This window comes from Ruegeria sp. D3 (genome assembly GCF_056534465.1).
Map to the genome: position 1 here is coordinate 1 of NZ_JBQFPK010000010.1, position 56,065 is coordinate 56,065.

A 56,065-nucleotide genomic window follows, 5' to 3' on the forward strand; every position below is an offset into this window, starting at 1 on the left:
CCAGTCTATCCTGAGCGTCTCAACCGTCTTTCCAGTCCGTCAGCACCGTCTCCAGCGCCCCAGCACCGCCTCAGCAGCGCCGGTGAAGGGGGTTCTAAGGTCTACCCCACAAAGCCGCAAGCAGAAAATTTGAAAAATTCGAAAAAACTCAGAATTTTAAAATTTAATTTTATTTTCAGTCTCTTATCGCTAAACCCATCTCCAAAACGAACTCCCTACGCCACCGTTTCACCGTGCAACCCAGGTTTTGCACAGGCTTACCCACAGACTCAGGCGGAATCGACCTGTCGGAATCGGCTGAGCGGGTTCGACAGTGGCAGACGCAAGGCCAGAAGGCCCAGAATCACGCTCAGATAGATCAGTGGCTCGATCTGGAACCCTTTCGCCAGCATCACGTAATGCAGCCCGCCCAAAATCGCAGCTGGATAGACCAGACGTTGCAGGACGCGCCAGCGTGGACCCAAACGGCGCACCGACAGATTATTTGAAGTCACAGCCAAGGGCAGCAGCAGGAGGAACCCGGCCATGCCCACTGTGATATAGGGACGTTTGAGGATGTCGGCCCAGATCTGGCTTGGCAGTTGCACATCCAAAACCAACCATACCAACAGATGCAGACTGACATAGACAAAGGTCAGCACCCCCAAAGCCCGCCGGAACTTCGTCAGGTTCAGCCCCGCAAACCGCCGCAACGGAGATATCGCAAGCACAGCAATCAACAACTGCAACGCCAGCTCGCCATAGCGATGTTCCAGCGCTTCGATTGGATCAATACCCAATCCTCCGGTCAGACCCTGATAGAACAGCCATGGTGCCGGGATCAGGCCCAGCAGATAGACGGCCCAAACAGGCACCCGGCGGAGTATCTGGTTCACGGTCTGCATGCGCTTAGTAGTATTCCGACAGATCCATGCCTTCGTAAAGACCGGCGACTTCGGCCTCGTAGCCGTTGAACATAAGCGTCGGGATACGCTTTGAGAACAGCCCGCCCCCGATGGTACGCTCAGACGCCTGAGACCAACGCGGGTGATCCACATTCGGGTTCACATTACTATAGAAGCCATATTCACGCGGGTTGGCCATGTTCCAGCTTGTCGGAGGTTCAACATCCGTAAGGGTAATCCGGACGATCGACTTGATCGACTTGAACCCGTACTTCCATGGAACAACCAAACGCAAAGGGGCGCCGTTCTGGTTCGGGATCGGACGATCATAGATTCCCGTCGCCATGATCGTCAGCGGATGCATGGCCTCGTCCAGCCGCAAACCTTCACGGTAGGGCCAGTCCAGGACCGGGAATTGCACGCCGGGCATCTCATCCGGGCGATAGGCAGTCTCAAACGCCACATATTTGGCACCTTCCTGCACACCGGCCATATTCAGCAGATCAGCCAGTTCGAATCCGTTCCAAGGAACAACCATCGACCAAGCCTCGACACAGCGGAACCGAAAGATCCGCTCTTCGACTGTCATTTCGGACATTATGTCTTTGAAGTCGTATTCACCGGGGCGGTCCACCAGACCATCAATCTGAACGCTCCAGGGTTCGGTGACCAGCGTGTGGGCGTATTTCGCAGGATCATCCTTGCGGGTGCCGAACTCGTAGTAATTGTTGTAGGACGTGATCTCTTCCCAAGTGTTCGGCGTCAAACCCTCAGGAGACTCTTCCGCGGAACCCTTTTGCGCAATCCCCGCCAGCCCGGCACCTGCAAGCCCAGCCATCACCTGCCGCCGGTTCATAAACATCGCCCTTGGGGTGACATCTGCATGTGTCAGTGTATTGGTCCAGCGACGCGCCATCTCTGTCTCCGTGATCGTACATTGTTAATTGTCAGTTAGTGCGCTCTTAGCACAGGACCAAGGCAACATGCGTCACGATTGGGAGACGAGGCTGTAACGAACCATCAAGCGGCGCAACAAAGGCTCAATACAATACTAAACGTATAATCATTCATAAACTTCGGCTAAAAGTAGCCGCTTTTTCATACGAAATGTACATTTAACCCAACAGAACCTAGCGTCACCCTTGATATTGGCGCTAGCCAACCCGCAGCCCAGCCGCTTAAGTTTTCCCAAGGCGTGAAGGGACGGAGTTGAGATCACCCCAAGGCTGATCACGCAGATAGCGCCACAAAAAATACGACGATATGATCGGAAAGGACGAGACATGAAAATGAAGCTGGTAGCTGGCCTGTCGCTGGCCCTGTTCATCGCGGCATGCGCTGAAAAAGAGACCTACCCAATCTCTGGGTGCGACTCGAATGAGACATTCCCCGTGACCTGCGAGGAAATCGGTGAAGATACCAATCTCGATGAGAGCAACGCACAAGACCTGAATGCGTTGCCGACCGGCACCTAAGATTTCCGATCCTTTGGCCCCTCTGGGTCATGCACGTATTCAAGAGCCTGCCATTCGGCAGGCTCTTGTCGTTTGCGGTCCTTGAAATCAGTTATTCGTTGGATGCAACGTTAACCAAAACGCACAGAACCGATCACGGTGAGTTGAAGCATCGTTCCCCGAAACACTGCAGCCTCTCCTACCGCTATCTTTACAACTGCTTCTCGCAAAATGCAGTCTGTTCCGAAGGGGTCTTGTAGGGATCCTTCGAAACCCGACAACCGGGACAGCCGAAAGGGAGAAGACAAATGTGTGACATCTGTGTGATGAACGCGGTCAAGGACCGGATGCTTTCAAGGCGGAGTTTCTTCAAAGCCGCCGCAGCCTCGGGCGTGGCCGTAGCGGCGACCAGTGCAGCAGCGCCAATGGCGATGGCCGCGGGGCACGGCAAGGTTGAGGATATGACCCACACGATCAGCCCTGACTTTCCCACCTATTTTGGTGAGCCCGGCTATGCGTCCGAACAACTGTTCAATTTTGGCGACCACGGCTTCAACCTGCAACGCATGACTGTAAACGAGCACACCGGAACTCATATTGATGCGCCATTGCATTTCTCGGCGGATGGGGCAGCGGTCGACGAAATCCCGGTTACAGATCTCGTGGCACCGCTTTGTGTTGTCGATATCGCTGCGCGGGCGGCCGAAGATGCCGATACTTTACTGACACCGGACGATCTGAAGGCGTGGATGGCAACCCACGGAGATATTCCGGACGGCGCCTGCGTTGCCCTATACTCTGGTTGGGCCGCCAAGGTCGACAGTGACGGCTACCGCGGATTTGACGGGCAGGCGCAGCACTACCCCGGCTTTCATGTCGAAGCCGCTCAGATGCTGATCGAGGAAACAGGCGCGCGGTCGTTGGCTTCAGACACCCTGTCGCTGGATCACGGAATGTCGGCCGACTTTGCCACCCACTACGCGTGGCTGCCAACGGGCCGCTTTGGGATCGAAAACATCGCTGGGTTGGACCGCGTCCCCGCTTCGGGCGCAACGCTGGTTATCGGAGCGCCAAAGCACAAAGGCGGCACAGGCGGACCCGCGCGCATTTTCGCGATGGTTTGAATGATAACGGTCGAAAAGGATCGAATGCCCGATCCTTTTCGGCACCGCCAATGAGCGGGTCTTGAACATCGAATAAACCTGCCACAAAGTCCGGACTGCAACTCCAATCCCAGACATGTAGAAACCACGATATGATCACGACCGAGCGGATGATGAAGGCAACTGCCCTGCCTGAAGTGTCCGGACTATCCTTCGACGCGTTTTCCCAAAACGATCTGGTCAATCTGATCATGCAAAGGTCAGAGATCATTCATGACCAACCCCGCTCCGGCAGGATTAACCGCGCCTGGGCCGCCGGAAATCCCGAACCCGCCCTATCGCTTGTGCGGGATCACGGAACCGATCTGGCGCGCCGCGCTGCCGCAATTATCTATTTAGAGTACCTGGAACTTCGGGATACGATACAAAGCCTCGCTCCGTCATCGATTGCAGATATCGGCTGTGGTTATGCTATGTTCGATCTGTTTTTGTGGCAGGACCACAAGTGTCACCTGAACCTGATTGATTTAGAAACCACTACAGAACGGCATTTCGGATACGCGGAAACCGGCGCGGCCTATTCCAATCTGTCTGTCGCGCGATCGTTCCTGATGGAAAACGGCGTCCGCGCCAGCGACATCAACTGCCTGAATCCCGGTTCAGACGAACTCTCATCAATCGGCACCGTTGATCTTGCGATGAGCTTTATCTCGTGCGGCTTCCACTATCCCGCGCAGACCTATGCAGGTTTTTTTCGCGACGTGGTCGAAGACGACGGTGCCGTCATTCTCGACGTGAGAACCCGCAAACTCCGCGAAGGTTCTGCGTTTCTGGAAACCTTGGGTCAGGTTTCTTTACTTGTGGATGCGGCGCAAGGTGGTGCGAAACGGCTGATTGTCCGAAAAGGCCCGTAGGTTTATTGCGTGGGCAGCTTTGGCGCTCGGGCGCGAAAGAAAACGATCGTTTTTCTGGGCAACAAAACACATGCTTTCGCAAACGAAAAAGACCTACCGAATGGGTAGGTCTTTTAAGGCTTAAAGCTCAGTGCACGACCGCATCATCCGGCCTTGGACGATCCGACGTTCCCAATCGGTCGCCGATGATCAGGCCATCAGAACCGGCCGAGACCGGAACTGTCTCACCATCCTTGATCTCACCGGCCAGCAATGCCTCGGCCAGGGGATTCTGCAACGCGCGTTGGATCACGCGTTTTAACGGACGAGCACCAAAGACCGGGTCATAACCTTCATCGGCCAGCCATTGCTTGGCACCATCGTCCAGCGCCAGCTCGATCTTACGGGCGGCCAGACGTTTTTGCAGACGCGCCATCTGGATATCGACGATGCCATCCATGTCAGCCCGCTTGAGCCGGTCAAAGATGATCGTCTCGTCCAGACGGTTGAGGAATTCGGGCCGGAAATGGGCCCGGACCGCATCCATCACATCGCGCCGCGCCTGCGCGCTGTCTGCGCCTTCGGGCAACTGACTCAGCGCCTGAGACCCAAGGTTCGACGTCAGGATGATAAGCGTCTGCTTGAAGTCGACAGTGCGGCCCTGACCATCGGTCAAAACGCCATCGTCCAGAACCTGCAACAGCACGTTGAACACGTCCGGGTGCGCTTTTTCGACCTCGTCAAACAGCACGACCTGATAGGGCCTGCGCCGCACGGCCTCGGTCAGCACACCGCCTTCATCATAGCCCACATAGCCCGGAGGGGCACCGATCAGACGGGCAACCGCGTGTTTCTCCATGAACTCGGACATGTCGATACGAACCATCGCGTTGTCGTCGTCGAACAGGAAGTTCGCCACGGCCTTGGTCAGTTCGGTTTTCCCCACACCGGTGGGCCCTAAGAACAGGAAAGATCCCAGCGGGCGTCCTTCGTCGTTCAGCCCGGCACGCGCACGGCGCACTGCGTTGGCCACGGCAGTCACTGCTGCATCCTGACCGATCACGCGGGAATGCAGATCATCTTCCATCCGCAGCAACTTCTCGCGCTCACCTTCCAGCATTTTCGAGGTCGGGATACCGGTCCAGCGCTCTACGACGGAGGCGATCTGTTCCGGGCGCACCGTTTCCTCGGCCATCATGGCGTTGCTTTCGGCATTCTCGGCCTCGGTCAGCTTTTTCTCAAGCTCGGGGATGACGCCATAGGACAGCTCCCCCGCCTTGGCGAGGTTACCTTCACGCTTGGCGATCTCCAGATCAGCGCGCGCTTTGTCGAGCTGTTCTTTCAGATCACGCGCACCGGCCAGCTTATCGCGTTCGGCCTGCCACTGGGCGGTCATTTCGGCGGATTTCTCCTGCAGATCGGCCAGATCCTTTTGCAAGGTTTCCAAACGATCCTTGGAGGCAGCGTCGTCCTCAAGCTTCAGCGCCTCTTCCTCGATCTGCATCTGCAGGATCTGGCGATCTAGCTGATCCAGTTCTTCGGGCTTGGAATCTACCTCCATCCGCAACCGCGACGCGGCCTCATCGACAAGGTCGATGGCTTTGTCGGGCAGGAAACGGTCGGTGATATAGCGATGCGACAGCGTCGCCGCCGACACCAGCGCCGAGTCGGAAATACGCACGCCGTGGTGCAGTTCGTACTTTTCCTTGATGCCGCGCAGGATGCTGATCGTGTCCTCGACCGTCGGCTCTGTGACCATCACAGGTTGGAATCGGCGTGCAAGGGCCGCGTCCTTTTCGACGTATTTGCGGTACTCATCCAGCGTGGTCGCGCCGATACAATGCAGCTCGCCGCGGGCAAGCGCAGGCTTGATCAGGTTGGCGGCATCCATCGCGCCGTCGGACTTACCAGCGCCCACCAGCGTGTGCATCTCGTCGATGAACAGAATGATCTCACCAGCAGCCTCAGTGACCTCGGTGAGAACGGCCTTGAGGCGTTCTTCGAACTCACCACGGTATTTCGCACCAGCAATCAGCGCGCCCATGTCGAGCGCAAGCAGTTTTTTGTCCTTCAGCGATTCCGGCACGTCGCCATTGACGATGCGAAGGGCCATGCCCTCGGCAATCGCGGTTTTACCGACACCGGGTTCACCGATCAGAACAGGGTTGTTCTTGGTCCGTCGAGACAGAACCTGCATCGAACGGCGGATTTCCTCATCCCGCCCAATGATCGGGTCGATCTTGCCCTCAGCCGCCGCCTCGGTCAGGTCACGCGCGTATTTCTTGAGCGCGTCATAGCCTTCTTCCGCCGACGCGGTGTCGGCAGTGCGGCCTTTGCGGATATCGTTGATCGCCTCGTTCAGTTTCTGCGCGGTGACTGCACCGTCTTCCAACGCCACCTTGGCTTTCGATTTCACCATGCATAGCGCCATAAGAATGCGCTCGACCGGGACAAAGCTGTCGCCTGCCTTGGTCGCGATTTTCTCGGCCTCGTCCAACACTTTGGCAGTCTGGCCGTCCAGATAGACCTGTCCTGTGTCGCCTTTGACCTTTGGAATACGCGCCATCGAGGCATCAAGCGCATTCACGACACGGCTGGGCGCACCACCGGCCCGCGTGATCAGGTTGCTGGCCAGCCCCTGATCGTCATCCATCAATGCTTTCAGCAAATGTTCGGGCGTCAGACGCTGATGCTCTTCCCGCATCGCAATAGTCTGCGCCGCTTGCACGAAACCCCGTGCCCGCTCGGTGAACTTGTTCAAGTCCATAGTATTCTCCTTTTCCAAGCGCCCTGTGTCGATGCGCCCGCTTGGCGGCACGCTTCTGATCTGGGCCTCACATTCAATCTGGGAAATATCTGTCCCGGTTCAAGAGGTCGAAACGCTATTTCCGCCCTACCTGCGCGGAACCGAATAGACAGTGTATCCCCCGGTTTCAGCCACTTCTCGCGCGCCATACATCTGGACCAGAGATTGCGCCGCTTCACCACCTGTTGGACAGGATACCAGATCAGCGGCATCATCCAGAAAATCAATTGTAAACGCAGTCTCACCTGTGATCTGACAATCATCATCGGTCGAACGATAGCCTCTAAAAAGCCGCAGGTTGTCGTTTGTGGGGGTCCTTACGACCGTGTCAGCGGCCTCGGTTTCCAATGGCATATCCTGACATCCTGTCAGCAATACGATGATTACGGCGGGTGCAAACTTTTTCACTTTGAATTCCATTCCTTCAATCCGCGCACATTATACCACATCTGGTAAACTCTGCCGTGAACTGAATCACCTACTCGTCCCACATGGACAGAACCTTGCAAACCCGCTAGGACGCAGACGTTTGCCAAAAACGGAGCGCCCCCATGTCCGACGATCGCCTTATCGTAGCCCTAGACGTACCCAACGCCCTGCAGGGTTTGGCCATGGCCGAAAGGCTGGGCGACAGCGTCTCTTTCTACAAGATTGGTTTGGGCATGCTTACAGGCGGCGGGCTGGCACTGGCCAATGAGCTGAAACAGGATCACGGAAAGCGCATCTTTTTGGATATGAAACTGTTCGACATCGGCAATACCGTCGAAAACGCGGTACGTGGGCTGGCGCAGTTCGATCTGGATTTCCTGACCGTCCATGGCGACCCCCATGTAGTGCGCGCTGCGAAAGAGGGTGCCTCGGGCAAGGATCTGAAAATCCTCGCTGTGACCATTCTGACCTCGCTGAACCGCGATGATCTGGATGCCAGCCTGTTGAAGGATGGCGACGTGCAGGAACTGGTCGTCGAACGCGCGGCAAAGGCGCTTGAGGCCGGGGCAGATGGTGTCATCGCCAGCCCGCAAGAGGCCGCGCTGATCCGGGCCTTACCACAGGCCGAAGGTCGCCTGATTGTGACCCCAGGTGTGCGCCCGGCAGGTGCTGCGCTTGGCGATCAAAAACGCGTCGCCACCCCAGCGACCGCGATCGGTGACGGTGCAGATCACATCGTGGTCGGCCGCCCAATCTATCAATCTGACGACCCGAAAGCCGCCGCCGAGGCGGTTCTTGCCGAGTTAAATTCCTTGACACGGCACTAATCGCGGACGTCAGAAACCGCGGAAAAACCCGGTTTCTGTCAGCCAAACAGTTGACCTTACGTAACTTTTAATGAAAACCGCGCCAAATCGTCCCTGTGCCCGAAAACACACATGAAAACTGCCTGTTTTCCTTGTGTGAACTCGATCCTATCGAAACCTCTGATTTTCAGCGAATCTGGTCCCGTGATACTCCCCGCGGACCGTCTCTTCCTGAGGTCCGTCACCTCCCCCCGCAACGCGCGGGGGGTCTTCTTTTGCATCAAACAACCACCCGGCGGGGTTTTTCTTGACCAATTGGGTGGTATATTCAAACCCCGCGAATTGATCGAATGAAAGACGGGAACACCGCATGCCCGGTCTGTGCCGAGACTGCCTGACCACTGTGACGGACGACCGCCGCTGCCCTGCCTGCGGTAGTCCGCGCATCAAGACGCATCCTGAACTGTTTGACCTGACCATCGCGCATATGGACTGCGATGCGTTCTACGCTTCGGTCGAGAAGCGCGACAACCCTGAACTTGCCGACAAACCCGTCATTATTGGCGGCGGGAAACGCGGCGTCGTGTCGACGGCCTGCTATGTGGCGCGTATTCGCGGAGTGCGTTCAGCGATGCCCATGTTCAAAGCCCTGCAACTGTGCCCCGATGCTGTGGTCATCAAACCCCGCATGTCGGTCTATGCGGAAGTCTCGCGTCAGATTCGGGCGATGATGGACGAGTTGACCCCAGTCGTCGAACCTTTGTCATTGGACGAGGCTTTCATGGACCTGTCCGGCACCCAGCGACTGCACAGTGCACCACCCGCAGTGATGCTGGCGCGCCTTGTGAAACGGATGAAAGATGAGCTGGGCGTGACTGGTTCAATCGGGCTTTCACATAACAAATTCCTCGCCAAGGTCGCATCCGACCTCGACAAACCACGTGGCTTTTCCGTAATCGGCGAGGCCGAGACCGCTTCGTTTCTGCACGACAAGCCCGTCCGGCTGATCTGGGGCATCGGACCAGCTGCACAAGAATCGCTCGAGCGCGCAGGGATTCGTACGTTCTCGGACCTGTTGCGCTGGGATCAGGAGGCCCTGACAGCCAGATTCGGCGCGATGGGGTATCGGTTGTGGCATCTGGCCCGAGGACAGGACAAGCGCCGCGTCTCTGCCCATGAACCGATGAAGTCCATCAGTAATGAAACTACCTTTTTCGAAGACACAGCCAGCCTTGACATACTTGATGGTCATCTGTGGCGCATGTCCGAAAAGGTGGCGGATCGTGCCAAGGCCAAAAGCCTGGCTGGCAGGATCGTGACCCTCAAGCTGAAGAAAGCCAATCACAAGATTATCACCCGCCGTGTCTCGTTACGTGATGCGACGCAGATTGCCGATCGCATTTACCGCACGGCCCGCAGTTTGTTCGATCAGGTCGGAGATCAGGGACCCTATCGCTTGCTTGGCTGCGGTTTGTCGGATTTGTGCCCCGAGGATCAGGCCGATATCACGGGCGACTTGCTGGACCCCGGCGCAGCGCAGCGGTCGCAGGCCGAACGCGCCACGGATGAAATCCGTCGCAGATTCGGACATGATGCTATCTTGAAGGGGCGATCTTTGCGCTGATCTTATTCGGCCGCAAGGCGCAGAGGCTCTTCACCGATCAACGTAATTTCGCAAATGACCTGCCGCAACAGCTCGCGAAAGGCGGTGAAATTCCCATTTGGCTCAATCCGCGCTTCGTCCATGTAAAGCGAACGGTCTATTTCGATCTGCACCGCGTGCTGATCGCGCGCGGGTCGACCATAGGTCTGCGTCACATACGCCCCAGCAAACGGTGCGTTTCGCGCCACTGTCAGACCAGCGGCCACAAAAGCGGCTTCGATACGGTCCACGACTTCGCCAGAGGCTGCGGCGCCAAACCGGTCCCCTAACACAATCTGAGGGCGCGAATTTGCGGTGCCGGCCATGGCCACAGCTTCGTGCGGCATCGAATGGCAATCCACAAGGATCGCCTGCCCGAACGCCTTGTGCGATTCGGCCAACAATGCCTTGAGTCGCGTGTGATATGGCCGCCAGCAGGTATCGATGCGCAGCCGCGCCTCGTCCATTGTTAGCTTACCGCGATAAATCGCGCGACCATTCGCAACCACACGGGGGATTACGCCAAGCCCCGAGGACACGCGCGGATTGTGCCCCTGTCGACGCGCGCCTTCCACAAGCGCCGGATCCAACTCCTCGGCACTGCGGTTAAGATCCAGATAAGCCCTTGGCTTTGTCGCAGAAATCAGCGGCGCTCCAAAATCCGAAGCGGGTGCGAACAACTGATCCACGAACGCATCCTCAGAGGATCGAATCACGTCGCGGCTAAGAATGGTTCGCTCCATCAGCTCCTGAGGGTAGTTCCGGCCGCTATGCGGGGAAGCAAAGACCACACAAGACGTGCGCTTGGCAGGCATATCCAATACATAGGCGGCGTTAGGCATGGTGGCTCCTTGGTTCGGTCTGAACATAGACCGGAAAATAGTTATACCAAACCCCTTGAACCCCTTTGCGACTCCTTTTATAGACCCCGCTACCGGCGCGGGGTTCCGCGCCCCATTTCGTTATGGGGCAGGGCACGCAAAGGTAAAGTGGGCGGTTAGCTCAGCGGTAGAGCACTTCGTTGACATCGAAGGGGTCACAAGTTCGATCCTTGTACCGCCCACCATGATTTCACTGTTCCGGGGCTCCGGGACACCCGATTAACCCAGGCGCTGGCCACGTCTTTGATGAAGGCGCCGCAGATTGGAGACAGACCCATGAAGGTCAAGAACTCGCTCCGCTCGCTCAAGAACCGGCACCGTGATTGCCGGATTGTGCGTCGCAAAGGCCGCGTCTACGTGATCAACAAGACGCAGCGCAAGTTCAAAGCTCGCCAGGGCTAAGAACTGCACAAATCGAATTCAGGGAAACCGCGCCGGTTGGGTGCGGTTTTTTTGTTTTCAAATCGCATGTTGCGTTGATTTCCCGCTTAGCTGGTCGCTTGCATGTTTCAGATACTCACATTCCCTTGACGCGATGTGAGTTGGCAGCGCCCCCTTTGTCTGCGCAGCATCCTGCAGTCGCAGAATGAGATAGGGAATTCGCTATGACAATCAAACGCCGCCAATTCGTACAGCTGGGGCTTGCTTCCGCAGCCGCTCTGACACTGGGAACACCTTCTGTATTTGCCGCAGGCAAGGAACGCACCGGCAGCCTTTCCGGCCGCAGCGGCTATAAGGTGAAGGGGACGGTTTCCGTTTCCGGCGACACCGTCACGCTCAAAAGCGATTATGTCTTCGACCCCAGCAAGAACCCGCCAGATATCAAAATCGGCTTTGGCAATGGCGAGAAATACGCGAAGGGCTCCAAGATTCACGACAAGCTGACCGTTAAAAAGGGCGAAGCCTCATTCAAGATCCCTTCCGGCATCGACGTTTCCAAGTACAACGAGCTGTATATCTATTGTGAGAAATTCACTGTGATTCTGGCCGTCGCGCCACTCAGCTAAATCTCGCCTTGCGCTGTTTGAAATCCGCCTGCATGCGTGGGCGGGTTTCTTATTTGCCCGGCTTTGCGGAGGGCGAACATGTACAGTCAGGATTCCTTTTTTGATCTGTCCGCTTGGGGACAGGTCGGGCTTGTCTTCATCAGCCTCACTCTGTTTCTGATGATGGTGCTTTTGGCACGGCGCTGCCTGAGACGTTTGCCAATATGGGCAAGGTTTCTGTGGGCGCTGACCCTTTTCTGGGTGTTCGTGTTGGCCTCGCCGCAGGTTTACTACATGTACTATCGCATGATCATTCCGGATTTACCGCTGCAATGGGTCATCTGGCCACCCAAAGACGCCCTTATCCCCTTTGAAATTTTGCTTTTTTCACACCAGCAAAACCTCAGCGCACACGGGCAGGGTATACTCGGATGGGCTATTATTCTGGCCGCTGTTTTGCAACGTAGGCACCCTTAACGCCTTTCGGAGGTTCCCCACGTCAAGGTCAGTGCGTTGCGCCTTTCCAGCAGCGACCATTTTGACCAACTAATTTTGTCAGTTTTTCTTGCATCCCCGCCAGAATCGTTTAATTGACCAAATCAGTCGGGTTATTACCCGCCACGACATTCAAAGTTGGGACACATGATGCTGAAATCCTCCACTTGTATTGCTGCCGCTCTGACGGCCCTTATTGCGACCTCTGCCGCGGCTGAGGGCGAGCTTAACCTCTATTCCTCGCGCCATTATGACACCGACGAACGCCTTTATTCGGATTTTGAAGAGGCCACTGGCATCACCATCAACCGTATCGAAGGCAAGGCCGATGAGCTGATCGCCCGAATGGAAGCCGAAGGTGCGAACTCACCTGCCGACATTCTGCTGACCGTCGATACTTCTCGCCTTGCCCGCGCCAAGAATGCAGGCATCCTGCAAGTGATCGACAGCGCGGTTCTGGAAGAGCGTATCCCTGCCAACCTGCAGGACGAAGACAACCAGTGGTACGGTTTCTCACAACGCGCGCGAATTATCTTCTTTGACAAAGCCGACGTCGCGAACCCGCCGGCCAACTATCTGGATCTGGCCAAGCCGGAATACAAAGGTTTGGTCTGCATCCGGTCGTCCAGCAACACCTATAACCAAACGCTGCTTGCTGCGATCATCACCAACCATGGTGCCGAGGCCGCGAAAACCTGGGCCGAAGGCGTTGTCGCCAACATGGCACGTGACCCGCAGGGCGGTGACACCGATCAGCTGCGCGGGATCGTCTCGGGTGAATGCGAAATTGCCGTTTCCAACTCTTACTACTTCGCCCGCGCACTGCGTAAAGACGTGAAGGGCCTGAGCGCGGATATCGACATGATCGGCATTCAGTTTCCCGCACAAGACGCGGAAGGCGCCCATATGAACCTGTCAGGTGCGGGCATCGCAGCCCATGCGCCGAACAAAGAGAACGCAGTGAAATTCCTTGAATACCTCGCAGGCGAACAGGCACAGGTCTACTTCTCGAACGGCAATGATGAATTCCCCGCCGTCGAAGGTGTCGCACTGGCCGAAAACGTTGCTTCGCTGGGTGAGTTCAAAGCGGATACAGTGAACCTGTCCGAAGTTGCCAAGAACATCCCCGAAGCACAAAAAATCTTCAACGAAGTTGGCTGGCAATAATCCTCTAGACCAGACAACGGGAAAGGGCGCGGTTTTCCGCGCTCTTTTTTGTTGTATTGGAATAAAAATCGCCAATAATCTCAAAAAAGGAAATGATTCTCATATTTGATAAATGTTGGATGATCTATCGAACCGCCTTGCCAACCGATTAAACGAGCTGCGCCTGATGCGCGGTTGGTCCTTGGACCAATTGGCAGAACGCAGCTCTGTCAGCCGCGCCACTTTATCCCGGCTCGAAAAGGGGGGCGTGAGCCCGACCGCAGAAACGCTCGGCCGGTTGTGTGCCGCCTACGGCTTGCCCATGTCGCGCCTGTTGATGATGGTGGAAGACAGCTTTGCACCACGGGTTCCCTTGGAACGTCAACCTGAATGGCGCGACCCTGAAACCGGGTTCACGCGCCGGTCGGTTTCGCCCCCGGCCACCGGTTTGAACGGTGAGGTCATGGAGGGGCACCTGCCGTCTTCGACAGTTATCACCTATGACGCACCCCCGAAGCCGGGACAGGAACACCATCTGATCATGCTGGACGGCGCTTTGACGCTAACAGTGGACGGCGTGGCGCACGACCTGACGGCCGGAGATTGCCTGCGTTATCACCTTTCCGGTTCGACCCGGTTTGAAACCTCAACCAAGCGCGGTGCGCGTTACTTGTTGGTGCTGATATGATCGAACGTTTGACCTCATCGGATCTGGACGGCGCATTGGACGATTTGGCGGGTATTCTGCACGCCTGTGTGCATGACGGTGCCAGCGTAGGATTCATCCTGCCCTTTCCGCCTGAACAAGCACGCGCCTATTGGCTAAACCATGTATGGTCCGGTGTTGCCGGGAACGAGCTGGATCTATTTGTGGTCCGCAACGCCCAGTATGTCTTGGGGACGGTTCAACTTATACCGGTCAAAATGCCGAACCAACCGCACAGGGCAGATGTCGCTAAACTGCTGGTGCATCCAAACGCCCGCCGCCAAGGACTGGGCCGCGCTTTGATGGCCGCCTTAGAAGAGCGCGCTGCTCAACTCGGGCGCAATGTGTTGGTTCTGGACACGCGCAGTTCAGACCCGTCGCTGCGACTGTATCAAAGCCTTGGTTTCCAGATCGCCGGCGAGATTCCGAACTATTGCCGCAACCCGCTCGATGACCGGCTGGAACCCACAACTTTCATGTACAAAAACCTGCACTAGGCGCTAGTTTTCCGGACATTTGCGGCAAAGCAATAGCCGATCCCGTGAACGGTCTTGATGAAGGCCGGCGCGGCGGGATCAGCTTCGATTTTCTTTCGCAGACGCATGATATGGACGTCGATGGTCCGGTCTCCGACGACGATGTCTCGCCCGCGCGCCTTGTCCAGCAGCTGATCGCGCGAGAACACCACATGAGGATTGGTGACAAAGGCCAACAGCACCTCGAATTCGGTGGTGGTCAGTGGTGTGGCCTCGGGCGCGCCGGACGCGGTCAGGGTCCGCTCGTTCACGTTCAGCACCCAGTTCCCGAAGGTGATCGTTTGGGACTCAGAACCGTTGGTGGGTTTGTCGTCAGGTTTTGACCGACGCAGAACGGTACGGATGCGGGCCAGAACCTCGCGCGCCTCGAACGGTTTCGTGATGTAGTCATCCGCCCCAAATTCCAGCCCGACGACCCGGTCGAAAATCTCATCCCGGCCGGAGACCACGATAATTGGAATGTTTGAGTTCATCCGCAACTCGCGCGTGATGTCGAAACCGTTGCGGCCAGGCAATCCGATATCCAGCAGGATCAGATCAACCTCGGCCCGCGCCAGAACAGCATCCATCGCATCGCCATCGGCCACGCACGTGACTGCGCAGCCCTGCTTTTCAAGGTAACGCTGCAGAAAAGACGTGATCTGCGGGTCGTCATCGACCACAAGGATATGTTCTTGAACCATATTCGAGTCCGGGCGGGCAAAGTGGGCTGGCGCGGAACTGTTGTAGCCGCAGCCCCCCGACACTTGCAAGAACGAGCTCTGCCCCGGCATCAGAACCGCAGGAAAGACAAGCTATGGCCCTGCGGCAAGGCTTCGGTTTCCGCAGGGATCACCGCCAGCCCATCCGACTGCGCCAACAGCGCAACACGTCCGCTGTAGGACGCCGCCATCAGGCGCAGACGCGGTGTTCCGTCAGGCTCTGCCCCCTCAATCACAACGGGTCGGTATTCCTGACGACCGGCCCGGCGGCTCAGCGGCTCGGACAGAACCGCTTGTTCCGGGGTCTGAGACGCGTGATGCAAACCGGCGCGCCGCGCCATCATGTGCGATCCAACAATCTGCCATGTGACATAGGCCGAAACCGGATTGCCCGGCAGCCCAACATAAAGCGCATCCCCGCGCCGCCCGAACATTATCGGCTTGCCCGGTTTCATCGCCACTTTCATCACATCCGGCTTGCCGCCGATGGCCTCGAACAGACGCGGCATGTGGTCTTCATCTCCGACCGATACGCCGCCCGTGGTAATGATCAGGTCAGAGCTGTCGCAAGCCTCTCGCAGCACCTGTTCCAGCTTGGCGGGGTTGTCCTCGACCGGGCCTTTGTCGGTCAGGGCAATCCACGGCTTGTCCAGCAGCGCCCGCAGCATGTAGCGGTTCGAGTTGTAGATCTGTCCCGGTCCCAACGCCTCGCCGGGTTGTTGTAGCTCGCTACCGGTGGAAAAGATCGTGACTTTCAGCTTGCGATAAACCGTGACCTCGCCATAGCCGGACGATGCCAGCGCGGCGGCCTCGCGCGCCGTGATCTCACAACCACGGCGCAGGATCGGGGCGCCAGCCTTCAGGTCTTCGCCCACACGGCGGATGTGCTGGCCTGGCTTGGGGCGGCGCGAGAACCGAATGCCTGAGACGGTGGCATCACAGTCTTCCTGCATCAAAATGGCGTCGAAATCCGGCGGGACCGGCGCGCCCGTGAATATCCGCAGCGCACTGCCCGCAGGCGCGTCATGCGCCCCGCTATCCCCGGCAGCGATTCGTCCCGCGACGGGCAGTTCAAACAGCGGACCATCGCCCAAATCGGCAATGCGCACCGCATAGCCATCCATGGCCGAGTTATCAAAAGCGGGCATATCCACCTTGCTGGTGCAATCCTCGGCCAGCACCCGCCCAATAGCGTCAATCAACGGCAGGGTTTCCGTTTCGGTGATCGGGTCGGCCACCGACAGGCCCTTGGTCAGGGCCTGGGAAACCGTCAGAAACATATGAGCCTGCCGGTCGCAGGCGCAGCCATCAGCCATTTTGAGCCTCCAGATATGTAAAGAGTTCCTCGAACCCCGCGCGCTCTGCCTCGCCGATATTGGGCAGGTGGGCGCGGGCGTCCTCGAGATTTGCGTTGGGGTCGCCCACCACCAACAGCATAACCATGCCATGCCGGCCATGAACGCGGCAGCGAATGCCATAGACGCCTTCATGCTCGAAGGTCAGATCCAGCTCGGGCTTGCCGCGAATTTCGAAACTGCGTGCGTCCTCGGGGATCATCGGACGGATGGATGTCACCGTATGCCGCCCGGTCGAGCCCTTGAACCGCACCGTGGAACCAGCGGGTACTTGCAGGAACTTGGGTTCGAATCGAAACGCATGGGCCGGGGTGTCTGCACTCAGGTCGATGATCTGGTGAACGACGGCAACGTCAGGGAGGTCATCGTCATAAAGGGCGGGAGCAATGGTCATTGCGCCCGCCAATATCGCTGCAGCCAGTTTCAGCGAAATGCTCATCTGTCCCTCCGGGCATTCAGGCTGCCCGTGCAGGTTCCCCCAACAGATCAGCCAATGCGTTTATCATCACCGGCCATTGCGCGCGTCGGTCTTCGTCGCGCAGTTCGGCCAGCAGTTCGCGGCCAATGGACACGATCGCTGGGGCGCTGTCCTTGACATAGGTCACAATACGCTGCTCGGGGTTGGCCAGCAGGAAAGGTACGATGGCCGCCCCTGCCTGATCCGGCGCGGTTTCCGACAGCAGCCGCATGGCTGCCTGACGGACAGGGGCCGAGACATCATCCAACAGGCTGCGCGCCACGTCAGGCGTGCCGTCCCATCGGGTCAGGATATGCATCGCGTCGATGCGGAACGGCGTATCGCCGGTTTTCACCATCGCACGCAGCTTACCCCGCAGGTTGTCCTGCGGCGGCAGATCAGCCTGTTGCAGCAGCTTCAATGCTTGCAGAGAAAGCGCGGAGTCCGTGTGCGACAACCCCTTGGTGATCAAATCGACTAGCTGGTCTTGATCCAATTCCGCACCATGGCGCGCGACGGCCACACCCAGCGCGGCAAACGCCTGCTGCGCGATCTCGGTTTCCGGGTCTTGCGCAATCTGCGCCAGCATGACCTGCATTCCCTTGACCTCGCCCAACAGGCGGATGGCGGACATGCGGGTTTCACGCTGCAGCGCATCAGCATCGTCATCCAGCGCCACGCGGCGGCGTTTGGGGTGACGGGTCGCCTTGGCCAGCAGCGCCTGTTCGCGCGGAGTCAGGGGTTGCACCTCATCCTGTTGCGCTTCCTGAGTCATCTCGGCGGCAATCGCGTCATGTCCCAGAATTGCTCCGAGGCTTGAGGTCGGACCATTCTCACCACCCTCGGACACATCCAACCCGGCCTCTTCCAGCGCGGCGATATCGGTTTGCGGGGTCTCTTCTTCTGCGGCTTCGTCGGCAGCCACAGGCATCGGGGCCAGCGCAAAGGACAGCAGCAACTCGCGCCCTTGTTGCTGGTTCACATGCGGACGGTCGGCATCCGTTACGATCATCGCCAGCGACGCAACGGCCTTCAACCGTACTGACCGGAAGGGCGCGCGGCAGGCGCGTTGCAGCCATTCTGCCGCCTCACGAAGGGGCGAGTTCGCCAGCGCATCGACGATAGCCCATTGCAGGCGCTCGGCCTTGAGGTCATCGGCATCGACCGAGAAAAGCGCATTCAGCCGATCCGCCACCAATTCCGGAGCCAGCGCCGCCAGCAGGCCTAGCGCCTGCGCGGACACTTCGGGCTGTTGACCGGTGGCGAGGAAATCCAGCACCTGCCAGCGCAGATCGTCCTGGTCGGCAATCGGCGTTGTGCGATCCAGCCGCTCAATCAGCGCCAGTTGCACCTTGGCACCGGGGTCGCGCATCATGCGGTCCAGCAGCTCGGGTTCCGAAAACCCAGCCTGGTTCAGCGCGGCAATACGGATGTCCTCTACCGCGTCCGTCAGCGCCTGTTCGACCACAGCAGCATCGGTTGGCATCAGCGCCTCATAACCGATCAGACGCACGGCCCCATCCTTGTCGGTGGTGGCTTTGCGCAGGATCGCTTCGGCTTCGGCCCCGCCGATGGTGGCCAGAGTGCGCAGGGCGCGGTGGCGCAGGCGGCGGTTCGAGGATTGGGTGAACACGCCCAGCGTCGGCACTGATGCCTCGCCAATCCGGCCCAGCGCCTCACACGCCACATCGCCTAGTTCCTGCCCGTCTTCGTCCATCAGGGCCATGACGATGGGTTCGATCGCCGCCACGTCGCCCATCCGGCCCAGCGCCTTGATCGAAGCGATCTGCGTGTCCAGCCAATCGTCCCATTCGTCCTGGTGCAGCTCATCCTCGTCCCACGTGATGTCCTCGCCGCGCCCGGTGACGAGGGTGCGCAGATAGGGCGCTGCGTCTTCGGATTTCAACTCGGCCAGAGCGGTGACGCAGGCCAGTTTTACCTCGCCACACGGATCGTGGATCAGGTTTTCCAGCAGTTGCGGTGCTGCGTCCTGAACACCCAGCGCGCCCAGCGCTTGGGCGGCGTCCTGACGGACGTCTTCATCGTCATCCAGCAAAGCCTCGACCAAAGCCGGACTATTGGCGGCGCCAATGGCACTCAGGGCCTGAATGGCGCGCAGGCGGATCACGTCATATTCGGATTTTGCGTAGTCAGAGAACAGGCTGGTGGCCTCATCACGCAGGGCGGTATCGGAATGCATGTTCATATCGGGTCTGCCATGTTTTGCGGTTGGGTGGGGTTGGGTGGGGTTGGGTGAAAGTGGAAGGCAGATTTCCCAACCGATACCTGCCTTCCAGTTAGGCCGGGGACGCCCGGCCCATGGTCCCTTCTGCAGTGGGACCAGACCCGGGGGGCGGCATGGCGACCGCCCCCCGGAAAGCCGTCAGGCGATGTCGCGCGGAGCGAAGGACATCGTGCGGAACGAGGTCTTGTAGGGGCTCGGCCCCAGTTTCCGCAGCTTGGCAACGCCCATCTTGTAGTTGTAGTTGCCACTGATCCAGTCGACGATCCGGCCCTCAAGCGCGTTCGCGGGCTGCTGCATGTGCAGGAAGTCCATGTAGACCACGCTTTTCTTGATGGCGGGCGTGACCATGGCCACGGCTGTGATCGCCGCTTTGGTCAGTTCGATATGCCCGTTCTCCATCAGTTTCGAGAACTGGAAGTCGTCGCCTTCCACACCCAGCAGCGTGTGCTTGTTGCCCGGAACACGTTCCGAATACACCATCACATAGTCGCCGCTTTCGATGCCACGCTCAGCTGCATCATCGGGGTGGATTTCAACCCAGTTTTCCGGCCAGCGCTGCACGATATACGGGCGGCGACGGTCATCAAAGCCAGACTGCCAGCGTTCGTTGATCCGACCGGAGGTCGCCCACAACTCGCCTTCTTCCTTGTTGGGTTTCAGCCATTCCCAATAGTCCGAGAACAGACCCCACGGCGATTTCTGGATGTTGCACTTGCCGGTCTGGCTGTTGAAATGCGTCAGCTTCTTGTTGAACACATCCGCGCCAGCCGCACCGGTATCGGGCAGTTCGCGGGTTGTGTCGTGCAGACGCTTGGTTTCAATCAGCGTGACCCCATCGGTATCCAGCATGACCGGGCATTGAACCCCATCGGTGCCAAACTCACGGACCTTCTGGTGCAGGCCTTTGCCCTCTTTCTTGGCCAAACGATAGACGGCGTGGAAGTCCTTGCGCGACCCGCGGGTAAAGCGCACGGCCTCTTCGGCGACCTCGTTCGAGTTCTGCCAGTCGAACCCGTCAAAGCCCATCCGCTGTGACAGTTGCGCAATGATCCACCAGTCGGGTTTCGCCGCACCGGGCGCATCATAGAACTTCTGGTACAGGCGCAGACGGCGTTCGCCGTTGGCGCGCAAGAAGTCCTCTTCGCCCCAGGTCGCTGCGGGGAACACGATGTCGGCGTAACGGTTGCCGATCGGGTCCTGCAGATAGATGTCCTGGTTGATCACCACCATACCGCCGCTGTCGGCGCGGGCCTTCAGCGTATCGATCATCTCTTGCTTGTCGAAAGAGGCAATCTGGTGCGGGTTGCGGACGGTCAGCTCCTCGAACTTGTCGGCCAGTTGCTGGCTGCCGCACATGGACTGGATCCAGGTGGTGCCGATCACATGGGCCATACGGGTATGACCTGCGATCAGATACCGGTCGGTATCCATGGCGCGGCGACGGCGGCCCGGCAGTTTCTCAGGCGATTTGTTGCGCGGGTATTTCCCGCCCTTCACGCCGCCCCGCTGGTGACCACCGGCCCGGCCAATGACTTGACCCGGACGACCGCCACAGCCACAGATGATGCCCAGCGCGGAAATCGCCTGTGTGTTGCCGGTGTTGTTGGACCAGTAGAACCCTTTCTCGATCATGACCGAGGTTTTGGGCCGTGTGCCATCCGCCTTGGGTTTGGCCAGCCATTCGGCGGCAGTATAGATTTTCTGCACGTCGATTTCGGCCATGGCGGCAGCATTTTCAGGCGAGAACTCGTCCTGCGACAGCAGCCACTCTTTCCAGTCTTCAAAGCCTTTGGTCTGGAACTTGCCCCAGGTCGTACGCCACTGCCATGGCGTGTTCCGGGTGCCCTGACCGAAGCCGGATGAGCTTTCCCACTTGTTGTTGACCCATTTCTTGATCCAGTCGCTGTCTTCCCAGCCATTTTCCACGATGACGCGGGCAATGGCGTTGACGACCAGCAGGTCAGTGCCAGGCAGAACGTCGATATGCAAGCCACCCATCTTGACCGCATGGGCCACACCGGCCGAGCTGCGCGGGATCAGATAGATCTCTTTCTGACCGTTCTGCATCCCCTTCATCATCCACTGGGTATAGAGGATGGTCTTGGTCTCATACGGGTCGGTGCCGCAAACCAGAAGGGTTTCCGCATCACGCCAGTCTTCGTAGGACGGGCCGAAGTTGTCGAAACCCGCATCCCGGAAACCGGGGGTCGAGGTCACGTCGGACGGCGTGTCGTGGAAGGTGAAGTTCGCGGTGTTGATGTGGCGCAGCGCGTATTTCGAGATCGCATAGGTGTTCTCGATATACTGATAGCTGAAGGTTTTCACGCCATAGGCATTGGTGCCGTGCTTGGCGATGACGTGGTTGCCCACCTCAGCCGCCACATCCAGCGCCAAATCCCACGGAACCGGCATCAGCGTGCCATAGATCCGCATCAGCGGTGTCTTCAGGCGATCACGAGTCGGTGTCTGCGGGTTATAGCATTTCTGCGCAATACACCCGCCCCGCAAGGAACTGTCGCCGTCGGTGTTGACGTATTGCGTGTCCTTATCCGGGATGATCACCACGTGGTGCGGCTGACCTTTGTGCAGAACGATATTGTGCTGGTTCGGCGCGACCCATGCACCCAGCGGTGCAACAGGGAAATCCTCGCCAAAGGCGTTTTCGTCTGCGGTGGGGCCACCGGGTTTGGCCGTCACGGGCCAGCGGTAGACTTTGTAACCACAGGCCACGATGCAGTAGTCGCAGGCGGTCGAGATGACCTCGGCGCCTTTGGGCGGCAGCGGGACGTTGGTTTCGGGTACGTAATACGGGGTTGCCATGTGAGTATCCCCTTCCCTTATGCAATCAGGTTGTCGTAGCGGCCGTAGATCAGGCCGAACATGCCGACGGCGTAGATGTCATCACCGTCCAGTTCCAAAAGGACCTGCGGCAGCGACTGATAGGCTTGCCCCGAAACGAGGATGCCATGCCGTGTCACGTCATAGGTGGACAGGTGCAGCGGGCACGGGCCCAGCACCTTATGTTCGGGTTTGTAGCTGTCATACATCGACCCGCCCTGGTGGGTGCAGGTGAGGTTGAAGGCCACAACGTCCTTTTGCGGACCGATGCCACCGCCGCTTTCCACTCCGGTCTTGACCAGGATCGAGTCCGAGTAGTCGCCCTCATCCGGGTAGTAGAACTCGACCGGGACATCCTGTTCCAGCTCGGACAGTTTGCCGATCAGCTTGCGCGGATAGGTGGATACCAATGCGGGCACCTGTTCTGCCTGACCGTGGCGAGTGGGCATGGCCACCATCACGGCAAAGGTTGTTGCGCCCGAGGCGAACAGGAACTGGCGGCGGTTCACGGTGCAGGCCTTTTTGGCCTCGCCAGAACAGCTGCATCCGGTTGCGTTATGATCTTTCATGACGCTTACTCCTCTGCTGCAACCGCAGAAAGCGGCTGGTAATCCGGCAGATCGGGCTCTTCGACCAAGATCTCGTCACCGGACAGGGATTTCAGGAAGGCCACCAGATCCGCCTTTTCCTGATCGTTCAGGCCAAGCGGCTGGATCAGATCGGATTTGGTTGCTGCGAATTCATTCTCGCCACCGCCCTGGTTGTAGAATTCAACTACGTCCTCGAGCGTCTCCAACATGCCGTTATGCATGTAGGGTTCGGTATAGAGGGTGTAGCGCAGGCTTGGCGTGCGGAACTTGCCCAGATCGGCCTTTTCCTTGGTGCGGAAATAGAAACCGGGGTCGTCTTTGGTATGGCGATAGAAATCCTCGGTCGAGCCTTTGGCATAGAGCTCATACCGGAAGGTCACTTGCGCCAGACCGTCATCTTCCCAGCCGCTATAAGGTGGAACGCCGGTGTTGTAGTACTTCTCATCCGACAGTAGAGCGCCGTTGTGGCATTCGGAACATTGCGCCTTGCCGGTAAACAGCTCCAGCCCGCGTTTCTGTTCCTCGGTCAACGCCGCATCATCCCCGCGCAGGTAGTTGTCGAAGGGCGTGTCGGTCTGAACGATGGTGCGTTCAAACGCAGCAATGGCGCGCCACGCGTTGCTGATGCGCGGCCATTGATCGCCGAAGACATCGTTAAAGCGTTCGACATATGCGGGCACAAAGGCCAGACGGGCCTCCATCATGTCGGCCTCGCCGTTGCCGGCGACCGCACCGCCTGCAGCGGATTTGGCCTGGCTTTCAAGGCTTTTACTTGATCCCGCCCAGAACAGCTTGCCGTAATAAGCCGAGTTCACGATGGTCTGGCTGTTGCGCCAGTGAGTCGTGCCCGGATAACCGAACGAGATCGGCGCTTCGACGTCCCAGCCCACATCGGGCAGGTGACAGGCCGAACACGGCGTTGTCTCGTTCCCGCCCAGACGCGGATCGAAAAACAACATCTTGCCCAGCTCGATCTTGGCCTCGGTCTGCGGGTTGTCCAGCGGGATGGGAGGCTCGCCTAGCGCCACCAATGGCGCATCAGGGTCGGGGTCTGCGCCGCCGATACCGGCCTCAATCGCGATACTGTCCGCAGCGAAGGCTTGCGAACCGATGGCAGCAAACAAGGCAGCGGTGGCGATTGTGCCTGAAAGGTAAGACTTAAGGTCTTTCATGGGTCCACTCCTCAGTTTGTCGTTTCACGCCAGTTTTCGATCGGCGCGTAGTCCGTATCGATCTCTTCGGCGACGAATTCGGGCCCGGTCAGCGGCTCGCCGGACAGTGCCTTCAGGAAGGCCACCAGCTGCGCTTGTTCGGTCTCGGAAAGGTTCAACGGCTTGATGCGCGGATCCTTGTTTTCATCGTCACCGCCACCGGCGTTGTAGAAGGCCACCACATCTTCGAGCGTTTCCATCGTGCCGTTGTGCATATACGGCGCGGTATAGGTCAGCTCGCGCAGTGTGGGGGTTATGAAGGTGCCGAAGGTGTCTGCAGTGTGGGTGCGGATATACGCTCCGGGGTCGGCGCGCAGGTTCATGTAGTTCTCGACGCCGAGAAACTTCATCATCGTCACGAAGGTGATGTGACGGGTCGGGTCCGCCCAGATGTCAGGGTTGTCACCGACGCCGATATTGTGCGGCAGGTCATCGGTGAACCGTTCGCCCGAGTGGCACGAATTACAGCCGCTGGCGTTGAACAGCTCATACCCCGCCTTGGCCGCGTCCGACATCTCTCCGGTGTCGAAGGGCGCACCGCGCGAGATCAGCGTTTTCAGATATTCCGGGATCGCGTTGCGGACGCCACCGTTCGAAGGCTCACCAAATCCAGCAGCTTCGAACATCTCGACATAGACCGGGTCCTGCTTGATGCGTTCCTGCATCAGACGCATGTCCATGTTCATGGAATATGTCTCGGTGATGCTTTCGCGGGTCACGTCATTGAGGTTGGTGCCTATCCGCCCGTCATGGAACCATGCCTCGCGCTTGGCGCTGTTGATCAGCGTGGGCACATTGCGGAAATGCAGGTTGCCCGTATAGGCATCCGACAGGGCCTGCCCGTCGGTGAACCCGTTTTCCGGCTGGTGGCAACTGGAACAGGACAGCGCAGCGTCGCCGGACAGTCGCGGATCAAAGAAAAGTCGTTTGCCAAGGGCCGCCTTGGCTGGGTCGAACTCTATGGCTTCTACCGGGCCCGGCTCATCCGCCTGGGCCTGGTGAACCGGGAACGCAGCGCTCATCGTCAGCAGCGAAACTGTCGACAGCGCCGAGAACCATGTTCTGGCTTTGGTCATCATCTAAAAGCCCCTTTATCGCTATTCCGATCACTCGGTTTGGCCGAGGACCGGCTGAGCGAACCTTAGGGGGCAGATGTGTCACCAGAATTTGAAATGGATTAAAGAGTGTGAAGAGTTGTGAAGAAATGTAACGAGACCCTAGGCCATAAGGCTCCGGATAATACGTGCAAGACTTTGAACATCATACGGTTTTTGCACCCGCACCGTTTGATCGCTTTCAGCCGGACTGTCTGCATCATCGAAATAACTGCTGACAAGAATCGTCGGAACATCCGGTCGGACGGCCTGGACCGAGGCGATAAGGTCAGTGCCCATAAGCTCTGGCATCATCAAATCTGACACGATCACATCATAGCTGTCGGGCGCCGCCCGAAAGGCGTCCAACGCGCGCATTGGTTGCGAATAGGCCTCGACCCGGTAGCCATAGCGCGTCAGCAACCGGCGCGTGACATATAGAATGTTCTCATCGTCATCGACCAGCAGGATGTGTTCGTCCCCGGTGACGGCGCGGGCCTCTTGCTGCTGTTGCGCACTCAGAATCGGCATCATGGGATAGAACAGGCTGAACCGGGTCCCCTTGCCCGGCGTCGAGGAAAGTTCGACCCGCCCGCGGCATTCCTCGACGCTGTTGCGGACGATCGCCATACCCAGACCGGTGCCTTTCCCGACCGGTTTGGTAGAAAAGAAGGGTTCAAATATCTTCTCTTGCACCTCGGGCGTCATCCCCGGCCCGTCATCGGTCACATCCAGTCGGATCACCCCAATCGCATCGTCCGGCAGATCGTCAAGGGATTCATCCTCGGCCTGACTGATGCGCAACACAACGTCGCCCGGGTGATCGCCGACGGCTTCGAACGCGTTGTGGCACAGATTCAGCAGGGTCTGAAAAAACAGTGTACCGTCAAATTCAGCAAAAGCCTGTTCAATGTCGATGTCAAAGCGGGTCTTCACGCTGGGAGGCGCGGCAACCTTGATCAGGTCCAACGCCTCTTGCGTGGCTTTGACCATATCGCCGCGTTGCGGATTTCGAGGCCGCTGGCGGGCAAAGGTCAGCATCTTGCGCACAAGCGCCTGAGCGCGACGTGCCGCGATACGAATATGGTTGACCGAGGTCTGAATGTCCTCGTTGTCCTCGGCGTCCAACTCGATCAGCTCGGCATTTCCGATCACGCTCATCAGCACGTTGTTGAAGTCGTGCGCGACCGAACCTGCCAGAATGCCCACAGCCTCCATCTTCTGGACCTGCGCGAATTGCTCGCGCGTGCGGCGGGATTCGGTCATGTCCTCGCCGATACCGATATAGTGGGTGATGCTGCCATTCTGATCGACCAGCGGGAAAATCGCGGTCGAAACCCAGTAATGCGTCCCATCTTTGCGCAAGTTGCGAAACACACCGTACCAGCTTTGGCCACTTTTCAGCTTGGCCTTCAGGTCGCTATAGACCCCCTGCCCCGAATGCCCCGATTGCAGCATTTTGGGCGAATGGCCATAGACCTCGTGCGGACCGTACCCGCTGAGGTCAAAGAACTTTCGGTTGGCGTATTCAATCCTCAGATCGGTGTCGGTGATGATGATCGAGGCCGGGCTTTGTTCAACCGCCCGCGCCAGTTTGCGCTCGGCCAGTTCCACTTGTTCACGCAATGCAAGTTCGGCCTTCAGGCGACGGTTGGTGCGCAAGATATTGGCGATCAGCAAAGTGGTCAGGATCGCGATCACGCCCACCAAAACGATCAACCCCACCAGCAGAAACGAGAAATTTCGGACCAGACGTTCTCCGTCCAAGAACGCGCGCACCATACTGGACAGACTGCGGTCGCGTTCTTGCACCCACAGGGTTTCGAGGGTCTGCAACGCCGCCAGGGCGTCGCGGTCATCCACACGCACCAACGCATCGATCTGCTCTGCGCTCAGGCCTGCGGCGATACCCTCCTCGATCAAAGGGATATTGCCAGTGTATTCCATGGCCACGGCTTCGATCTGCGCTAACGCTTCCAATTCAGTGGGGGATGGGTTCGAGGCGCGATAGGCCGCGATGGTATCCAGCAGGCTTTGGGACTGCCGTCGCAGGCGTGGACCTAAATCGGGGTCATTGCGCAGCACATAGTTCTTAAAGTTGTGGATCAATCCGCCATAGCCAAAGTCTTCGCGAATGTCCGATATCCAATAGCCACGCGGTGTGGTCTCGACCGAATAGTCCTGCCATGCCATTCGCATGTCACCTATCCGGTTCCCGGTTTCGCGAGACATATACAGAAAAACTGACAGAATGATCGCCAAAGCGATGCCAATCACAAATGCAACGGCCAGAGGCCGCTTCAGTGATCCATCTTCCTCTTGGGAGCTGCTGTCCATTTTTGTCCCCTATCCCGTTGAGAACCGGGATAAGGGCGTTGCCTGACAGGAGGAATGCGCCACATCCGCGCGTGCAGCCCTAAGCTTTGGACTTGTCCGTGGTCAGACCATTGGTTTCCGCAACGAAATCAGCCAGCATGGGTACATAGTCGTCACCCCGACCCGCAGCCTCCATCGCCGCAAACGCGTTACGCAGAGTCGCCTGTACCGGCGTGACCGCGCCGATACTATTGGCCAGGTTCGCGACATACCGCATGTCTTTATGCGCGTTCGTGATGGCAAAGCGATGGGCGTTTTCGTCCCCTTCGAGCGTCCATTTCATGAATGTATCGTAGAACCCGTTGGACAGGCGGCTGGGACGCAGAACAGAATCCACCTGTTCAACGGTCAGCCCAGCCTTGCGGGCAACGGCCAGCGCCTCGGAATACAGAACAGCATAGCCCATGGCGACGAAGTTGTTGACCAGCTTCATCTTGTGACCCATCCCGACCTCACCCATGTGCACGACCAGACCGGCCCAACATTCCAGTACCGGTTTGATGCGCGCCAAGGTTTCGGGCGATGCGCCGACCATTGTATCCAGCGTTCCGGCCTCGGCCTCTTTCGGAGTTCGGCCCAAAGGTGCGTCTGCAAGATCCATGCCCGCAGCCCGCAGCTCATGCACAAGTTGCAAGGTCGACACGGGATCCGATGTCGAACAATCAACAACCACCAACCCTTGTTTGCCCGAGGCCAGGATACCGTTTTCGCCACGGATCAGCTGTTCGACCTGCGGGCTGCCCGAGACGCACAAATGGATGATGTCGCAGGCCTCGGCCATTTCACGCGCCGAGGTGACTTCGGTCGCACCACGCTGCACAAGATCTTCGACGGGTTGTCGGTTGCGATGCCCCATCACCACAAGGGGGTATCCTTTTTCGACGATGTTTTTGGCCATGCCATGACCCATCAGCCCAACGCCAATGAATCCGATAACGGGTTTGTTCATGTTCAGTCCTTTTCTGATCCGGCGTTTGGACTTAGCTGTCCGAGGATTGAGCCCAAAGGTTGACCTCGCCATTCTGCGAATAGCGGTCGATTTCGGCCAGTTCATCGGCCGTGAATTCAATATTGTTCAGCGCCCCGACGCAGTCGACGATCTGTTCACTGCGGGATGCACCGATCAACGCCGTGGTGATCCCGCCATCGCGCAACACCCAGGCAATCGCCATCTGCGCCAGCGTCTGACCGCGCCTCTTGGCGATCGCATCCAGATTGCGCAGGTTCTCGATCGTGCTTTCGGTCAGCAGATCGGGGTTCAGTGATTTGTCTTCGGTTGCTCGGCTGCCTTCGGGCACGCCGCTCAGATACTTGCCGGTCAACATCCCCTGCGCTAGAGGGGTGAACGCGATCGACCCGATCCCCAACTCTTGCAGATTGGCTTTCAGCCCGTCCGTCTCAACCCACCGGTTAATCATGTTGTAGCTGGGCTGATGAATGATGCAGGGCGTGCCAAGGTCCTTCAGGATCGCCGCAGCCTCGCGCGTGCGTTGGGAATTATAGGACGAAATCCCCACATAAAGCGCCTTGCCAGAGCGTACGATCTGATCCAGCGCGCCCATGGTTTCTTCGAGCGGCGTGTTCGGATCAAACCGATGCGAATAGAAGATATCCACATAATCAAGACCCATCCGCCGAAGGCTTTGGTCACAGGACGCGATCAGGTATTTCCGGCTGCCCCATTCGCCGTAAGGGCCTGGCCACATGTCATATCCGGCTTTGGACGAGATCACCAATTCATCCCTGTAACCGGCAAAATCATTTTTCAGGATTTCACCAAACGCCTCTTCAGCGCTGCCCGCAGGCGGGCCATAATTGTTGGCCAGATCAAAATGCGTGATCCCCAGGTCAAATGCCGTTCGACAAAGCTTTTGTTTCAACTGGTGAGGCCGGTCAGCACCAAAATTATGCCACAGCCCAAGCGAGATCGCGGGCAGTTTCAGACCGCTGTTGCCGCAATAATTATAGGTCATCTCCGCATAGCGTGTCGCGCTGGGCACATAGGTGTTCGACGTCATTTTCGGGTGTCCTGAATCAGTGATGTCATTGCACCCCGCGCTCGCCACGACACCAAATGCGTAGCTGATGTTCAGCGCAGGTTGCCCGGATCATATTCCGTCGGCAACTTGCGCTCAAATGTCTTTAACCCTATTAAAAACATCTTATTGAACATCAGGAACATGGCCATGGCACGCCCAGATCGCGTTTTCAAAGCCGCCTATAATGCCATGCTGGACGCTTTGGTCGCCAATCCCAGCATCCAGAACATCTCGGCGATCGCGCGACAATTGGATGTCAGCAGAACAACCGCGCGCGCAATTCTGAACAGGTTGGAAAAAGCGGGGATATTGACACAGGCCGGGCCAGACCGGCAACTGCTTCGGGTCCCTCAGCGGCGGGATTATTTCGACGCAAGTGAAACCATGGACATGCGCGACGCCTTGGAGGCCACGTTCATGCAGATGATCCGAAGTGAGGATATCGGTCCGGGCGCGCTGCTGAACGAGAGGCTTCTGGCGCGACAGCTCAACGTCTCGGTTCAGACCATGCGCGAATTTCTGATCGGGCTCAGCCGGTTCGGGTTCGTCCGCAAGGACCACCACCGCCGATGGGTTTTGGAAGGCGTCACCAGAAAATACGCGTTAGAGCTGCATGAGGTCCGCGTGATGTTCGAAAGCAGAGCAGTCGAGAAGCTCTGCCAAATCCCCGAGAATGACCCGTTCTGGGGCGGGCTCATCAGATTGAAACAGGATCATCTCGAGATTTCGGCGCACTCCGATTTCGCTGACTTGGATTTCCCCGCCCTGGACACCAAGTTTCATCGGTTTCTGAACGCGCATGCCGACAACAGGCTGATCGTGGGGTTTCAGGACGCGATCTCGATGATCTTCAACCACCACTACCTTTGGCCGCTGGAAGATCAGATGCACCATCACCTGACCGCGACCTCAGATCACCTGCAGATCATTCAGGCGGTTCTGGAGCGCGACCACCGCAAAGCCCGCGCAGCGATGCAATCTCATCTCGACGCCACCCGGCACCGGTTCGAGGAGGCCACATCCTAAGACCCAAACTCAGACCGCCTGATGTACTTCGATGACGTTGCCTTCGGGGTCGTGAAAGAACACCTGATGCCATTCTTTGGCAAAGGCAGTTCCATAATCCGAATAGGTAATGCCGTTGTCGTCCAGTAGTTGCATGAAGGCCGCGATATCATCAGTTCTAAAAGCGATGTGGCCGCGTTCGACCGGGTTTATCGTTTCGCCATGCTTAAAGGCGACGCCGAGGTCTTTCTCGGCCAGGTGCATCTGCATCTGCCCATCGGTCGCAAAGCGGATCTTGCCGCTATAGCCCCGATCCTTCGTATCCTCGGATCGTGGGAAATTCTCGATCGGGATGTCATCCAACCCAAGAACGCCTGTGTAAAAATCGTGGAGGCGATCCACATCTTGCGAGACAAAGTTGATATGGTGGAATTCCAATTTCATATCCGCGTCTTTCCATCGGCTGAGCATAGGTTTTTTCAGATCGCAGATGATCAGAACCCGATGAATTCAACAATCACAAATCCGACAGAGATCCCTGAGGAACGGGCCAAACGGCATCTGCAATCGAACCGCAGCCGCAGGCAATTTGCAGAGATTCAAAACAACAACCTTGAAAAACAGCCCGTTTAGAGTGTCACTGTCAGTATGAAGATCGGAAAAAACTCATGAAGTCATGGATCATCATGGTTCATGTCTGCTGGGCGCTGGTCCTTGCTGCATGCGCGCCCACGTCCCGGACCTATGAAAAGACGGTGACGCGATCCGTCGCCGCCGAACCGACAAGCCAGCTTTACCGCGCGGCCAGAAGGTTGGGCGATCCTGGCGACGGGCGATCGGGCGTACGACTTGTCAGCGATGGGGAACAGGCGCTGGTCATTCGGCTGCTGATGGCGGCAGCGGCAGAGCAAACGATTGATGCGCAATACTATCTGCTACACGACGATCCGACCGGGCATCTGTTTGCTGCAAGCCTGTTGCGTGCTGCGGACCGGGGTGTCCGCGTGCGCCTGTTGTTGGACGATATGGACACGTCCGGATACGATGCGATGACTGCCGCCCTTGATCTGCATGAGAATATCGAGATCAGGCTATTCAACCCGTTCTGGCGAGATCAAAGCCTGCTGATCGCCGGTCTGACCGACTTTAAACGCATCAACCGACGGATGCATAACAAGTCGATGACCGCAGACAATACATTCACCATTGTAGGTGGGCGCAATATCGGTGCCGAGTATTTTCTGGCCCGCGAGGAAATGAACTATGCGGATCTGGATGTGCTGGCCACTGGCCCAGTGGTCCGTCAGGTCTCGGACAGTTTCGATACCTACTGGAACAGTGAATTCGCCGTTCCAGCCGCTGTGGTGATTGATGAACCCCAGGGCGTTTCACTGAACGAGGCACGCGACCGGCTGGATGACCTTGTCGACGAGGCGCGCGATACGCCTTATGGCAACGCCCTGCGCAGGTCAGCGCAAGAGACCTTTGCCGGCAACGCATTGTCGGTTGATTGGGTTCAGGCCCGGCTATACGCCGACCCTCCATCCAAAGCAGCCGGCGCGGATGATCCCGAACAGATACTCGCGTCGCAATTGTTGCCCTATTTTGAGACCGCTCAAAACGAGGTCAACATCATCTCGGCGTATTTTGTGCCTCGAAACAAAGGGGTTGCATGGATGTCCGAGCTGGAAAACCGCGGTGTCGATATCAAGGTCGTCACCAATTCGCTGGCGTCAAACGACGTGGCGCCGGTCTATGCCCATTACGCCAAAAAGCGCCGCGCCCTGTTGCGCGCCGGCGTCGAGCTGTACGAGCTGCGCCCGGATGCCTATCAGGTTCAACAACGCGGTATTAACTGGGCACAATCCCGTTCGGGTCTGCATTCCAAGGCATTCACCATTGATGATCGCTACGTTTTCGTCGGGTCGTTCAATTGGGATCCCAGATCCGTCAACATCAACACCGAGATGGGCATCCTGATCGATTCGCCCGACTTGGCGGTTCGGACAATGGGCGCGCTGGACGAGGCGCTGCCCGCGTACACGTACAACGTGACACTTGAAGAGGCTGGCAAACTGGTTTGGACAACCCGGCAACAGGACGGCACTGTCCTGCGATATGACGCCGAGCCGACAGGATCGGCGTGGGATCACATAGTCTCGGGTGTTCTGGCCATTTTACCGATCGGTTCGCAGCTTTAAAACACAGCAGTCCGGGTTCAGACCCTTGCTTTTTCGAAGGCCGTCCATGCGGTTTCGAACGCGTCGAAATCAAAACCCAGCTGGGTGGCGGCGTCCAGAATGATACGCTCTGTCGTTAGCAGCTTTTGGATCGCGCCTTCCAGCTGATCGACGATATCCTCGGGAATGACCAATGCGCCGTGTCGATCCGCATGGATCAAATCACCTGGATCTGCCGTCATGCCAAAAACCGAGACCGGCGTGTCCAGATCGCGTACATGGACGAAACCATGGCTTGGACCAACTGAGCCTGCAACAACCGGGAATCCGTCTGGCAGATCACCAAGATCGCGCATTACGCCATTGGTCAACGCCCCTGACATGCCAAACCCTTTGTGAATGGTGGTGTTAATCTCGCCCCAATAGGCGCCGATGCAGTCGGGGTAATCCACATCTTCTATCACAGCGACCGAGGGCGCGGGGCCTTCAGCCATGTATTTGTAATAGTCCATGCGTCTGGCACGGATAACGTCGGGCTCCTCGGTCGGGGGAGCAACCGCTGCAATTTTTGCCGTGCGCGCATAGCCCACGATTGCAGGCTCATTCGGGGCCGAACACATCATGGTACCGCGCGTAAATCTGTCAAATCCTCGCTTACCCTGAGCGACTTCTATGGCGTTGCAGACAGTGGGCGTATCCACTTTGCGCAACAGTGACAAAAGGGATGGTGTCATATGTCCTCCAACCAGCGCGCCAAAGCCGCCGTTGTTTCGTTTGGTTTCTCCAATGTGGGCAGGTGACCAGCCCCATCAATGACGTGCAGTACGCTGTTTGGCAGTAGATCGTGCATCAACTGGTGGCGCTCGACCGGGCACAACCCGTCCTCTCGACCGCAAAGAACCAGCGCGGGTCCAGTATAGGCAGCCAAGGTTGCACGTTGATCGGGTCGGTCCATCAAGGCTTGCGATTGACGCAGAAAGACTTGAGGGCCCAGACCAGTTGCCATCTCCATGCACAAATCCAGAACAGCCCCCTGACGCGGCCCGTCTGCAAGATAGTTGGGCTTCATTTCGTCTCGCATTACATGCCACAGCCGCCCTTCGCGCACCGCGTCCATCTGCGGAGCACGGCGGGCTTTGACATCGGGCAGCTCGGCCATCGGGTTCGTGTCCAGCAAGGCCAGGCGTTCAATACGCTCGGGGGCCTGACGCAGAACCTCCATGGCAACAATCCCGCCCATCGACAAACCCGCCAGTGCAAATACGGGTGGCACGTTGCGCAGGATATCCGCTGCCAGTTCCTGCACGCTGTCGTGCTGACACAGGGGAAAGGTCATCATCGGTACCTTGCCGGACAACGCGTCAATCTGCGGGCCGAAAAGCCGCGCATCGCACATCATGCCCGGTAACAGAATCAACGGTGTCATGCGCGGGCCAGCTCTGCCCCTTGGGCCAGCGCCTCTAGCTTGGCATAGGCGATCTGCGGATCAATCGCGCCGAATCCCGCAAACGTCCCAAAACCGCAATCGCTGCCTGCGATAACCCGATCCTCACCGACAATACCGGTAAAGCGTTCAATCCGTTGCGCCACAAGCTCGGGGTGTTCAATGAAATTGGTGGTGGTGTCGACCACTCCGGGGACCAGAACCTTGTCATCGGGAATCTCAGCTTTACGATCCCGGAACACAGTCCACTCATGCGCATGGCGCGGGTTCGACGTCTCGAATAGGACATAGCGCGATTTTGTTGCCATCAGGGTGCTGAACACCTTGTCCATCGCGATATCGCAACAATGTGGGCCTTCATAGTTACCCCAGCAGATATGCACCCGCACCCGGTCCTGCGGCACGTTTTGCAGCGCATGGTTCAGGGCCTCGACATGCATATCCGCGATCTTGAGAAATTCGTCATCCGACAGGTCCGTGAACAACATGTGGCGGGACAGGGCAAGGTCGGGGCAATCCAGCTGAATGTCCAAACCTGCCGCGACAATGGTTTCGTATTCCTCTTTCATCGCATCCGCCAATGCGGCCAGATAAGCCTCGCGCGTTGGGTAGAAATCATTTTGCAGAAACAGCGAGATCACACCCGGTGACGCGGCATTCATGAAACCCTGAGCAACATCGTGCCGCGCCATGGCCGCCTTGAGGTTGGCGATGTCTTTCTGCAATTCACCTTGCCCCTTCGAGCGGACCTCGCCCGTGCACATGGGTCGCGCATATTTCGGGGTGCCGCCATCATCGGCCAGCCGCTGCAGAAAGCTTGGGAACATCTTGAGATCCGCCGGCGCATTGCGCGGGCTGTCTCCGGAAAACCCGGTATAGCGATCTTTGACATAAGTCGCATAGGAAATCTTCGACGTCTCTCCGTCGCTGACAACGTCTATACCAGCGTCGGCTTGTTGGCGGACGGTCTCGTCGACGGCGCCTGCCATGCAGGCATCAAAGGCTGCTGCGTCATAGGGTTCGCCATTTTCACGGGCAAAGATAAAGTCCACGACCTCTTGCTTACGTGGCAAAGACCCGACATGCGTGGTTTTTACAGGCATCTTTGGCCTCCTTAAAGTTTTCGCGCCATCAACACTGTGTGGCTTTGCGTTTCCGGATCCTCGGCCAGAAATCCGGTCATCTGAAGCCCGTTGTCCTCAAGGCACCCGGCGTATCCAGCGGGCGAAAGAGACGCATGGTAGACCGTTTCTGCGCCGACTGTACCGCTTGCCTCGCCCGCGCGCGGACCGACCGTCAACATCAGCATCCCACCAGATCGCAAGTGGCGCGTCATGCGGGCGATACAGGCTTTTTGCTCTGCGGCCGTCAGGTGAAAAAAGCTGTTCCATGCGATAATACCATCGAACTGACGACCCAGATCGAAATCCCGCATATCGGAATGCAGCCAGTCTCCGTCTGGCCACCGGTCGCGAGCGATGGCCAGCATGGCCTTGGAAAAGTCGACGCCCGTGACGTCAAACCCTTCGGCCATGAACCAACGGGCGATTGGGTCACCTGTTCCGCACCCCAGATCCAACACGTGATCACCCGGTTTAAGACTGGCCGTGAAGCGCGCCAACCAGCGCGCTTCGAACAGAGCTTTGGAACGACGTTTGTCATACTCTGTCGCCTGCCGCTCATAGACAGCATGGGTATCCTGCGGGTCTGCGGTCATCCTGTCCAGGTTGCTCCGGCCGGATCATTGGTTGCGGTAATCCGGTACAGGCCAGCCTGCCCGGTCATGGATGGGACAACACTATAGGATTCACCCGGCAGAACCAGAGCGGTGTCGCCCACAGACAATGTGGTCTCATGGTCGTCTACAGCAATCCGCCAATGCCCACTGGCCGGCATCAGAACCACGGGTTTGTCGCTTGTGACTGCGTCTGGCACACACGATCCTCGGCCCAGAAAATCGACTTCGAAACCGGGTTTGTCCTTGATCCATCCGTTCTCGCCTATCACCACTGCCGGCTTGTTGGCCGACAGGGCCATCAAGTCCCAATACCGCGCAACGTATTTGCCGACCACATCCTCGACCGGCACCTCGGGGTAGGCTTTCAGCTCTTCCTCGGTCAGCAAAGGCATAGGGCGCACGTTGTGGGGCAGCTCTTGCCCTTTCTTGCTGTCGTACAGCACGCCATTGTCACCCAGCATCAGGCCGTGGGCCTGCGCATCCTCGATCACTTGCGGGGCCCAAGTGACACCGCCTCCGGCATCGTCGCCGCCCAGGATGGACATGATCATCCCGTAATCCTGACCCACATTTTCGAACCCGCGAAAGATACCGGTGGGAATGTTGAAGATATCGCCCTCTTCGGCGATGAACTCACCCGCCGTGCCATAGCGTCCCCAGAAGAACCGCCAGCGCCCTTTGGCAACAAAGAACACCTCGGCCGTGGTGTGGCTGTGCAGTGAGTTGCGGCATTTCGGAGGCTGGCCTGCCGCACCGATATTAAAGCCGATCTTGTCGGTGATATGGACATGCTGATCGGGGCTTTCAGAAACGCCGCCGCCGATGATAGTAAAGTTCTCTTTCTGATCGCTTCCCGGCGTATGGGCGTCGATAAAGGCGGTTTTGCAGGGCTGCAACTCGCCGTAGCGGACGATGCGTTGTTGGATGGTGCTCATGGTGATCTCCTAATGGGGGGTGTGTTGCGATGGGGGTTAGCCCGTCGCCCCAGGAGGGTGATTGTTCAGCCGGCGCGCCCGCAGCGCGGAGCGGTGGCAATGATACCGCCGCGCCTGTTCGCTGGGCTTGAGGCAGGTTGGCATCACAGGTCTCCGGTCGCCAGAATAAGCTGCTTCCAGATCGCCGTTTCATCGAACAGGGTCCATTCGCGGCGCAGGCGGATATCGCCGCCGATCAACTCGCCCCATTCGGCGTGGCTGATGCCCATCACATACAGGTCCGCCCCGGTGGGCACGCCAAACGCCCCCCAACCATCATGTTTGCCATGCAAGCTCCAACGAATGGCCGAGCGGGGCGGCATGTTGGCATCCTGGCGACCGATCTGGTGATGAATAGTAAACGTCGCATTGGGCAGCGCGGCACGCAGAGACATCCAGAACCGGTCCACCGAGTCGCGCCCGTGGCCGGTAGCCCCACCGGGATATTCACTTTGCACGGCACGATCATAGTCGCGTTCAACCGCCCCCATATCCGCGCCCATCATCCGGATCAGCAGGTCAGCATGGCGCTGGCCCCATTCGTTGTCATTGCCCCGCCCTTTGTACGGCCCGTCCAGATCATTGGCCGGGGTGAGAGGTTTGACGCATGCCTCGGCCCCGCCCTCACGCGCGATCAGGTCGCGGGCAAATTCCTTGGGCTCCCACCCCATCTGCCGGACGATCGCGCCATTGTCGCGGATCAGCCATTCATCGTCGATGGCATTGTTGCGGGCATGGCAGTCGGCCAGAATGCGATAGCGCAGCTTGGACCCGGTCGCCTTGCCGAACGCGCCATCGCCCAAATGCGTGGCAGTGGACATGATGCGGTGGCTCGACAGCATCCCATCCTCAGGCGTGCCGGACCAGATCACATCCTCGCCCAGCAGGGTACGGTCGGGGAACTCGGCCAGCGTCGCCATGGTCGCGCCGATAACACCCTGATTGCCGGTCGAGACACTGCCCGGCATCCGCACGACGATATCCTTGCCGTAATACTCGTGCAGGGTCGCGATGCCGCGATCCTCCCAAATTTCTTTGGTGATGCCGATGATGTAGTCCGGGAAATCCCGGAATTTCGGATCAAAGCCCTTCATGTCTCAGTCCTTTGTGGTTCCCACCCCTTCGGCAACCGTGCCGAGGTCCGCACGATCAGCGGCCCGTCAATGGCCACTTTCCGCGGTTTGGCCGTGGCCGGGGTGTCGATATGGTCAAGCAATGCGGTGACGGTTTCAGCCACCATCAGATTGGCGCGCTGGCGGATTGTCGTCAGGTTATAGGCGGGCCACCCGGCGGGCGGCACGTCGTCATAACCGATGACCGAGACATCCTCGGGCACGCGCAGGCCCAGTTCAAAGCGGATCACGTCCATCACCGCCAAAGCCATGTGATCATTGGCCACAAATACCGCGTCGGGCCGTTTGCCGGGGACAACATCAAACATCCGGCGGGCGGCGGCGCGGGCGTTCTCAGTATGGAAATCTCCGACATCATGGGCGAACACATCCTGCCCGCCTTCAGCCAATGCCGCGCGGAACCCCGCCTCGCGGTCGCGCTGGGTCGAGGCGCCCTGCCAGCCCGCAACATAAGCAATGCGCTTATGCCCTCCGGCCAGCAGAAACTCGGCCACTTTGCGCCCGCCCGCATAGTTGTCCGAGGCCACCGTGGTGATCCCGTCAAGATCCTGCGTGCGGTTGAACAGCACCACCGGAACGCCGGCCTGCTGACAGCGCGTGGCGATATCCGACGACATTGGAACCGAGGCCAGAACGACCCCATCGACCTGATAGTCCAGTATTTCATCCATCACGTCATCAATATTCCCGGCCGAGCGTGAGGCCATGAAGATTAGCACGTGATAGCCCTGTTCCTGCAGCGCGTTGGAGAGCTTCTCAAGCGCCTCGGGGTAGAAGTAATTCTCGAGATACCCCACCACCAAACCGATGATCCGGCTTTTGCCTGACACCATGGCGCGGGCCAGAACATTGGGCCTGTATCCCAGCTCAGCAGCCGCCTTGCGCACTTTGTCTTCGGTCTTTTTGCTGACGGATGCACCGGGCGTGAAAACCCGGCTGACCGCTGACTGGCTGACACCGGCCAGTTGCGCAACCTGCAGGGATGTGACCTTTTCAACCATCCGGTTTCTCTCTGAAAAGTGCAGCCAGCAATATCATCCCAGCATCGAGCCCCATCGTCGGCATACCGCGCGGTACGGTCGGGTCGTGAATACTCAACCATGCATTGCCATCATGGTATTGATTCAGGGATTGCAATGCCGCCATTGAACCTTCGGTTTTTGCTATGTCCCGAAGACCGTCTATGGCATGCATCGGAGCTGTTTTTACAAACGCACGACCGCGCTGTTCACGTTGCGCACGAAATTCGGAAACCATAGCCTGGCTTTCGTCCTGCTTGGACACACCTTCATGGTCCCAACGTTTTGCGTCACGCATGACGGGGGCAACCCGCTCGGTCCAACGAAAACCGCGCGAGATCGTAGGAACCGCAAAGGTCAAATCGCAACAGGCATCCATGACACCACGCAGACTGTCCGGTACTTGAAAGTCACCCCGGGTGTCCGGCAGTTGGCTTCCGGGGCGCTCGCCCAGAAACTGAACAAATAGCTGATGCACCGTATCGGCATCGGGTTCGTTCAGTTTACCGATCCGTTGCTGCGCATCATCCCGAACAGAGTCTTTGTCGATCTGTTTCAATCCGTATTCGTCCAAGATCGGGCCAAAACGCCCCCAAAAGTGATGCGGTTCTTCATTCGCCATCCCGGCAGAGGGTCGATAGATCATCGTTTTGCCTTCTTCGACGATAGCATCAAGGATCGCATCCCGTAGACGGCGTTGAATGCTGATATCCTTGTCGTCATAGCGCATCAGTCCGCCGTCCACCCCCCGTCAATCAACATCGAGGTGCCCGTCACCAGCGCCGAAGCGTCCGAGGCCAGATAGGTTACGGCACCCATGATATCTTCGACCTCTCCCACGCGATCCAGCTTGATCTTGTCCATGATCCACGCGGCGCGTTCGGGGTTATCAAACGTGGATTGTGTCAGTGGCGTGCGGATGAAAGTCGGGCAGACCGTATTGATGCGGATGCGCTGTTTGCCCCATTCGATCGACATCGCTTTGACCATGCCCTCAAGCCCGTGTTTGGTGGCGCAATAGAGCGCCCGGTCCACGCCGCCCACATGGCCCATCTGGCTTGAGATATGAATGATCGACCCCGGCCTGTCCGCCGCCAGCAGCGCCTTGGCCGCATAGGACGACAGGAAATAGGCCGAACGCAGATTGACGCTGGTAACTGCGTCGAAATCTTCAGGCGTGGTCTCGACAGCCGGGCTGTGGCGGGCGGTTCCGGCGGAATTGACGACCACGTCATAAGTACGGCCTTCGAACAGCTGTTTCAGCGCCTGCAAGTCGCCCTGATCCACCACCGCAGCCTCGGCCGACCAGCCCTGCGCCTGCAGCGCGGCGACGGTCTCAGCCAGCCGATCCGCCCCGCGCGCAGCACAGACCACATGCGCCCCGGCCTCGGCAAGCGCCACGGCGCAGCCCTGACCGATGCCCGAGGAGGCACCGGTAACCAGCGCGGTTTTACCGTTTAGCGAAAACGAAGGGGTGCGAGGCAGGTCAGTCATCAGCTCATTCCATCGGGCATTTCAATTCGACCCAAAATCCGGGCTTTGTTGAATTCCCGCAGACGGGCGAACACGTCAACTCCCAGTTGGCGATAAGCATCCAGAAGATCGACCAGAACCCAGTTTTCGCGGATCAGGCCATTCTCGAGCCGCCAGAAATCCAGGCTGCGCATGGTGATCCGCTGGCCCGAGGGCGCAATCCCCATCCAACCGTCATGTGTCACCGTCTGGATCATGTTCGGCCAGCCGGTGACGGCGGCGTATTCGCCATCGCCAAAGAAGTGATAGGTGATGTCATCCACATACTTCCCGCGATCCGGCATCCCGTTCAGGAACGGAATCTGGTGCCAGTTGCGAAACCCAGCATAGCCGCGCCCGGTTCCGATCCCGGCGGGGCCGTACCAGTTCATGCGGGGATGCCAGAACTTTTCCATCTCCATCACTTCTGGCCCACCTTCTGATGGGTGTTTCTTGAGGTGATCCAGCATGTCGATGATGTGCTGGCATGTCTGCTGGCCTTTATCGGCATCATATGGCCCCGGCACCAGACCATCCTGCGTCGCGGGGCCCGGCACATGCCATTCATGCCCAAGACTGGGGGCCATGGGCCAGGCGTTGGCCTGCATCATCACTTCGGGGATGTCCCACAGCGCCTGCATCTCGACGATCTTGCGGTCGCGGAAGCGATAGAATTCATGGAACCGCATTGTCACCTGATGGCCGGTCGGAGGAATCTCCAACCACGGCCCGGTGAAGGAACCGGTATAATAGCCGCCGCAACCGACCCAATCCGCGCCGTGTTCATCCGGCCCGGCCATGACGATGTAGTCGCGCCGTTCCAAATCTGGCCATGCGTCCAGCAGACCCTTAAAGGCGGTGTCGTAGAAGGCATCGCTGCCGGTGCTGTCGCCAAACGGATGGCACAACCGAAACAGGGCGTCCGGGGCGCTGGCCTTGGCCAGCGCCTGCCGCACACCCGTTTCGGTAAAGTCATACATAGCCGCCCTGACCGGCGCGATCAGGACTTTATGCTGCGTATGAATATCACTCATTCGGCGGCGTCCCGATATGGGGCCGCCTCGCCATAGGGCACGTTGATCCCGCCATAGCGGCGGACGCGGACGTTGCATTGCTCGGCATGGCCCACGAAGCCTTCCAGCATACACAGGCGCGAGCCATATTCGCCGATCAGCGTCGCCGCCTCATCAGTAAGAACCTTCTGGTAGCTGTGCGTTTTCAGGTACTTACCCACCCAAAGCCCGCCGGTATAGCGACCGGCCTTCTTGGTGGGCAGTGTGTGGTTGGTGCCAATTACCTTGTCCCCGTTCGACACATTGGTGCGCGGCCCAAGGAACAGCGCGCCGTAGCAGGTCATGTTCTCAAGGAACCAGTCATCGCGGTCGGTCATGACCTGCACATGCTCAGAGGCGATATCGTCGGCGACCTGCAGCATCTCGTCATAGGTGTCGCAGACGATCACCTCGCCATATTCTTCCCACGACACTTTCGCGGTGTCTGCGGTGGGCAGGATACCCAGCAGGCGGTCGACTTCGACCAAAGTATCCTCGGCCAGCTTGCGCGAATTGGTCAGCAACACGCAGGGGCTGTTATAGCCATGCTCGGCCTGACCCAGCAGGTCGGTGGCGCAAAGCTCTGCATCCGCTGCAGCCTCATCTGCGATCACCATGGTCTCGGTAGGACCTGCGAAGAGGTCGATGCCCACGCGACCGAACAGCTGGCGCTTGGCCTCGGCCACAAAGGCATTGCCGGGGCCGACCAGCATGTGAACCGGGTCGATGGTTTCGGTCCCCAGCGCCATCGCGCCGATGGCCTGAATGCCGCCCATGACGTAAATCTCGTGCGCGCCGCCCAGATGCATGGCGGCGATCACTGCCGGGTTCGGTTTACCCTGAAACGGAGGTGTGCAGGCGATGATCCTTGGCACACCCGCCACGCTGGCTGTCGCCACCGACATATGAGCCGAAGCCACCATCGGGAACTTGCCGCCGGGCACATAGCAGCCCACCGATTGTACGGGGATGTTTTTGTGACCCAGAATGACGCCGGGCAGGGTCTCGACCTCGATATCCAGCATCGAGTCGCGCTGCGCCTGCGCAAAGTTGCGGACCTGTTCCTGCGCGAATTTGATATCGTCCAGCTCGCGCTCGGTCAGTTGGCCGATCAGCTCGTCGATCTGCTCCTGCGACAGGCGGAACGAGGCGGGCGAGTAATTGTCGAACTTCTCGCTCAGGTCGCGCACGGCGGCGTCGCCCCGGGTTTCGATGTCTTTCAGCGTGGCCTCGACCACGGCGCGGGTCTTGGCGTCATCCTCGGCCCGGTCAGCGTCGGATTTGCCGCGTTTGAGATACTCGATTGCCATAATCCTGATCCTTACTTGTCGGGGCGAGGGGCGGTCTTCTCACCCCGGTCATAGGCTTCCCAGCCCTCGCCATTGAACAGATCGACCCCCAGCTGCGCAGCCACATGGGCGAAATCCACATTCACCCAGTTGTCGACAATCTTGCCATCGACAACTTTCCAAAAATCCATATACCGGATTTCAACCCGCTTGCCGGTGGGGGCGATGCCCAGAAACTCGCCGGAATGCGTGGCCTCCTGGCGGCCAAAGGCAGCGGCCCATTCGCCCATGTAAAGACGCGCCTCATCAACGCAGGTCTTGTCGGAAAACGCGGCCTGGAACGGGCGCTGCCAGTTGTCCTGAAACTCTTTCAGGCCAGTCTTGGTGCCACAGCCCTGATTGCCCAACCAGCGGAATCCTTGCGAGAAGAACTCGCCGATATCATCAATGCGGTGGTCATTTAGACCGTCCACCATCGTCTCGATCACGCGGCGCGTTTCATCCGTTTTGGACATGTCCGTATCACGGGTCAGAACGGCTTGTTCCGGGCGGGAACCCTTCATTTCTTTATCCTTTTACTGCGCCAGCGGTCAGGCCACTAACGATTTGGCGTTGGAAGATCATCACAAGGAAGAACAGCGGGGCGATGATCGACACCGCAGCGGCCACAGCGACCACCTGATCGGTCGTCGTTGTCTCGCGGTTGAACATGCCCGCAATGGCGGGGACCATCGTCTGGTTCTGTGCATCAAGCAGCAGCGAGGTCACAAGAAAGTCGTTATATGCCAGCAGGAAGCTGAACAGCCCGGTCGTGATCACCCCCGGCCACATCACCGGCATGATCACGCGGCGGAAAGCCTGAAAGTGGTTGCAGCCATCGACCCGCGCGGCCTCGTCCAATTCGGCCGGAATGTTCTGGAAGAACGAGCGCAGCATCCAGATCGTGAACGGCTGGTTGATCGCAACCAGCACCGCGATCACGGCGAAAGGCTTGCCATAGAGCGTCGGTGCATTTTCACCCAGAATAGGCGCCAGCCATTCGGCCGAGTTGATGAAGACCGGCAGATAGCCCGCAACCAGAACCGAATGCGGCAACGCGCGAAAGATCAGCGCAATAAGCAAGATCCAGAAGGCCAGTGTCGAGCCCGACCGCGCCAGACCGTAACCCGCCAGCGTGCCTACGGTAAGCGATACGGTCACAACCCCGGCGGTCACGATCAGCGAGTTTTTGAAATTGTTGGAAAAGCCCCGATCGACCCAAACGGTCTTATAATGCTCGGTTGTCACGCCCAGCACATCGCGGCCAAGGGGACCGAAAAGCGGGTTCAGCACGTTCAGAACCGCAGGCAAGACCACAAAGAACACCAGCAGGAAGGCGATCAGGGCGACAAGCACTCCGACCACCCAACCGAACCATTCCTGGCCCTGTGATGTGTATTCCTTGATCTTCGCGGGTAGCACTTTGGTCACGACCATGGCCGCGCCCCAGATCACTGCGATGCCAAGGATGATATCCAGAACCGACAACCCGTTCCCTGTGGCCAGCGTCGCCGGGCCAAAGATCACGTTCAGCGCGTTGCTGTCATAGGCGTCAACGGGGGATTTGACGCTCATAATCGCGATCCAGACGATCGGGAAGGCGGCGACAAGGCACCAGAACGCCAGAAAGATGTTGGAGGTCAGCCGCAGGCTGAGAGGTTGGCGAAGCGCGCGCGAGGACATATCAGTGGCCTCCTTTATGGTCGCGCCAGGTGCGGCGCAGCGGTAGGATCAGCAGAAGGACGATCCCGATCATGGTCAGCATCGCGCTGGCCGAGGCCCGGCTGATCGACCGGTTGCCCGCCTGATCCGGCACGAGGAAGTCGAAGGTCAGCCATTGCAGTGAGATGACGTAAGCCTGGCTGGAGAAACCGACGATCTCTTCGAACACCCGGTAGGCGTCCATCAGGTGGATCATCGACACGAAGATGATCAGCGGCATCAGATGCGGAATGACGATGTACTTCATGCGCTGCCAGCGGGTCGCTCCGTCGATCACGGCGCTTTCCAGACTGTCCTGATTGACGGTCTGCAACCCGGCATAGAACACCACGGCCGCAAACGGGGCCACGTGCCAGACGCGGTAGAACATCATCAGGATTTCTATCGTCCACGCCTGCGCGAACAGGGCGATGTCGCGGTTCAACCACCATTCCAGCAACGCCGTCAGAATACCGTCCCCACGGAACAGCCAGTTGATCGACAGTGCGCCGATCACCGGCGTGATGATGAAGGGCAACAGCGAGATGAAGATGACCGGCCCGCGGATCGACCCCGCGGCGTTGTTGATCAGAACCGCGATGCCCAGCCCGAACCCGATGACCAGAGGCAGCGTGATCAGCGTGAAGGTCAGCGTGAACCGCAGCGCCTTCCAGAAGTTGATCGTGGACAGGACCGACCAGTTGCCCTCGGTGATCGCACGCCACGCGCGTTCAGGCTCCAGCACATTGCGATAGCTTTGCAGGCCGACATATTCGGTCTGGGTGATCACCTCGCCATGCTCATCCAACTTGGGCTGTGATTTCAACTCGGTCACGCAAGTCTGGGTCAGGAAGCCAGGGGTGCAGGTTTCAACTTCGACCGTCTCATAGACGGGTTGGGTGATGTAAAAGCTCTGCTTGAACACGCTGACCAACGGGAACGCGATAAAGAGAAGCATCATAAAGACAGAGGGGCCAACAAAGGCGGCAAATGTCCGGAAATTCATGGCTCTGCCTTTCTCATGGTTCTCGGGGTGGGGAATGCGGGAGGGCCGAAGCCCCCCCAGGAGTGGATCAGTTGCTGATCAGACCAGCCTCTTTCGCGGCGGTGATGTAATCCGCCTCGATATCGGCCAGCGCGGTCTGCGCGTCCTTGGCACCGGTCAGGTAATCGGCCAGACCATTGCCCAATGCGCTGTGAAGAACACCCATTGCGGCGCTGGCCGGGTAGGCCCCAGCACCGTTTTCCGCCGAAGCCGCAGCGCCAGCGGCCAGATCGCCGGGCTTATAGGCGGCGTTCAGCCAGACGGCGGTGTCATTGTTGGCGCTGACCATGTCGCCATCGATACCTTCCATGACCAGACGGAAGGCGGCGTCGGCCTCTTCATCGCTCATGTTCGAGGCGAGAACGATGCCGTCCCACCAGATCGTCGTAGAGGGACGTTCGGACCCCATCGGGGCCGAGGCCATAGTGACCTTGCCAACCACCTGGCTTTCGGCCTCGTCATTCATGGCAGCTGCGCGGCTGGCCCACAGGTTCGCCATGGCGATCTTGCCCTGCTGGAATTGCTGCTGAACATAGGTGGAGTCGGACACGAGATATTCCGGATCCATGAACTCGGTCATGGCCTTCATCGTCTCAAGCGCTTTGACACCCTTTTCATTGTTGATCGAGGGCATGTTGCCTTCGCCGATGAACGTGCCGCCTTCGCCCATATACATGTTGACGAATTCCTGGGCCAGGTTCCAACCCGTCTTAAACGTACCGCCGATGGGGTATTCCATCACGCCGGCCTCTTTGATCTTGGCCGCCGCCGCCAGAACATCGTCATAGGTGGCGGGCTCTTCGATGCCCAGATCGGCCAGAACGTCATTGCGGTACATCAGGTGCTGCGCGTTCACCATCATGGCAATCGCCATCACCTTGCCATCTACCTTGATCAACTGATTGGGCAGCAGGTCTTGACCGTATTTCGCAACCAGATCGTCCAGCGGACGGATTGTGCCCGCATTTAGCAGCGGGATCATGGTTTCATTCGCAACGCCGCCAATCTGATACAGTGACGGGTCGGCCGCAAAGGCCTCGGGCTGCTTTTCGCGGAATTCCTGGTCCAGCGATGCGCTGAAATTGCCGCATTCGGCCATCGCGTCCGTCACCGCTTTCCAGGCCTCAAAACCCGCTGACAGCGATTTCAGCGGCACTTCGTTTTCATAGGAACAGGCTGCCGATGCACCGCTTGCCGCGATGGCCATGGCGCCTGCCATTAGGATCGTCTTGAGTTTCATGCGTTTCTCCCTGTCAGGATGGGTCCGTCGTCGACGTCCGGACCGCTGTTATGCCCGTATGGGCTGTTTTTGGGGTTAGCCCCCGATCCGCGCACCGCTTCCAGCTTCGAAGAGGTGACAGATTTCCGTTGGCACCGAGAACGAGACGTTGTCCCCAATCTCGGCGCGGAATGATTTATCGGCCTTGACCGACACTAAAGCCCCGCCAACCCGGACCGAAATCATGGTCGCGTCGCCCAGCAATTCGAGTGTGTAGATCGGCGCGGTAATCTGGCCCGAGCCTTCGGCAAGGCTGGCATCCTCGGCCCGGAAGCCCAGCGTCATGGGGCCGTCCGGCGCGTCCACCGGTATCTCAACATTTTCCGCGCGGAACACCCCGCCCGCGACCTCACCCTCCATCAGGTTCATGGCCGGTGAGCCGATAAAGCTGGCCACAAAGGTATTCGCTGGTCGGTCGTAGATTTCGGTCGGGCTGCCGACCTGCTGCACCACGCCCTGTTTCATCACCACAACGCGATCGGCCAGTGTCATCGCCTCAATCTGGTCGTGGGTCACATAGATCGTTGTCACCGCCAGTTCGTGGCTGAGGTTCTTGATCTGCGCGCGTGTCGAAACCCGCAGCTTGGCATCGAGGTTCGACAGCGGCTCGTCCATCAGAAACACGTTGGGCTCGCGCACAATGGCGCGGGCCAGCGCCACACGCTGCCGCTGACCGCCCGACAGTTCGGCCGGTTTGCGATGCAGGAAATCGTCCAGTTCAACCATCGCGCTGGCACGGCGCACCTTGTCGTCATGGGTCGCTGGGTCGATGCCGCGCACCTTCAGAGGAAAGCGGATGTTTTCATAGACGTTCATGTTGGGATAAAGCGCATAGCTTTGGAACACCATCGCAACATCACGGTCCTTGGGCTCCAGATCGTTGACGACCTTGCCGTCGATCAGAATCTCGCCCTCGGTCACATCCTCAAGCCCGGCGATCATGCGCATCGTGGTGGTCTTGCCGCAGCCCGACGGGCCTAACAGCACCAGAAACTCGCGATCTGCGATCGTCAGGTCAAAATTGTGGACCCCCACGAAGGTACCCCAGCGTTTGCCGACGTTGCGCAATTTGATTTCCGCCATGGTGCCCCCAACAAGGATTCGCTTTGCATACGTTTGCAAAACTGTAATTCGCATGTATCAAATCGGGCAAGACTTTTTTGCATACGTATGCAAAAATGAAGCTGAAACCCGTCTCATCCCTGGCGGATGAACCTGATAAAACGCTGAGAAACATGGTAAATTCCGAACACTTTCAGAAAGCAAAAAAATTAGTCATTGCCTTTCACAAGAAGTTGGAAGGCGCAGGCGAGCATCAAATTGCCCAGGTTCTGGGCCAATTTTGCGCACCAGATATGCTGTGGCGTGGCTTTCATCCATTCAATCAGCTTAGCGGTCCCGCGCAAATCGGGGACCGATTCTGGCAGCCGCTCAAACGCAGTTTAGCCCATCTTCAAATACGCGAGGACATTCTGTTTGCCGGACAGAACTCATTGCGGGACGAGGCCGATATCTGGGTCGTCTCAATGGGGCATCTTATGGGGTTGTTTGACCACCCGTGGTTGGGCATCCGCCCGACAGGCAAGCTGACTTTCCTGCGATATTGTGCCTTTTATCGGATCGCCGAGGGGCAGATTGTCGAAACAGCTATGTATTTCGACATTCCGCATCTGATGGTGCAGGCCGGGCAGAACCCTTTCCCACCGCAGACCGCAATGCATGTGGTGCAGCCAGGTCCAAGAACGCATGACGGGCTGCTGATAACAGAACAGCCCATCGAAGAGGGGCAGAAAACTCTGGCCGTGATCAATGCGATGATTGCAGATCTGGGCCAATGGAACAGCGAGCTGTCGCTTGAGGATGAACTGGCCCAAAGCTGGCACGACGATATGCTGTGGTGGGGCCCCGAAGGTATCGGCGCGACCTATACGATCGAACGCTATGCCAAGCAGCACTCCGGCCCGTTCCGCGCTGCTTTCACGAACCGCTCCAAGACCAATCATATTTGCCGACTGGCCGAGGGACATTACGGCGGCTTTTTTGGCTGGCCTAACTTTACGGCCATTCCAACCGGCGGTTTCATGGGGATGCCGGCCACCGGCCAGACCGGCGAATTTCGGGTGATCGATATTTATCGCCGTGATGGTGACAAATTGGCTGAGAACTGGATTTTCATTGACCTGCTGCATTTCTGGAAAGGGCAAGGCGTCGACATTCTGGAACGCAGCACAGGGATAGAAACGCCATGAAGATAGATGCGCATCACCACCTTTGGGACCTGTCCGCTGTGACATATCCGTGGCTGGCCGAAAAAGGTGTTGTTCGATTTTTCGGTGACCCCGCGTCCATCCAACGGGATTATCTGCTGCCAGAGTTCCGCGCGGATACCGAAGCACAAGGCTTTGGCGCGTCAGTACATATCCAGGTAGGAGCATCAGACCCGTGGGTCGAAGCGCGTTGGGTTCAATCCGTGGCCGACCAGTTTCCGGACTGGCCTCTGGTACAGGTGGCCTTCTGCGATCTGACGGCTGATGATCTGAGTGAACAACTCGATCGTCTTCAAACCTTGCCGTCCCTGCGCGGTGTTCGACAGCTCATAGGCCGCGCGCCTGGCGAGGACGCAGTCACCGGCACCAATGCACTGCTTGAGGACCCCAAATTCCTATCCGGCCTTCAACAATTGGGGGCGCGTGACCTGTCCTTTGACCTGCAACTTCTGCCCGAGCTGATGCAACAAACCGCTGCCGTTCTTGCCCAATCCCCCGAGACGCAGGTGGCATTGTGCCATGCCGGATCACCGCATGATCGAACGGATGAAGGCTTGCGCCAGTGGTCCGATGCCTTGATGTCGTTGTCCTGTTTGCCGCAGGTTTATTGCAAGCTGTCCGGTTTGGGGATGTTTGATCACAGCTGGAGCGCCAACAGCGTTTCGCCCATCATAAAGACCTGCCTGTCCCAATTTGGATCTGACCGCTGCATGTTCGGGTCGAATTTCCCGGTCGACAGCCTAAGCGCGACATATCAGGATACCGTATCCCGGCATGAGGCCATCGTCCCGGTTGCCAGTCATACCGATGTCTTTCAAAACACGGCGAAACGCTTTTACCGCATTGAAGCAGCACGTTAACGGCTCAGTGAAACAGGGGGCGGAAACGGTCAGAACGCCCCTAGTGGGCGACCCCCGACGGCCCGTGTTTCAACACATGCCACTGGCCAAAGCTATCCTTGAGGTCCAGCGTGATCGCAGCATTCGCCGTGGTCGAGGCGCTGCCGATCTCGGCGATAGTGAATTCGATCCCACCGGGAATATCAATGCGCACCCGGTGCTCTCCGCCACCATGCGGGGCCTGAATCGGGCGTCCGGTTGATCGCAACACGTCGCCTACTGTGACATTGGCCTTGCGCCCTTCAATGTCGATATCAAAGTCTATCGGCAGATACAGGGTATCATGCACGGTTTTGCACATGGCACGGAACACGAACCAATGGGTGGCCATTTCGTCGGTTTCTTCTCCGTGGAATACCTTTTCCAGTGCATTCCGCTGCGCGTCTGTCGCACCCGGATCAATGATCACCTGCATTTCCCCTCCGCCCTCGAAAATCGGGCCGGGCCAGGCATAGATCAGTGCCGCCTTGGTGCCCGTCAGGTCGATCTCGCCGAAATGCCCTTTGGACACCTCGAGCACTTCAAACCCTCGGCAATTCCCATGGGTGGGTAGTTCTTCGAACTGGCAGGGACAGGCGTAACCGCAATTGCAGTTCCCGAATGCCGCGCCCTCAACGTACCAATCTGTAAATGCCATCGTGACCCTCCTGAAATGAATGCCCGATACCTGTCTTCATCTGCCCCTACGCCGGTACCCTAGCACATTTAGCCCAGAACTCCGAACCAAGGTGCCAATCATCTGGAACGCCGCAAAGGTCTGTGTCCAAGTTCACAGTCAACGAGCTATCAGCATGAAAGTTTACCCCAGGGGAACAATTTCCCGCCGACCTAAAAGACAGGTTCGGACAAAAGACCGAATTAGCAAGGTCATCACGTGTGTGAAGGGATGGGTCATGACACTGAGGACGTTCAAAGAGCGTGTCATTCAAACAGGCAGTTTTGAGCTTATAGGCATTGCCTTTGTCTCACCGGTTTACGCCCATATCGCGGGATCTTCTATGGCGCATGGATTTGCGTTGATCACACTGCTGTCCATCGTCATTCTGATATGGTCGCCTATCTTCAACACCCTGTTCGACCTGCTGGAAAGGAACCAAACCTGCCGTTTGGCCTGCGCCCGGCCGCATCGGGTGCGAATTATTCATGCCGTGCTGCACGAGGTCACAGCAGTGATCATCACGTGCCCGTTGATGATGTATGTCGGAGGGCATTCGTTAAAAACCGCGCTGGCCTTTAACCTCGGTCTGACGATCACATACTCCGTCTATACCTATGTATTTCACATCGTTTATGACCGACTGCGGCCCGTTCAACCTGTGCGGGCAATTCAGATTGCAGCTATGCAACCGGTGGAATTGTCAGCCCCGCAAAACGTATGACAACACGGGTTGCGAGTATTCGCTCACACAGCCCCAAATACCTGTGAATCGAAGTGAAGCCTCCATGCCTTCCTTTTGCCGAAGCGTTCGCCCACATGTGCGCTCATAACCATTTGGAACAAAGGACATGGACATGGTTAAGCGTATTCTCCTCGCCTCGGCGGCACTGACGATCAGCGCATCGGCATTGTCGGCACAGAGTCTGGCAGACGGCCTGTATATTCAGGGCTTCGCTGGTTACAGCCAACTGCAGGACAGCGACTTCAGCGGCACCGTCAATGGCGGCCCAGAAAACGTCGACACCGATTTCGACGGTGGTTTCGGCCTGGGTGTGGCCGTCGGCAAAGAGATCCCGCAATGGAGCAACGACACCATTGGTACCCGGATCGAACTGGAACTGTCTTATCGTGACAACGATGTGGACGGCGTGAACTTTTCCGGAAACGGCCCGGCCGCCGAAGGCAATGTTTCGGGCGATGTGACCCAGACTTCTTTGTTTGCGAACGTTCTGGTCGACTTCAAGCAGGCCGGGGCCTTCACCCCTTACGTAGGCCTGGGCCTGGGTGCGACCTATACCGACCTGGATTTCGCCTATGGTCCGGGTGTCGAACTGGACGACAGCGACACGACCTTTGCAGCCCAGATCATCGCAGGTGTATCTTATGACGTCAGCGCCAACACCTCTCTGACGCTGGATACCCGCTATTCGCGCGCCTTTGACGTTTCGTCTGATCGTCTGGCCCCGAACGGAGCGCTGACCGGAACTGTCGAAGACGATATCGACGCGTTTAGCGTAAATTTCGGTTTCCGCCAGCAGTTCTGATAGCATAGGGGAAGAGTTTCTCTCCGGTTTCTCTTCCCCCGCGTGTTCCTGTGCTCTATGCACGGGGGCATGCGTTCATTTATCATTCATATGTCCTCCAGCACCGCCCGGCAGAAGAACGCTGCAAAGCTGTGCCAGGATCTGCCAAATGGCGAGTTAATCGAAGCTGTGGATGGTCGCGATCCGCAACAAATAAACGATGTCCAACTATTTCCGGGTAATCTTTACCGCCCCGAATACCCGTTTAAATTGCGCCCGGCCGAGATCGGAGTGTTTCAAAGCCATCGGCGAATTTGGCAAAAAATGGTCGATGAAAAGATTGATCTGGCCATCACCACCGAAGACGACCTGCGCATCGACCCAGAACGCATGAAGCAGGCCCTTGAGCTGATCAAGCCGATTGCCACTCCGGATCACTACATACGTATCCCTGTCAAACAGCGTGAAACCGCTGCGGAGGTGCTGGCAAGACGAAAGGATTTGAGGCTTATTTTGCCCAAAGTCATTGGCTTGCAATGCGTCTGCCAACTGGTCGGGCGTCGGGCTGCGGAACGTTTGCTTGCGGTGACAAATCGAATCGACCGCCCGATAGATACTTTCCTGCAGATGCATTGGCTTACCGGACAACCGATCCATTCTTTGCAAGGCAGCGGCAATCAGGAAGTCGCGGGCGAGATCGGCGGCTCGACTATTCAGTTCCGACCCCCGGTCAGCGACAAGCTGACACGCGAGTTCAAACGCGCGGCTTACAGGGCAAAACTGATGCAGCACCCTCAGCGGGTTAACGCCTGACACGCGCAGTTAAAAAAGCAGGGCTTTACGCCCCGCTCTGTGTATTAGCTTGGCGCTTTGGTTTTGCGCAGATAGGGAAAGATCGTTTCGAACTCGCCGAATTTCTCTTTGGCTTCTTCGTTGGAAACTGCAGGCGGGATGATCACGTCCTCGCCCGGTACCCAGTTGGCCGGTGTTGCAACGCCCTTGCTGCTCATTTGCAGACCGTCCAGCGCACGCAGGATTTCCGCAAAGTTGCGGCCCACTGTCATCGGATAGGTCATCGACAGCTTCAACTGCTTGTCGGGGCCAATGATAAAGACAGAGCGCACCGTGGCGCTGTCTGCAGGGGTACGGCCGTCGGGCAAATATGCTTCGGCGGGCAGCATGTCGAAGGCTTTTGAAACCGCAAGCCCGTCATCGGCGATGATCGGGAAACCGGGATTGGCGTTTCCGTAAGCCTCGATGTCCTTTTTCCACTTCTTGTGGTCCTCTACGCCATCGACCGAGACGCCAAGAACCTTGGTGTTACGCGCCGCCCATTCGTCATTCAACTGCGCAACGGCGGAAAACTCGGTGGTGCAGACAGGGGTAAAATCCTTTGGGTGCGAGAACAGAATCGCCCAGCTATCGCCAATCCAGTCATGAAACTGAATGGTGCCCTGATCCGTTTCTGCGGTGAAATTGGGGACGGTGTCATTGATACGCAAACCCATGGGGCCTCTCCTTCTGATACTGGTAAGCCTGATGAGAACTTAATCAATTTGCCCATAAGTTAAACTGCTGTTTCCGGATCGAGTTTAAATTCACGCATTTCGATTTGAAGCCCACACGGAATTGTCCCTTGCCCGTCGTCTACCATGGTGACAAGGTTGCGGCGAAAAACCGACCAACCGGTCGGGTCAACTACGAAAGGGTTGCAGCATGATCGAAAAGCGTAACTTCTACATCAATGGCGAATGGATAAGTCCTGCAGCGACCAATGATTTCGAAGTCATCAACCCCTCGACCGAAGAGCCCTGTGCGGTCATTTCCCTTGGATCACAACCGGATACCGACGCTGCTGTAGCTTCGGCGAAGGCGGCCCTGCCGGGCTGGATGGGAACCCCGGTAGAAGACCGCATCGCTCTGGTCGAGAAACTGATCGAGGTCTACGCATCACGTTCAGAAGACCTTGCGCAGGCGATGTCTATGGAAATGGGCGCGCCAATCGACATGGCCCGTACGCAGCAATCAGGCGCAGGGGTTTACCATCTTAAGAACTTTATCCGCGCCGCCAAGGCATTCCAATTTGAACGCCCGCTGAGCGATCATGCACCCAATGACCGGATCATCTACGAGGCGGTGGGTGTTGCCGCATTGATCACACCATGGAACTGGCCGATGAACCAGATTACCCTGAAAGTTGGCGCAGCGGCGATTGCAGGCTGTACGATGGTGCTGAAGCCGTCCGAGCAAAGCCCCCTGAACGCGATGATCTTCGCCGAGATGATGGACGCGGCAGGCTTTCCTGCAGGCGTGTTCAATTTGGTGAACGGTGATGGTGTGGGTGTGGGGTATCAGCTGTCGGCGCACCCGGACGTGGATATGATCAGCTTTACAGGTTCGACCCGCGCGGGAACTGCGATTTCTAAAAATGCAGCAGACACACTGAAGAAAGTGCATCTGGAACTGGGCGGCAAAGGCGCAAACGTTGTCTTTGCGGACGCCGATGAAAAAGCGGTCAAACGTGGCGTTTTGCACATGATGAACAACACCGGCCAAAGTTGTAATGCGCCAAGCCGTATGTTGGTTCAGCGCCCGATCTATGACCAAGCGGTCGAAACCGCAGCCGAGGTGGCCGCCAAAGTCGCCGTCGGTCCCGCGCTGGAAGAAGGTCGCCATATCGGCCCCGTGGTGAACGAACTGCAGTGGACTAAGATACAAGACCTGATCCAGAAGGGCATCGACGAAGGCGCTCGTTTGGTCGCTGGTGGCACCGGACGGCCCGAGGGTCTGAACAAGGGCTACTACGTGCGCCCCACCGTCTTTGCCGACGCCACCAACCAGATGACCATCGCGCGCGAGGAAATCTTTGGCCCGGTCCTGACCATGATCCCCTTCGACACCGAAGACGAGGCCGTCGAGATTGCCAATGACACGCCTTATGGCCTGACCAACTATGTCCAGACACAGGACGGTGACCGCGCCAACCGCATGGCCCGCGTGCTGCGATCCGGTATGGTTGAGATGAACGGCCAGTCGCGCAGTGCTGGGTCTCCGTTTGGTGGGATGAAGCAATCAGGCAACGGGCGTGAAGGCGGTGTTTGGGGGCTTGAAGATTTCCTTGAGGTCAAAGCCGTCGGCGGCTGGGCTACCGAGTAAGCATACCTAGTGATCCAGTGGTGAGGCACCTAACGGTGCCTCGCTCTGTGTTTCAGGCATCCGCCTTAGCGGCTTCATAGGCCAGCATGGCGCGTTTGACGGGCAGGCCCCAGTGATAACCGCCCAGACCACCCGATTTCCGCAACGCCCGGTGACACGGGATCAGCCAGCTGACCGGGTTGCGCCCAACCGCCGTGCCCACGGCCCGCACCGCTTGCGGGGACCCCACCCGCTGCGCGATTTCGGAATAGGTCGTGACCTGCCCAGACGGGATGTGCATCAGCGCCTCCCACACTTTGATCTGCAGGGGCGAACCGATCAGGTGCAGCGGGGTCTCAGACCGATCGGCACCAAACGACGCCTCGACCCAGGGGCGCAGTTTTTCGGTATTCTCGACATAGCAGGCTTTGGGCCAGCGCGAGGTCATATCCTCCATCGCCGCCGCTTCGCCGGTTTCCGCGCCAAAGGCCATGCCGCAG

55 protein-coding genes and 1 tRNA gene (1 of these 56 cut by a window edge) are annotated in these 56,065 nt (G+C 58.1%); 20 read left to right on the plus strand and 36 right to left on the minus strand.

The genetic code is table 11. The features are described 5' to 3' along the window. Window positions 1-269: 269 nt before the first annotated feature. Together msrQ and msrP are read right to left on the minus strand one after the other, a co-directional pair. Window positions 270-884: a protein-methionine-sulfoxide reductase heme-binding subunit MsrQ gene (msrQ, locus tag ACR0DX_RS14980; RefSeq protein WP_480846580.1), complete on the minus strand. Its 615-nt coding sequence runs from the start codon at window positions 882-884 to the stop codon at window positions 270-272. 4 nt (window positions 885-888) lie between these two features. Further along, entirely contained in the window at window positions 889-1,800 is a 912-nt protein-coding gene (gene msrP / locus ACR0DX_RS14985) for a protein-methionine-sulfoxide reductase catalytic subunit MsrP (RefSeq protein WP_480846582.1), read from the minus strand. A 367-nt stretch (window positions 1,801-2,167) separates the two neighbouring features. Between msrP and ACR0DX_RS14990 the strand changes: the two genes are divergently transcribed. From ACR0DX_RS14990 to ACR0DX_RS15000, 3 genes are all read left to right on the plus strand, one after another. Further along, complete coding sequence (locus ACR0DX_RS14990; RefSeq protein WP_170356042.1) at window positions 2,168-2,359, plus strand: hypothetical protein; 192 nt, start codon at window positions 2,168-2,170, stop codon at window positions 2,357-2,359. Window positions 2,360-2,646: 287 nt separating this feature from the next. Continuing rightward, window positions 2,647-3,462: a cyclase family protein gene (locus tag ACR0DX_RS14995; protein WP_170356041.1), complete on the plus strand. Its 816-nt coding sequence runs from the start codon at window positions 2,647-2,649 to the stop codon at window positions 3,460-3,462. 131 nt (window positions 3,463-3,593) lie between these two features. Further along, window positions 3,594-4,355 (plus strand): class I SAM-dependent methyltransferase, encoded by a 762-nt coding sequence (locus ACR0DX_RS15000; RefSeq protein WP_170527513.1) that lies wholly within the window; start codon window positions 3,594-3,596, stop codon window positions 4,353-4,355. Window positions 4,356-4,482: 127 nt separating this feature from the next. Here ACR0DX_RS15000 and clpB read toward each other — a convergent pair whose 3' ends face one another. After that, the gene (gene clpB, locus ACR0DX_RS15005) at window positions 4,483-7,101 is read right to left on the minus strand and encodes an ATP-dependent chaperone ClpB (RefSeq protein ID WP_170356039.1); all 2,619 of its coding nucleotides are present in this window, start codon (window positions 7,099-7,101) and stop codon (window positions 4,483-4,485) included. 126 nt (window positions 7,102-7,227) lie between these two features. Further along, window positions 7,228-7,548: a hypothetical protein gene (locus ACR0DX_RS15010; RefSeq protein WP_480846586.1), complete on the minus strand. Its 321-nt coding sequence runs from the start codon at window positions 7,546-7,548 to the stop codon at window positions 7,228-7,230. A 143-nt stretch (window positions 7,549-7,691) separates the two neighbouring features. Between ACR0DX_RS15010 and pyrF the strand changes: the two genes are divergently transcribed. After that, window positions 7,692-8,396, plus strand: a complete 705-nt coding sequence (gene pyrF, locus ACR0DX_RS15015) for an orotidine-5'-phosphate decarboxylase (RefSeq protein ID WP_170356038.1) — start codon at window positions 7,692-7,694, stop codon at window positions 8,394-8,396. 349 nt (window positions 8,397-8,745) lie between these two features. Then, window positions 8,746-9,999, plus strand: coding sequence for a DNA polymerase IV (locus ACR0DX_RS15020; protein ID WP_170356037.1), 1,254 nt, complete (start codon window positions 8,746-8,748; stop codon window positions 9,997-9,999). A 2-nt stretch (window positions 10,000-10,001) separates the two neighbouring features. Here ACR0DX_RS15020 and ACR0DX_RS15025 read toward each other — a convergent pair whose 3' ends face one another. Continuing rightward, entirely contained in the window at window positions 10,002-10,859 is an 858-nt protein-coding gene (locus tag ACR0DX_RS15025) for an N-formylglutamate amidohydrolase (protein ID WP_170356036.1), read from the minus strand. Window positions 10,860-11,008: 149 nt separating this feature from the next. Between ACR0DX_RS15025 and ACR0DX_RS15030 the strand changes: the two genes are divergently transcribed. The 7 genes from ACR0DX_RS15030 to ACR0DX_RS15060 all read left to right on the plus strand — a co-directional run bounded on the left by ACR0DX_RS15030 (window position 11,009) and on the right by ACR0DX_RS15060 (window position 14,728). Further along, window positions 11,009-11,083 (plus strand) — tRNA-Val (locus ACR0DX_RS15030). Between the two features lie 91 nt (window positions 11,084-11,174). Then, complete coding sequence (gene ykgO / locus ACR0DX_RS15035; RefSeq protein WP_008755722.1) at window positions 11,175-11,300, plus strand: type B 50S ribosomal protein L36; 126 nt, start codon at window positions 11,175-11,177, stop codon at window positions 11,298-11,300. A gap of 203 nt (window positions 11,301-11,503) precedes the next feature. Beyond that, complete coding sequence (locus ACR0DX_RS15040; protein ID WP_170356035.1) at window positions 11,504-11,905, plus strand: DM13 domain-containing protein; 402 nt, start codon at window positions 11,504-11,506, stop codon at window positions 11,903-11,905. A 78-nt stretch (window positions 11,906-11,983) separates the two neighbouring features. Further along, a complete protein-coding gene (locus ACR0DX_RS15045; RefSeq protein WP_170356034.1) occupies window positions 11,984-12,361 on the plus strand; it encodes a hypothetical protein in 378 nt (125 codons plus the stop codon). A 168-nt stretch (window positions 12,362-12,529) separates the two neighbouring features. Further along, the gene (locus ACR0DX_RS15050) at window positions 12,530-13,546 is read left to right on the plus strand and encodes a Fe(3+) ABC transporter substrate-binding protein (RefSeq protein WP_170724697.1); all 1,017 of its coding nucleotides are present in this window, start codon (window positions 12,530-12,532) and stop codon (window positions 13,544-13,546) included. Window positions 13,547-13,658: 112 nt separating this feature from the next. Further along, window positions 13,659-14,213, plus strand: coding sequence for a helix-turn-helix transcriptional regulator (locus ACR0DX_RS15055; protein WP_170356032.1), 555 nt, complete (start codon window positions 13,659-13,661; stop codon window positions 14,211-14,213). Next, window positions 14,210-14,728 carry a GNAT family N-acetyltransferase gene (locus tag ACR0DX_RS15060; RefSeq protein WP_170356031.1) on the plus strand — a complete coding sequence of 173 codons (519 nt, stop codon included), beginning with the start codon at window positions 14,210-14,212 and terminating at the stop codon, window positions 14,726-14,728. The genes ACR0DX_RS15055 and ACR0DX_RS15060 overlap by 4 nt, the downstream gene beginning before the upstream one ends. On the opposite strand, the gene ACR0DX_RS15065 is transcribed toward ACR0DX_RS15060, so the two are convergent. The 11 genes from ACR0DX_RS15065 to mgrA form a co-directional block, all read right to left on the minus strand. After that, entirely contained in the window at window positions 14,725-15,450 is a 726-nt protein-coding gene (locus tag ACR0DX_RS15065; protein ID WP_170356030.1) for a response regulator, read from the minus strand. The two genes, ACR0DX_RS15060 and ACR0DX_RS15065, sit on opposite strands and share 4 nt — an antisense overlap. An 89-nt stretch (window positions 15,451-15,539) precedes the next feature. After that, window positions 15,540-16,784 (minus strand): molybdopterin molybdotransferase MoeA, encoded by a 1,245-nt coding sequence (locus ACR0DX_RS15070; protein ID WP_170356029.1) that lies wholly within the window; start codon window positions 16,782-16,784, stop codon window positions 15,540-15,542. Next, the gene (locus ACR0DX_RS15075) at window positions 16,777-17,262 is read right to left on the minus strand and encodes a plastocyanin/azurin family copper-binding protein (protein WP_170724695.1); all 486 of its coding nucleotides are present in this window, start codon (window positions 17,260-17,262) and stop codon (window positions 16,777-16,779) included. The genes ACR0DX_RS15070 and ACR0DX_RS15075 overlap by 8 nt, the downstream gene beginning before the upstream one ends. 16 nt (window positions 17,263-17,278) lie before the next feature. Beyond that, window positions 17,279-19,486, minus strand: a complete 2,208-nt coding sequence (locus ACR0DX_RS15080; RefSeq protein ID WP_170356027.1) for a HEAT repeat domain-containing protein — start codon at window positions 19,484-19,486, stop codon at window positions 17,279-17,281. 177 nt (window positions 19,487-19,663) lie between these two features. Next, on the minus strand, window positions 19,664-22,345 hold the full coding sequence (locus ACR0DX_RS15085; protein ID WP_170356026.1) for an arsenate reductase (azurin) large subunit: 2,682 nt from the start codon (window positions 22,343-22,345) through the stop codon (window positions 19,664-19,666). A 17-nt stretch (window positions 22,346-22,362) separates the two neighbouring features. Continuing rightward, window positions 22,363-22,932: an arsenate reductase (azurin) small subunit gene (locus ACR0DX_RS15090; protein ID WP_170724694.1), complete on the minus strand. Its 570-nt coding sequence runs from the start codon at window positions 22,930-22,932 to the stop codon at window positions 22,363-22,365. A gap of 5 nt (window positions 22,933-22,937) precedes the next feature. Then, window positions 22,938-24,125 carry a cytochrome c peroxidase gene (locus ACR0DX_RS15095; protein ID WP_170356024.1) on the minus strand — a complete coding sequence of 396 codons (1,188 nt, stop codon included), beginning with the start codon at window positions 24,123-24,125 and terminating at the stop codon, window positions 22,938-22,940. Between the two features lie 11 nt (window positions 24,126-24,136). Further along, entirely contained in the window at window positions 24,137-25,240 is a 1,104-nt protein-coding gene (locus tag ACR0DX_RS15100; protein ID WP_480846593.1) for a cytochrome-c peroxidase, read from the minus strand. A gap of 141 nt (window positions 25,241-25,381) precedes the next feature. Beyond that, entirely contained in the window at window positions 25,382-27,595 is a 2,214-nt protein-coding gene (locus ACR0DX_RS15105) for a hybrid sensor histidine kinase/response regulator (RefSeq protein WP_480846595.1), read from the minus strand. Window positions 27,596-27,674: 79 nt separating this feature from the next. Then, the gene (locus ACR0DX_RS15110; protein ID WP_480846597.1) at window positions 27,675-28,688 is read right to left on the minus strand and encodes an NAD(P)-dependent oxidoreductase; all 1,014 of its coding nucleotides are present in this window, start codon (window positions 28,686-28,688) and stop codon (window positions 27,675-27,677) included. Then, entirely contained in the window at window positions 28,615-29,652 is a 1,038-nt protein-coding gene (mgrA, locus tag ACR0DX_RS15115; RefSeq protein ID WP_170356021.1) for an L-glyceraldehyde 3-phosphate reductase, read from the minus strand. Before mgrA ends, ACR0DX_RS15110 begins: the two co-directional genes overlap by 74 nt. Window positions 29,653-29,820: 168 nt before the next feature. Here mgrA and ACR0DX_RS15120 point away from each other — a divergent pair, with 168 nt between their 5' ends. Further along, the gene (locus ACR0DX_RS15120) at window positions 29,821-30,699 is read left to right on the plus strand and encodes an FCD domain-containing protein (RefSeq protein WP_170356020.1); all 879 of its coding nucleotides are present in this window, start codon (window positions 29,821-29,823) and stop codon (window positions 30,697-30,699) included. Window positions 30,700-30,708: 9 nt separating this feature from the next. Here ACR0DX_RS15120 and ACR0DX_RS15125 read toward each other — a convergent pair whose 3' ends face one another. Continuing rightward, window positions 30,709-31,122 (minus strand): VOC family protein, encoded by a 414-nt coding sequence (locus ACR0DX_RS15125; RefSeq protein ID WP_170356019.1) that lies wholly within the window; start codon window positions 31,120-31,122, stop codon window positions 30,709-30,711. A 224-nt stretch (window positions 31,123-31,346) separates the two neighbouring features. On the opposite strand from ACR0DX_RS15125, the gene ACR0DX_RS15130 reads away from it, so the two are divergent. Then, complete coding sequence (locus ACR0DX_RS15130; protein WP_480846600.1) at window positions 31,347-32,879, plus strand: phospholipase D-like domain-containing protein; 1,533 nt, start codon at window positions 31,347-31,349, stop codon at window positions 32,877-32,879. Between the two features lie 17 nt (window positions 32,880-32,896). Here ACR0DX_RS15130 and ACR0DX_RS15135 read toward each other — a convergent pair whose 3' ends face one another. The 16 genes from ACR0DX_RS15135 to ACR0DX_RS15210 all read right to left on the minus strand — a co-directional run bounded on the left by ACR0DX_RS15135 (window position 32,897) and on the right by ACR0DX_RS15210 (window position 48,166). Beyond that, window positions 32,897-33,592 carry an RraA family protein gene (locus ACR0DX_RS15135; protein WP_170356017.1) on the minus strand — a complete coding sequence of 232 codons (696 nt, stop codon included), beginning with the start codon at window positions 33,590-33,592 and terminating at the stop codon, window positions 32,897-32,899. Continuing rightward, entirely contained in the window at window positions 33,589-34,284 is a 696-nt protein-coding gene (locus tag ACR0DX_RS15140) for an alpha/beta fold hydrolase (RefSeq protein WP_170356016.1), read from the minus strand. Before ACR0DX_RS15140 ends, ACR0DX_RS15135 begins: the two co-directional genes overlap by 4 nt. After that, on the minus strand, window positions 34,281-35,405 hold the full coding sequence (locus ACR0DX_RS15145) for a cobalamin-independent methionine synthase II family protein (protein ID WP_170356015.1): 1,125 nt from the start codon (window positions 35,403-35,405) through the stop codon (window positions 34,281-34,283). The genes ACR0DX_RS15140 and ACR0DX_RS15145 overlap by 4 nt, the downstream gene beginning before the upstream one ends. Before the next feature lie 11 nt (window positions 35,406-35,416). Continuing rightward, window positions 35,417-36,019 carry a class I SAM-dependent methyltransferase gene (locus ACR0DX_RS15150; protein WP_170356014.1) on the minus strand — a complete coding sequence of 201 codons (603 nt, stop codon included), beginning with the start codon at window positions 36,017-36,019 and terminating at the stop codon, window positions 35,417-35,419. Beyond that, window positions 36,016-36,975, minus strand: coding sequence for a cupin domain-containing protein (locus tag ACR0DX_RS15155; protein WP_170356013.1), 960 nt, complete (start codon window positions 36,973-36,975; stop codon window positions 36,016-36,018). The genes ACR0DX_RS15150 and ACR0DX_RS15155 overlap by 4 nt, the downstream gene beginning before the upstream one ends. A gap of 143 nt (window positions 36,976-37,118) precedes the next feature. Beyond that, entirely contained in the window at window positions 37,119-38,108 is a 990-nt protein-coding gene (locus ACR0DX_RS15160) for a nuclear transport factor 2 family protein (protein WP_480846604.1), read from the minus strand. Continuing rightward, complete coding sequence (locus ACR0DX_RS15165) at window positions 38,105-39,148, minus strand: LacI family DNA-binding transcriptional regulator (protein WP_170356011.1); 1,044 nt, start codon at window positions 39,146-39,148, stop codon at window positions 38,105-38,107. Before ACR0DX_RS15165 ends, ACR0DX_RS15160 begins: the two co-directional genes overlap by 4 nt. Continuing rightward, on the minus strand, window positions 39,141-39,896 hold the full coding sequence (locus ACR0DX_RS15170) for a hypothetical protein (RefSeq protein ID WP_170356010.1): 756 nt from the start codon (window positions 39,894-39,896) through the stop codon (window positions 39,141-39,143). Before ACR0DX_RS15170 ends, ACR0DX_RS15165 begins: the two co-directional genes overlap by 8 nt. After that, entirely contained in the window at window positions 39,896-40,660 is a 765-nt protein-coding gene (locus tag ACR0DX_RS15175) for an SDR family oxidoreductase (protein ID WP_170356009.1), read from the minus strand. The genes ACR0DX_RS15170 and ACR0DX_RS15175 overlap by 1 nt, the downstream gene beginning before the upstream one ends. After that, window positions 40,660-41,712, minus strand: coding sequence for an ester cyclase (locus ACR0DX_RS15180; RefSeq protein WP_170356008.1), 1,053 nt, complete (start codon window positions 41,710-41,712; stop codon window positions 40,660-40,662). Before ACR0DX_RS15180 ends, ACR0DX_RS15175 begins: the two co-directional genes overlap by 1 nt. Beyond that, window positions 41,709-43,040 (minus strand): histidinol dehydrogenase, encoded by a 1,332-nt coding sequence (hisD, locus tag ACR0DX_RS15185; RefSeq protein WP_170356007.1) that lies wholly within the window; start codon window positions 43,038-43,040, stop codon window positions 41,709-41,711. The genes ACR0DX_RS15180 and hisD overlap by 4 nt, the downstream gene beginning before the upstream one ends. An 11-nt stretch (window positions 43,041-43,051) precedes the next feature. After that, window positions 43,052-43,582, minus strand: a complete 531-nt coding sequence (locus ACR0DX_RS15190) for an ester cyclase (protein WP_170356006.1) — start codon at window positions 43,580-43,582, stop codon at window positions 43,052-43,054. A 4-nt stretch (window positions 43,583-43,586) separates the two neighbouring features. Next, window positions 43,587-44,741, minus strand: coding sequence for a carbohydrate ABC transporter permease (locus ACR0DX_RS15195; protein ID WP_170356004.1), 1,155 nt, complete (start codon window positions 44,739-44,741; stop codon window positions 43,587-43,589). A 1-nt stretch (window position 44,742) separates the two neighbouring features. Continuing rightward, window positions 44,743-45,720: a carbohydrate ABC transporter permease gene (locus ACR0DX_RS15200; protein ID WP_480846608.1), complete on the minus strand. Its 978-nt coding sequence runs from the start codon at window positions 45,718-45,720 to the stop codon at window positions 44,743-44,745. Window positions 45,721-45,832: 112 nt separating this feature from the next. Then, window positions 45,833-47,044 (minus strand): ABC transporter substrate-binding protein, encoded by a 1,212-nt coding sequence (locus ACR0DX_RS15205; protein ID WP_170356000.1) that lies wholly within the window; start codon window positions 47,042-47,044, stop codon window positions 45,833-45,835. Between the two features lie 75 nt (window positions 47,045-47,119). After that, on the minus strand, window positions 47,120-48,166 hold the full coding sequence (locus ACR0DX_RS15210) for an ABC transporter ATP-binding protein (RefSeq protein WP_353392822.1): 1,047 nt from the start codon (window positions 48,164-48,166) through the stop codon (window positions 47,120-47,122). A 152-nt stretch (window positions 48,167-48,318) separates the two neighbouring features. On the opposite strand from ACR0DX_RS15210, the gene ACR0DX_RS15215 reads away from it, so the two are divergent. Together ACR0DX_RS15215 and ACR0DX_RS15220 are read left to right on the plus strand one after the other, a co-directional pair. Next, window positions 48,319-49,332, plus strand: coding sequence for an ester cyclase (locus ACR0DX_RS15215; protein ID WP_170356055.1), 1,014 nt, complete (start codon window positions 48,319-48,321; stop codon window positions 49,330-49,332). Continuing rightward, complete coding sequence (locus ACR0DX_RS15220; protein WP_480846611.1) at window positions 49,329-50,210, plus strand: amidohydrolase family protein; 882 nt, start codon at window positions 49,329-49,331, stop codon at window positions 50,208-50,210. The genes ACR0DX_RS15215 and ACR0DX_RS15220 overlap by 4 nt, the downstream gene beginning before the upstream one ends. 40 nt (window positions 50,211-50,250) lie before the next feature. Here ACR0DX_RS15220 and ACR0DX_RS15225 read toward each other — a convergent pair whose 3' ends face one another. Next, window positions 50,251-50,886, minus strand: a complete 636-nt coding sequence (locus ACR0DX_RS15225) for a DUF1326 domain-containing protein (RefSeq protein ID WP_170355995.1) — start codon at window positions 50,884-50,886, stop codon at window positions 50,251-50,253. A 256-nt stretch (window positions 50,887-51,142) separates the two neighbouring features. Between ACR0DX_RS15225 and ACR0DX_RS15230 the strand changes: the two genes are divergently transcribed. The 3 genes from ACR0DX_RS15230 (at window position 51,143) to ACR0DX_RS15240 (ending at window position 53,243) form a co-directional block, all read left to right on the plus strand. Continuing rightward, on the plus strand, window positions 51,143-51,628 hold the full coding sequence (locus ACR0DX_RS15230) for a PACE efflux transporter (protein ID WP_170355993.1): 486 nt from the start codon (window positions 51,143-51,145) through the stop codon (window positions 51,626-51,628). A 133-nt stretch (window positions 51,629-51,761) separates the two neighbouring features. Beyond that, the gene (locus ACR0DX_RS15235; protein ID WP_170355991.1) at window positions 51,762-52,451 is read left to right on the plus strand and encodes an outer membrane beta-barrel protein; all 690 of its coding nucleotides are present in this window, start codon (window positions 51,762-51,764) and stop codon (window positions 52,449-52,451) included. A gap of 69 nt (window positions 52,452-52,520) precedes the next feature. Next, window positions 52,521-53,243 carry a glycosyltransferase family 25 protein gene (locus ACR0DX_RS15240; RefSeq protein ID WP_170355989.1) on the plus strand — a complete coding sequence of 241 codons (723 nt, stop codon included), beginning with the start codon at window positions 52,521-52,523 and terminating at the stop codon, window positions 53,241-53,243. Window positions 53,244-53,287: 44 nt separating this feature from the next. Here the strand turns inward: ACR0DX_RS15240 and ACR0DX_RS15245 are convergent, their stop codons facing one another. Continuing rightward, on the minus strand, window positions 53,288-53,938 hold the full coding sequence (locus tag ACR0DX_RS15245) for a peroxiredoxin (RefSeq protein ID WP_170355987.1): 651 nt from the start codon (window positions 53,936-53,938) through the stop codon (window positions 53,288-53,290). A gap of 208 nt (window positions 53,939-54,146) precedes the next feature. Between ACR0DX_RS15245 and ACR0DX_RS15250 the strand changes: the two genes are divergently transcribed. Beyond that, entirely contained in the window at window positions 54,147-55,586 is a 1,440-nt protein-coding gene (locus tag ACR0DX_RS15250; protein ID WP_170355985.1) for an aldehyde dehydrogenase family protein, read from the plus strand. Window positions 55,587-55,638: 52 nt separating this feature from the next. On the opposite strand, the gene ACR0DX_RS15255 is transcribed toward ACR0DX_RS15250, so the two are convergent. Continuing rightward, window positions 55,639-56,065, minus strand: the 3' portion of a protein-coding gene (locus ACR0DX_RS15255) for a bifunctional helix-turn-helix domain-containing protein/methylated-DNA--[protein]-cysteine S-methyltransferase (RefSeq protein ID WP_170355983.1). The gene runs 416 nt beyond the window's last position; only the last 427 of its 843 coding nucleotides appear in the window; its start codon lies off the right edge, out of view; the stop codon is at window positions 55,639-55,641.

Bases quoted from the DNA above. Each gene is read 5' to 3' on its own strand.
- msrQ (WP_480846580.1), bottom strand. From the start codon at position 884: ATGCAGACCGTGAACCAGATACTCCGCCGGGTGCCTGTTTGGGCCGTC.
- msrP (WP_480846582.1), bottom strand. From the start codon at position 1,800: ATGGCGCGTCGCTGGACCAATACACTGACACATGCAGATGTCACCCCA.
- ACR0DX_RS14990 (WP_170356042.1), top strand. From the start codon at position 2,168: ATGAAAATGAAGCTGGTAGCTGGCCTGTCGCTGGCCCTGTTCATCGCG.
- ACR0DX_RS14995 (WP_170356041.1), top strand. From the start codon at position 2,647: ATGTGTGACATCTGTGTGATGAACGCGGTCAAGGACCGGATGCTTTCA.
- ACR0DX_RS15000 (WP_170527513.1), top strand. From the start codon at position 3,594: ATGATCACGACCGAGCGGATGATGAAGGCAACTGCCCTGCCTGAAGTG.
- clpB (WP_170356039.1), bottom strand. From the start codon at position 7,101: ATGGACTTGAACAAGTTCACCGAGCGGGCACGGGGTTTCGTGCAAGCG.
- pyrF (WP_170356038.1), top strand. From the start codon at position 7,692: ATGTCCGACGATCGCCTTATCGTAGCCCTAGACGTACCCAACGCCCTG.
- ACR0DX_RS15020 (WP_170356037.1), top strand. From the start codon at position 8,746: ATGCCCGGTCTGTGCCGAGACTGCCTGACCACTGTGACGGACGACCGC.
- ACR0DX_RS15025 (WP_170356036.1), bottom strand. From the start codon at position 10,859: ATGCCTAACGCCGCCTATGTATTGGATATGCCTGCCAAGCGCACGTCT.
- ykgO (WP_008755722.1), top strand. From the start codon at position 11,175: ATGAAGGTCAAGAACTCGCTCCGCTCGCTCAAGAACCGGCACCGTGAT.
- ACR0DX_RS15040 (WP_170356035.1), top strand. From the start codon at position 11,504: ATGACAATCAAACGCCGCCAATTCGTACAGCTGGGGCTTGCTTCCGCA.
- ACR0DX_RS15045 (WP_170356034.1), top strand. From the start codon at position 11,984: ATGTACAGTCAGGATTCCTTTTTTGATCTGTCCGCTTGGGGACAGGTC.
- ACR0DX_RS15050 (WP_170724697.1), top strand. From the start codon at position 12,530: ATGCTGAAATCCTCCACTTGTATTGCTGCCGCTCTGACGGCCCTTATT.
- ACR0DX_RS15055 (WP_170356032.1), top strand. From the start codon at position 13,659: ATGTTGGATGATCTATCGAACCGCCTTGCCAACCGATTAAACGAGCTG.
- ACR0DX_RS15060 (WP_170356031.1), top strand. From the start codon at position 14,210: ATGATCGAACGTTTGACCTCATCGGATCTGGACGGCGCATTGGACGAT.
- ACR0DX_RS15065 (WP_170356030.1), bottom strand. From the start codon at position 15,450: ATGGTTCAAGAACATATCCTTGTGGTCGATGACGACCCGCAGATCACG.
- ACR0DX_RS15070 (WP_170356029.1), bottom strand. From the start codon at position 16,784: ATGGCTGATGGCTGCGCCTGCGACCGGCAGGCTCATATGTTTCTGACG.
- ACR0DX_RS15075 (WP_170724695.1), bottom strand. From the start codon at position 17,262: ATGAGCATTTCGCTGAAACTGGCTGCAGCGATATTGGCGGGCGCAATG.
- ACR0DX_RS15080 (WP_170356027.1), bottom strand. From the start codon at position 19,486: ATGAACATGCATTCCGATACCGCCCTGCGTGATGAGGCCACCAGCCTG.
- ACR0DX_RS15085 (WP_170356026.1), bottom strand. From the start codon at position 22,345: ATGGCAACCCCGTATTACGTACCCGAAACCAACGTCCCGCTGCCGCCC.
- ACR0DX_RS15090 (WP_170724694.1), bottom strand. From the start codon at position 22,932: ATGAAAGATCATAACGCAACCGGATGCAGCTGTTCTGGCGAGGCCAAA.
- ACR0DX_RS15095 (WP_170356024.1), bottom strand. From the start codon at position 24,125: ATGAAAGACCTTAAGTCTTACCTTTCAGGCACAATCGCCACCGCTGCC.
- ACR0DX_RS15100 (WP_480846593.1), bottom strand. From the start codon at position 25,240: ATGACCAAAGCCAGAACATGGTTCTCGGCGCTGTCGACAGTTTCGCTG.
- ACR0DX_RS15105 (WP_480846595.1), bottom strand. From the start codon at position 27,595: ATGGACAGCAGCTCCCAAGAGGAAGATGGATCACTGAAGCGGCCTCTG.
- ACR0DX_RS15110 (WP_480846597.1), bottom strand. From the start codon at position 28,688: ATGAACTGGCCGAAATCGACCGCTATTCGCAGAATGGCGAGGTCAACC.
- mgrA (WP_170356021.1), bottom strand. From the start codon at position 29,652: ATGACGTCGAACACCTATGTGCCCAGCGCGACACGCTATGCGGAGATG.
- ACR0DX_RS15120 (WP_170356020.1), top strand. From the start codon at position 29,821: ATGGCACGCCCAGATCGCGTTTTCAAAGCCGCCTATAATGCCATGCTG.
- ACR0DX_RS15125 (WP_170356019.1), bottom strand. From the start codon at position 31,122: ATGAAATTGGAATTCCACCATATCAACTTTGTCTCGCAAGATGTGGAT.
- ACR0DX_RS15130 (WP_480846600.1), top strand. From the start codon at position 31,347: ATGAAGTCATGGATCATCATGGTTCATGTCTGCTGGGCGCTGGTCCTT.
- ACR0DX_RS15135 (WP_170356017.1), bottom strand. From the start codon at position 33,592: ATGACACCATCCCTTTTGTCACTGTTGCGCAAAGTGGATACGCCCACT.
- ACR0DX_RS15140 (WP_170356016.1), bottom strand. From the start codon at position 34,284: ATGACACCGTTGATTCTGTTACCGGGCATGATGTGCGATGCGCGGCTT.
- ACR0DX_RS15145 (WP_170356015.1), bottom strand. From the start codon at position 35,405: ATGCCTGTAAAAACCACGCATGTCGGGTCTTTGCCACGTAAGCAAGAG.
- ACR0DX_RS15150 (WP_170356014.1), bottom strand. From the start codon at position 36,019: ATGACCGCAGACCCGCAGGATACCCATGCTGTCTATGAGCGGCAGGCG.
- ACR0DX_RS15155 (WP_170356013.1), bottom strand. From the start codon at position 36,975: ATGAGCACCATCCAACAACGCATCGTCCGCTACGGCGAGTTGCAGCCC.
- ACR0DX_RS15160 (WP_480846604.1), bottom strand. From the start codon at position 38,108: ATGAAGGGCTTTGATCCGAAATTCCGGGATTTCCCGGACTACATCATC.
- ACR0DX_RS15165 (WP_170356011.1), bottom strand. From the start codon at position 39,148: ATGGTTGAAAAGGTCACATCCCTGCAGGTTGCGCAACTGGCCGGTGTC.
- ACR0DX_RS15170 (WP_170356010.1), bottom strand. From the start codon at position 39,896: ATGCGCTATGACGACAAGGATATCAGCATTCAACGCCGTCTACGGGAT.
- ACR0DX_RS15175 (WP_170356009.1), bottom strand. From the start codon at position 40,660: ATGACTGACCTGCCTCGCACCCCTTCGTTTTCGCTAAACGGTAAAACC.
- ACR0DX_RS15180 (WP_170356008.1), bottom strand. From the start codon at position 41,712: ATGAGTGATATTCATACGCAGCATAAAGTCCTGATCGCGCCGGTCAGG.
- hisD (WP_170356007.1), bottom strand. From the start codon at position 43,040: ATGGCAATCGAGTATCTCAAACGCGGCAAATCCGACGCTGACCGGGCC.
- ACR0DX_RS15190 (WP_170356006.1), bottom strand. From the start codon at position 43,582: ATGAAGGGTTCCCGCCCGGAACAAGCCGTTCTGACCCGTGATACGGAC.
- ACR0DX_RS15195 (WP_170356004.1), bottom strand. From the start codon at position 44,741: ATGTCCTCGCGCGCGCTTCGCCAACCTCTCAGCCTGCGGCTGACCTCC.
- ACR0DX_RS15200 (WP_480846608.1), bottom strand. From the start codon at position 45,720: ATGATGCTTCTCTTTATCGCGTTCCCGTTGGTCAGCGTGTTCAAGCAG.
- ACR0DX_RS15205 (WP_170356000.1), bottom strand. From the start codon at position 47,044: ATGAAACTCAAGACGATCCTAATGGCAGGCGCCATGGCCATCGCGGCA.
- ACR0DX_RS15210 (WP_353392822.1), bottom strand. From the start codon at position 48,166: ATGGCGGAAATCAAATTGCGCAACGTCGGCAAACGCTGGGGTACCTTC.
- ACR0DX_RS15215 (WP_170356055.1), top strand. From the start codon at position 48,319: ATGGTAAATTCCGAACACTTTCAGAAAGCAAAAAAATTAGTCATTGCC.
- ACR0DX_RS15220 (WP_480846611.1), top strand. From the start codon at position 49,329: ATGAAGATAGATGCGCATCACCACCTTTGGGACCTGTCCGCTGTGACA.
- ACR0DX_RS15225 (WP_170355995.1), bottom strand. From the start codon at position 50,886: ATGGCATTTACAGATTGGTACGTTGAGGGCGCGGCATTCGGGAACTGC.
- ACR0DX_RS15230 (WP_170355993.1), top strand. From the start codon at position 51,143: ATGACACTGAGGACGTTCAAAGAGCGTGTCATTCAAACAGGCAGTTTT.
- ACR0DX_RS15235 (WP_170355991.1), top strand. From the start codon at position 51,762: ATGGTTAAGCGTATTCTCCTCGCCTCGGCGGCACTGACGATCAGCGCA.
- ACR0DX_RS15240 (WP_170355989.1), top strand. From the start codon at position 52,521: ATGCGTTCATTTATCATTCATATGTCCTCCAGCACCGCCCGGCAGAAG.
- ACR0DX_RS15245 (WP_170355987.1), bottom strand. From the start codon at position 53,938: ATGGGTTTGCGTATCAATGACACCGTCCCCAATTTCACCGCAGAAACG.
- ACR0DX_RS15250 (WP_170355985.1), top strand. From the start codon at position 54,147: ATGATCGAAAAGCGTAACTTCTACATCAATGGCGAATGGATAAGTCCT.